Origin of the sequence: Streptomyces sp. NPDC058008, from assembly GCF_042886395.1 — a bacterium.
In the GTDB taxonomy this organism is placed as follows: domain Bacteria; phylum Actinomycetota; class Actinomycetes; order Streptomycetales; family Streptomycetaceae; genus Streptomyces.
Map to the genome: position 1 here is coordinate 5223 of NZ_JBHVQX010000015.1, position 56306 is coordinate 61528.

Annotated in this window: 46 protein-coding genes (1 of these 46 only partly in view); 22 read left to right on the forward strand and 24 right to left on the reverse strand. The window is 73.3% G+C overall.

Features of this window, described 5'->3' with window-relative positions; translation table 11 throughout:
• Positions 1 to 157 precede the first annotated feature (157 nt).
• Positions 158 to 1120: a LysR family transcriptional regulator gene (locus ACFVS9_RS16725; RefSeq protein WP_383117682.1), complete on the forward strand. Its 963-nt coding sequence runs from the start codon at positions 158 to 160 to the stop codon at positions 1118 to 1120.
• Between the two features lie 17 nt (positions 1121 to 1137).
• On the opposite strand, the gene ACFVS9_RS16730 is transcribed toward ACFVS9_RS16725, so the two are convergent.
• The 5 genes from ACFVS9_RS16730 to ligA form a co-directional block, all read right to left on the reverse strand.
• A complete protein-coding gene (locus ACFVS9_RS16730; protein ID WP_389932944.1) occupies positions 1138 to 1443 on the reverse strand; it encodes a 4a-hydroxytetrahydrobiopterin dehydratase in 306 nt (101 codons plus the stop codon).
• 113 nt (positions 1444 to 1556) lie between these two features.
• Positions 1557 to 2300 (reverse strand): YoaK family protein, encoded by a 744-nt coding sequence (locus tag ACFVS9_RS16735; protein WP_389932947.1) that lies wholly within the window; start codon positions 2298 to 2300, stop codon positions 1557 to 1559.
• 116 nt (positions 2301 to 2416) lie between these two features.
• On the reverse strand, positions 2417 to 4714 hold the full coding sequence (gene secD / locus ACFVS9_RS16740) for a protein translocase subunit SecD (RefSeq protein WP_389932950.1): 2298 nt from the start codon (positions 4712 to 4714) through the stop codon (positions 2417 to 2419).
• 1169 nt (positions 4715 to 5883) lie between these two features.
• Complete coding sequence (locus ACFVS9_RS16745; protein WP_389932953.1) at positions 5884 to 6726, reverse strand: rod shape-determining protein; 843 nt, start codon at positions 6724 to 6726, stop codon at positions 5884 to 5886.
• 137 nt (positions 6727 to 6863) lie between these two features.
• On the reverse strand, positions 6864 to 8960 hold the full coding sequence (ligA, locus tag ACFVS9_RS16750) for an NAD-dependent DNA ligase LigA (protein WP_389932956.1): 2097 nt from the start codon (positions 8958 to 8960) through the stop codon (positions 6864 to 6866).
• 157 nt (positions 8961 to 9117) lie between these two features.
• Here ligA and ACFVS9_RS16755 point away from each other — a divergent pair, with 157 nt between their 5' ends.
• Positions 9118 to 10173, forward strand: a complete 1056-nt coding sequence (locus ACFVS9_RS16755) for a LacI family DNA-binding transcriptional regulator (RefSeq protein WP_383117688.1) — start codon at positions 9118 to 9120, stop codon at positions 10171 to 10173.
• Between the two features lie 13 nt (positions 10174 to 10186).
• Here the strand turns inward: ACFVS9_RS16755 and ACFVS9_RS16760 are convergent, their stop codons facing one another.
• Positions 10187 to 12493 carry a phage holin family protein gene (locus ACFVS9_RS16760; protein ID WP_389932959.1) on the reverse strand — a complete coding sequence of 769 codons (2307 nt, stop codon included), beginning with the start codon at positions 12491 to 12493 and terminating at the stop codon, positions 10187 to 10189.
• Between the two features lie 102 nt (positions 12494 to 12595).
• Positions 12596 to 13012, reverse strand: a complete 417-nt coding sequence (locus ACFVS9_RS16765) for a hypothetical protein (protein WP_383117690.1) — start codon at positions 13010 to 13012, stop codon at positions 12596 to 12598.
• A 179-nt stretch (positions 13013 to 13191) separates the two neighbouring features.
• On the opposite strand from ACFVS9_RS16765, the gene ACFVS9_RS16770 reads away from it, so the two are divergent.
• Both ACFVS9_RS16770 and ACFVS9_RS16775 read left to right on the forward strand, forming a co-directional pair.
• Positions 13192 to 13968: an MBL fold metallo-hydrolase gene (locus tag ACFVS9_RS16770; RefSeq protein ID WP_383117691.1), complete on the forward strand. Its 777-nt coding sequence runs from the start codon at positions 13192 to 13194 to the stop codon at positions 13966 to 13968.
• Positions 13965 to 14585, forward strand: a complete 621-nt coding sequence (locus tag ACFVS9_RS16775; protein ID WP_389932962.1) for a DedA family protein — start codon at positions 13965 to 13967, stop codon at positions 14583 to 14585. Before ACFVS9_RS16770 ends, ACFVS9_RS16775 begins: the two co-directional genes overlap by 4 nt.
• 29 nt (positions 14586 to 14614) lie before the next feature.
• Here the strand turns inward: ACFVS9_RS16775 and ACFVS9_RS16780 are convergent, their stop codons facing one another.
• The 4 genes from ACFVS9_RS16780 to ACFVS9_RS16795 form a co-directional block, all read right to left on the reverse strand.
• On the reverse strand, positions 14615 to 15640 hold the full coding sequence (locus ACFVS9_RS16780; protein WP_389932965.1) for an MBL fold metallo-hydrolase: 1026 nt from the start codon (positions 15638 to 15640) through the stop codon (positions 14615 to 14617).
• A 13-nt stretch (positions 15641 to 15653) separates the two neighbouring features.
• Complete coding sequence (locus ACFVS9_RS16785; RefSeq protein WP_389932968.1) at positions 15654 to 16892, reverse strand: aminotransferase class I/II-fold pyridoxal phosphate-dependent enzyme; 1239 nt, start codon at positions 16890 to 16892, stop codon at positions 15654 to 15656.
• Between the two features lie 253 nt (positions 16893 to 17145).
• Positions 17146 to 17994 carry an SMP-30/gluconolactonase/LRE family protein gene (locus ACFVS9_RS16790; protein WP_389932971.1) on the reverse strand — a complete coding sequence of 283 codons (849 nt, stop codon included), beginning with the start codon at positions 17992 to 17994 and terminating at the stop codon, positions 17146 to 17148.
• Positions 17991 to 18764 carry an IclR family transcriptional regulator gene (locus ACFVS9_RS16795; protein ID WP_383117696.1) on the reverse strand — a complete coding sequence of 258 codons (774 nt, stop codon included), beginning with the start codon at positions 18762 to 18764 and terminating at the stop codon, positions 17991 to 17993. Before ACFVS9_RS16795 ends, ACFVS9_RS16790 begins: the two co-directional genes overlap by 4 nt.
• 214 nt (positions 18765 to 18978) lie before the next feature.
• Here ACFVS9_RS16795 and ACFVS9_RS16800 point away from each other — a divergent pair, with 214 nt between their 5' ends.
• The 3 genes from ACFVS9_RS16800 to ACFVS9_RS16810 all read left to right on the forward strand — a co-directional run bounded on the left by ACFVS9_RS16800 (position 18979) and on the right by ACFVS9_RS16810 (position 21796).
• Positions 18979 to 20475 (forward strand): bifunctional phosphatase PAP2/diacylglycerol kinase family protein, encoded by a 1497-nt coding sequence (locus tag ACFVS9_RS16800; protein ID WP_389932975.1) that lies wholly within the window; start codon positions 18979 to 18981, stop codon positions 20473 to 20475.
• A gap of 97 nt (positions 20476 to 20572) precedes the next feature.
• On the forward strand, positions 20573 to 21382 hold the full coding sequence (locus ACFVS9_RS16805; protein WP_383117698.1) for a class I SAM-dependent methyltransferase: 810 nt from the start codon (positions 20573 to 20575) through the stop codon (positions 21380 to 21382).
• 60 nt (positions 21383 to 21442) lie between these two features.
• Positions 21443 to 21796 carry a VOC family protein gene (locus ACFVS9_RS16810; protein WP_383117699.1) on the forward strand — a complete coding sequence of 118 codons (354 nt, stop codon included), beginning with the start codon at positions 21443 to 21445 and terminating at the stop codon, positions 21794 to 21796.
• Between the two features lie 166 nt (positions 21797 to 21962).
• Here the strand turns inward: ACFVS9_RS16810 and ACFVS9_RS16815 are convergent, their stop codons facing one another.
• The 8 genes from ACFVS9_RS16815 to ACFVS9_RS16850 all read right to left on the reverse strand — a co-directional run bounded on the left by ACFVS9_RS16815 (position 21963) and on the right by ACFVS9_RS16850 (position 31564).
• Positions 21963 to 22859, reverse strand: coding sequence for an arginase family protein (locus ACFVS9_RS16815; RefSeq protein ID WP_383117700.1), 897 nt, complete (start codon positions 22857 to 22859; stop codon positions 21963 to 21965).
• Between the two features lie 100 nt (positions 22860 to 22959).
• Positions 22960 to 23193 carry a DUF1049 domain-containing protein gene (locus tag ACFVS9_RS16820; protein ID WP_389932979.1) on the reverse strand — a complete coding sequence of 78 codons (234 nt, stop codon included), beginning with the start codon at positions 23191 to 23193 and terminating at the stop codon, positions 22960 to 22962.
• A 105-nt stretch (positions 23194 to 23298) separates the two neighbouring features.
• Positions 23299 to 25074, reverse strand: a complete 1776-nt coding sequence (locus ACFVS9_RS16825; protein ID WP_383117702.1) for a CocE/NonD family hydrolase — start codon at positions 25072 to 25074, stop codon at positions 23299 to 23301.
• Positions 25075 to 25214: 140 nt separating this feature from the next.
• Entirely contained in the window at positions 25215 to 26159 is a 945-nt protein-coding gene (locus tag ACFVS9_RS16830) for an LD-carboxypeptidase (protein WP_383117703.1), read from the reverse strand.
• Positions 26156 to 28156 (reverse strand): S9 family peptidase, encoded by a 2001-nt coding sequence (locus ACFVS9_RS16835; RefSeq protein WP_389932983.1) that lies wholly within the window; start codon positions 28154 to 28156, stop codon positions 26156 to 26158. Before ACFVS9_RS16835 ends, ACFVS9_RS16830 begins: the two co-directional genes overlap by 4 nt.
• Before the next feature lie 58 nt (positions 28157 to 28214).
• Positions 28215 to 29558, reverse strand: coding sequence for a M20/M25/M40 family metallo-hydrolase (locus tag ACFVS9_RS16840; RefSeq protein WP_389932986.1), 1344 nt, complete (start codon positions 29556 to 29558; stop codon positions 28215 to 28217).
• Positions 29551 to 30384, reverse strand: coding sequence for a M55 family metallopeptidase (locus ACFVS9_RS16845; protein WP_389932989.1), 834 nt, complete (start codon positions 30382 to 30384; stop codon positions 29551 to 29553). Before ACFVS9_RS16845 ends, ACFVS9_RS16840 begins: the two co-directional genes overlap by 8 nt.
• 178 nt (positions 30385 to 30562) lie before the next feature.
• Complete coding sequence (locus ACFVS9_RS16850) at positions 30563 to 31564, reverse strand: aldo/keto reductase (RefSeq protein WP_383116426.1); 1002 nt, start codon at positions 31562 to 31564, stop codon at positions 30563 to 30565.
• Between the two features lie 128 nt (positions 31565 to 31692).
• Here ACFVS9_RS16850 and ACFVS9_RS16855 point away from each other — a divergent pair, with 128 nt between their 5' ends.
• Positions 31693 to 32586: a LysR family transcriptional regulator gene (locus tag ACFVS9_RS16855; protein ID WP_389932992.1), complete on the forward strand. Its 894-nt coding sequence runs from the start codon at positions 31693 to 31695 to the stop codon at positions 32584 to 32586.
• Positions 32587 to 32991: 405 nt separating this feature from the next.
• Here the strand turns inward: ACFVS9_RS16855 and ACFVS9_RS16860 are convergent, their stop codons facing one another.
• The gene (locus ACFVS9_RS16860; protein WP_389932994.1) at positions 32992 to 33996 is read right to left on the reverse strand and encodes a chitinase; all 1005 of its coding nucleotides are present in this window, start codon (positions 33994 to 33996) and stop codon (positions 32992 to 32994) included.
• 293 nt (positions 33997 to 34289) lie between these two features.
• Between ACFVS9_RS16860 and ACFVS9_RS16865 the strand changes: the two genes are divergently transcribed.
• From ACFVS9_RS16865 to ACFVS9_RS16875, 3 genes are read left to right on the forward strand one after another with little or no spacing between them, the layout of a single operon-like run.
• Complete coding sequence (locus tag ACFVS9_RS16865; RefSeq protein ID WP_389932997.1) at positions 34290 to 34706, forward strand: hypothetical protein; 417 nt, start codon at positions 34290 to 34292, stop codon at positions 34704 to 34706.
• Positions 34706 to 36940 carry a bifunctional polysaccharide deacetylase/glycosyltransferase family 2 protein gene (locus tag ACFVS9_RS16870; protein WP_389933000.1) on the forward strand — a complete coding sequence of 745 codons (2235 nt, stop codon included), beginning with the start codon at positions 34706 to 34708 and terminating at the stop codon, positions 36938 to 36940. The genes ACFVS9_RS16865 and ACFVS9_RS16870 overlap by 1 nt, the downstream gene beginning before the upstream one ends.
• Entirely contained in the window at positions 36940 to 38013 is a 1074-nt protein-coding gene (locus ACFVS9_RS16875; RefSeq protein ID WP_389933002.1) for an acyltransferase family protein, read from the forward strand. The genes ACFVS9_RS16870 and ACFVS9_RS16875 overlap by 1 nt, the downstream gene beginning before the upstream one ends.
• Before the next feature lie 246 nt (positions 38014 to 38259).
• Here ACFVS9_RS16875 and ACFVS9_RS16880 read toward each other — a convergent pair whose 3' ends face one another.
• Both ACFVS9_RS16880 and ACFVS9_RS16885 read right to left on the reverse strand, forming a co-directional pair.
• Positions 38260 to 40728 (reverse strand): MFS transporter, encoded by a 2469-nt coding sequence (locus tag ACFVS9_RS16880; RefSeq protein ID WP_383116431.1) that lies wholly within the window; start codon positions 40726 to 40728, stop codon positions 38260 to 38262.
• Positions 40729 to 40928: 200 nt separating this feature from the next.
• Positions 40929 to 41372, reverse strand: coding sequence for an SRPBCC family protein (locus ACFVS9_RS16885; protein ID WP_383116432.1), 444 nt, complete (start codon positions 41370 to 41372; stop codon positions 40929 to 40931).
• 148 nt (positions 41373 to 41520) lie between these two features.
• Between ACFVS9_RS16885 and ACFVS9_RS16890 the strand changes: the two genes are divergently transcribed.
• The 3 genes from ACFVS9_RS16890 to ACFVS9_RS16900 all read left to right on the forward strand — a co-directional run bounded on the left by ACFVS9_RS16890 (position 41521) and on the right by ACFVS9_RS16900 (position 44879).
• The gene (locus ACFVS9_RS16890) at positions 41521 to 42564 is read left to right on the forward strand and encodes an Rv2578c family radical SAM protein (protein ID WP_389933005.1); all 1044 of its coding nucleotides are present in this window, start codon (positions 41521 to 41523) and stop codon (positions 42562 to 42564) included.
• A 126-nt stretch (positions 42565 to 42690) separates the two neighbouring features.
• Complete coding sequence (locus ACFVS9_RS16895) at positions 42691 to 44259, forward strand: alpha/beta hydrolase (RefSeq protein WP_389933008.1); 1569 nt, start codon at positions 42691 to 42693, stop codon at positions 44257 to 44259.
• A 47-nt stretch (positions 44260 to 44306) separates the two neighbouring features.
• Positions 44307 to 44879: a GNAT family N-acetyltransferase gene (locus ACFVS9_RS16900; RefSeq protein WP_389933010.1), complete on the forward strand. Its 573-nt coding sequence runs from the start codon at positions 44307 to 44309 to the stop codon at positions 44877 to 44879.
• On the opposite strand, the gene ACFVS9_RS16905 is transcribed toward ACFVS9_RS16900, so the two are convergent.
• The gene (locus ACFVS9_RS16905) at positions 44857 to 45429 is read right to left on the reverse strand and encodes an adenylosuccinate lyase (RefSeq protein ID WP_383116436.1); all 573 of its coding nucleotides are present in this window, start codon (positions 45427 to 45429) and stop codon (positions 44857 to 44859) included. The genes ACFVS9_RS16900 and ACFVS9_RS16905 overlap by 23 nt on opposite strands.
• A 343-nt stretch (positions 45430 to 45772) precedes the next feature.
• Between ACFVS9_RS16905 and ACFVS9_RS16910 the strand changes: the two genes are divergently transcribed.
• Together ACFVS9_RS16910 and ACFVS9_RS16915 are read left to right on the forward strand one after the other, a co-directional pair.
• Positions 45773 to 47554 (forward strand): 3-hydroxyacyl-CoA dehydrogenase family protein, encoded by a 1782-nt coding sequence (locus ACFVS9_RS16910; protein ID WP_389933012.1) that lies wholly within the window; start codon positions 45773 to 45775, stop codon positions 47552 to 47554.
• Between the two features lie 91 nt (positions 47555 to 47645).
• A complete protein-coding gene (locus ACFVS9_RS16915; RefSeq protein ID WP_389933015.1) occupies positions 47646 to 48461 on the forward strand; it encodes a TetR family transcriptional regulator in 816 nt (271 codons plus the stop codon).
• Positions 48462 to 48498: 37 nt separating this feature from the next.
• Here ACFVS9_RS16915 and ACFVS9_RS16920 read toward each other — a convergent pair whose 3' ends face one another.
• Entirely contained in the window at positions 48499 to 49350 is an 852-nt protein-coding gene (locus ACFVS9_RS16920; protein WP_389933018.1) for a restriction endonuclease, read from the reverse strand.
• A 497-nt stretch (positions 49351 to 49847) separates the two neighbouring features.
• Here ACFVS9_RS16920 and ccrA point away from each other — a divergent pair, with 497 nt between their 5' ends.
• The 6 genes from ccrA to ACFVS9_RS16950 all read left to right on the forward strand — a co-directional run.
• The gene (gene ccrA / locus ACFVS9_RS16925; RefSeq protein ID WP_389933021.1) at positions 49848 to 51221 is read left to right on the forward strand and encodes a crotonyl-CoA carboxylase/reductase; all 1374 of its coding nucleotides are present in this window, start codon (positions 49848 to 49850) and stop codon (positions 51219 to 51221) included.
• Positions 51222 to 51230: 9 nt separating this feature from the next.
• Positions 51231 to 53243, forward strand: a complete 2013-nt coding sequence (locus ACFVS9_RS16930) for a protein meaA (RefSeq protein WP_389933024.1) — start codon at positions 51231 to 51233, stop codon at positions 53241 to 53243.
• Positions 53240 to 54214, forward strand: a complete 975-nt coding sequence (locus tag ACFVS9_RS16935) for an HpcH/HpaI aldolase/citrate lyase family protein (protein WP_383116442.1) — start codon at positions 53240 to 53242, stop codon at positions 54212 to 54214. Before ACFVS9_RS16930 ends, ACFVS9_RS16935 begins: the two co-directional genes overlap by 4 nt.
• 1 nt (position 54215) lies before the next feature.
• Positions 54216 to 54758 (forward strand): MaoC family dehydratase, encoded by a 543-nt coding sequence (locus tag ACFVS9_RS16940; protein ID WP_389933027.1) that lies wholly within the window; start codon positions 54216 to 54218, stop codon positions 54756 to 54758.
• The gene (locus ACFVS9_RS16945) at positions 54755 to 55960 is read left to right on the forward strand and encodes an acyl-CoA dehydrogenase family protein (RefSeq protein ID WP_383116444.1); all 1206 of its coding nucleotides are present in this window, start codon (positions 54755 to 54757) and stop codon (positions 55958 to 55960) included. The genes ACFVS9_RS16940 and ACFVS9_RS16945 overlap by 4 nt, the downstream gene beginning before the upstream one ends.
• 182 nt (positions 55961 to 56142) lie before the next feature.
• Positions 56143 to 56306 carry the 5' end (the start) of a phosphatidylserine decarboxylase gene (locus ACFVS9_RS16950; RefSeq protein ID WP_145810505.1) on the forward strand. Its footprint extends 484 nt past the window's final position, so 164 of the gene's 648 nt are visible here — the first part of the coding sequence; it begins with the start codon at positions 56143 to 56145; its stop codon lies off the right edge, out of view.

Genomic DNA, 56306 nt, shown 5'->3' on the forward strand with positions numbered 1-56306 from the left:
CCTCGCGGGTGTTTTACATGTGGGGCGAGGGGGCCTCCTCGGGGGGGGCGTCGCAGCCGCCCTCGGGGTGGGGGCGGCGACGCCGTGTTCCCCCACGGGTGTGCGCTCGGCGCGCCCACGTATTGCGGGCGGCTGCCCCCGGCCATAACGTGCGCCCATGGAGCTGGAGTTACGACATCTGCGCACCGTACGGGCCATCGCCGACACCGGCAGTCTCACCAAGGCCGCCGGCGTCCTCGGGCTCGCCCAGCCCGCGCTCAGTGCCCAACTGCGGAGGATAGAGAAGTCGCTGGGCGGCCCGCTCTTCGACCGGGACCACACGGGTGCCCGGCCGACGCCGCTCGGTGAGCTGGTCCTGGAACGCGCCCGGGTGGTGCTGCCCGCGGTGAGTGAGCTCCAGGCGGAGGCGGTGCGGTTCGCCAACGCCTCGGCGGCCGTGGAGCGTTTCCGGCTGGGCGGCACGCACGGCCCGCTGCTCGGGGGGCTCGTGGACCGGCTGGCCGCCGCCCACCCGAGGACTCCGGTGACCACCCACACCTCCTGGTCGGTGGCCGAGATCGCCTCGCTGCTGACCGACGGCCGCCTGGACTTCGCGCTGATCGGCACCTGCGGGGAGAGCCCCCCGCCGCTGGCGGACCGCCTCCTGTGGGAGGTGATCGGCGTCGATCCGGTCTTCGTGATGCTGCCGGAGAGCCACCGCCTGGCAGACCTGCCGGAGCTGGAGCTGTCGGCGCTGGCGGGCGAGTGCTGGGCGGACGTGCCCGGCGACGGCTGCTTCGCCGACTGCTTCACCACCGCCTGCGCGCGGGCGGGCTTCACCCCGCAGTCGGTGTACGAGACGGACACGGCGTCCGTCGTCCATCTGGTGCAGGTGGGCCGGGCGATCGGGCTGTGCCGGGCCACGTTCCCGCCGGCCCCGGGACTGGTGACCCGCCCGCTCGTGGGTTCGCCGCTGACCTGGCGCCATCTGCTCGGCCGGCACCCCCGCTCCCCCGCCGCGGGCGCCGCCTCCGGCACGGTGACGGGCCACACCCGTTCGGCGTACGCGGAGGCGGTGCGGCGCAGCGACAGTTACGCGGGCTGGCTCGCCGCGCATCCCCGCTTCGGCCCCGCGCCCTGATCCGGGGTGCGGGGCGGCTACTCCGCGCCGTGCCCGGCGGCCACGGCCTCCACCCGCGAGGCGAGGGTGAGGTCCTTGCGGGTGACGGCGCCCCCCGCGTCGTGCGTGTGCACGGCGAGGGACACGGTGTTGTACCCGAGGGCCAGGTCCGAGTGGTGGTTGAGCTCGTCCTGGATCTGGGCGATGTGGACGGTCAGTCCGGCCGCCGCGAAGTGGGAGGGCAGTCGGTAGGTACGGGTGATCCGGTCGCCGTCGAGCTGCCAGCCGGGCAGTTCGCTCAGACCGGCCTCGACGTCGTGGGCGGACAGGGGTTCAGCGGGCATACGGCGGCTCCTGGGCGCATGGGTACGGTCGACGGTGCCCGTGACGTTACGGTCCGGCGTCCCCCCTGTCGCGCCTGACACGGGCGGGGGCCGCCGCTGCCGCCCCTTCGCCCTCACTCCGCGGTGGCCGGGCGCGTCCAGGGAGCGTCGCTCCGGGCCAGCAGGGTGACGGCCGTTCCCACGGCGGCCAGGAGGGCGACGGCGATCAGCAGGGGCAGCGCCGGGTGTACGTGCAGTGCGGCCAGGGCCCCGAAGAAGGCACCGGCCAGCATGGCCGCGGCGGACAGGACGCGACGGCCCGCCCGGCTGCCGGTCCCCAGGGCGAGGCGGCTGTCGGCCACGGCCCCGGTGAGGGTGCGGGTCAGCACGGTCGTGGTGAGGTCGGGCACGGCGAGCGCCCGGACGGCGGCGTTCTGCACTCCGAGCCCGAGGCCGAGCAGCACGATGAGCGTGAAGCGCACGCCCCCGGTGTACGGCCCGCCGGAGACCAGCGTGACGACCATGGCCGCGGTGACGAAGGCGGTCTCGACGAGGAGCGCGCGCTGCAACTGCCGGCCCCGGTGGGAACCGGCCAGGTGGACGGTGATGCCTCCGGCGAGCGCCCCGGCCGCGAACGACCCGAGCGCCACGGCCGAGGCGAGCGTCGAGAAGGTCGGGGCGCCCGCGAGGGCGAAGCCCATGAAGACGACGTTGCCCGTCATGTTGGCGACGAAGACGTGCCCGAGGAGCAGGTAGCTGAACGCGTCGACGAGGCCGGTGAGCAGGGTCAGGACGAGCAGCAGGGGCGGCAGCGGACCGTGCGGGCCCCGCATGTCGGGGACGAGCGTGTCCCGGGCCTCACGCAGCACGACGGGCATGAGCGGCACACTCCGATCACTCGATGTGGTCAGGATTGTGCCGCAGCCCGGCGGCGCCGCCGTCCGTACGCGCCGGGCGGAGCTGGCCGGCTCCGCCCGGCGCGCCGGCCCGCGCGTTACACGCGTGCCCCGTTGTCGGCCGGGTCCCGGCGCGGCCGCCCGGCCCCCGCCCGCCTGCCCGGTGCCCGCTTCCGGGCAGGCGGCGGGGCCTTGCTGCTCCGCTCCAGGAGGAGCGCCCCCGGTACGGCCGTCATCACGGAGGAGTACGTCCCCACGCAGATGCCGATGAGGAGGGCCAGCGCGAAGTCGGCGAGCGAGTCGCCGCCGAGTACGGCGAGGGCGACCAGGATGAACAGGGCGCCCATCCCGGTGTTCACGGTGCGCGGGACGGTCTGAAGGACCGCGCGGTTGGCGACTTCGGCCACCGGGGCACGCCGGTTCCCCGACCACAGTTCCCGTACGCGGTCGAAGACCACCACGGAGTCGTTGACGGAGTAGCCGATGACGGTGAGCAGGGCCGCGAGGAAGATCCCGTCGACGGGGCGTCCGAGCCAGGCGAAGGCGCCGATCAGGATGATGACGTCGTGCACCAGTGCACCGACCGACGCCACGGCGAACGTCCAGCGGAACCGGGCGGCGAGGTAGGCGAGTTGCACGAAGACGGCCACCCCCAGGGCGATCAGGGCGTTGCGCCGCAGTTCGTCGCCGAGGCTGGGTCCGATGAGCTCGTCCCGCACCTTGGTGGTCTCGCCCCCTTCCTCGGCCAGCGCGGCCCGCAGGGCGTGTTCCCCGTCGTTGTCCAGTTGCCCGGTGCGCACGGACAGGTCGCGCTCACCGGCGGTGGTGACCTCGGCGTCGGTGAAGCCGGCGGCGGTGATCGCGTCGCGGGCCGTCTCGACGTCGACGGGGCGGCTGGTGGAGTACTCGACCAGCCGCCCCCCGGTGAACTCGACACCCAGGTCGATCCCGCGCACCAGGATGCCGGTCACGGCGATGAGGACGAGTGCGGCGGACGTCAGGAGCCAGCGGCGCGGCGACCTGAACAGCTGGGGGTCGCGCGTGTTCAGCCAGGTACGGACGCGGCCGGGGCGTGCGATGCCGTTGACGCCCCGGTAGTCGGCGACGAACCGGGATCCGGCCGCGATCTCGGTGAGCGCGCGGGCGATGACCAGCGCGGAGAACATCGAGACCAGGACACCGATCGCGAGGGTGACCCCGAAGCCCTTGACCGGCCCCGAGCCGAGGAAGAAGAGGAGGGCCGCGGCGATCAGCGTGGTGACGTTGGAGTCGGCGACGGCGCTCCAGGCGTTGCGGAATCCCGCGGTGAGCGCGGCGCGCAGCGAGCCGTCCCGCCGTTCCGCGTACTCCTCCCGGGCCCGTTCGAAGACGAGGACGTTGGCGTCGACCGCCATGCCGATGGCGAGGACGAACCCGGCGAGCCCCGGCAGGGTCAGGGTGACGCCCAGGGCGACGAGGGCGGCGTAGGAGATCACGCCGTACGCGGCCAGGGCCAGCGCGGCGAGAGCGCCGAAGAGCCGGTACATCAGGGCGATGAAGAGCGCGGTGGCGGCGGCGCCGATGAGGGCGGCCTGGGCACTGGCCTCGATGGCGGCGGCACCGAGCGTCGGGCCCACGGTCCGCTGCTCGACGATCTCCACGGGCACGGGCAGTGCGCCGCCCTTGATGAGGAGGGCGAGATCGCGGGCCTCACCGGCGCTGAAGGAACCGGTGATCCGGGTGGAGCCGGAGGGCAGCCCCGCCTCGCAGCCGACCGAGGGGTCGACCTGCGGCGAGGAGATGACCTTCCCGTCGAGGACGATCGCGACGCGCCGCCGTTCGTCCCCGGCGGGGTTGCAGGCGGCGTCGCCCGTGAGGCGCGTCCACGCGCGGCCCGCCTCCTTGTGGAAGTCGAGCGAGACCGTCCAGCCCGCGCCCTGCTGACCGTCGAAGTCGGCGGTGGCGTCCTTGACCCCGGCCCCGGAGAGGGCCACCGGGCCGAGGGCGAGGGGGGTGCCCTGTTCGTCGGGCAGCGTCTCCCCCGTCCCGTCGGCCTGCCCGGTCCCGGGGCCCTGGACGGCGTGGAAGCTGAGCTGAGCGGTCTTGCCGATGACCTCGGCGGCCTGGCGGGGGTCCTGGACGTCGGGCAGTTCGACGATGATCCGGTCCTCGCCCGAGCGTGTCAGCGCCGGCTCGGCGACACCGAGGGAGTCGATGCGCCCGCGCAGTACCTCCAGGGTGCGGTCGGTGCTCTCCCGGTCCGCCTTCGTGGCGCCGGAGTCCTTGGCCTGGAGCACCATCCGGGTGCCGCCCTGGAGGTCGAGGCCGAGTCTGGGTGACATGGTCAGCGTGATGAACACGGAGACGAGCAGTACGGCGGCAGCCAGAACCGCTCGCACCGTGGTGGCGCGAGTCATGGGTATCCCCTCGAGTGGGCGTCGTCCGCCCTGGCTTCAGAGAGGAGGGCGGGGCGACAGGTCTGTGGAGCAGAACCGGTGGACGGCCGGCTGACCGGCCGTCACCCCCGGCGGCCCCCGGACCCCGGGCAGCGCTTCCCGGACCCGTACGACGAGGGGGCCCGCACCGGCTGCCCCCGGCGTGACGCCCCGGGGCAGCGGCAGGCTCCGCGGGCACGGCGGCAGGGCGGCCTGCCCGGGCGGGGGAACGTGATGCGGCGCGTGCGGCCGGTCGGCACCGGCCCGGGGCCCCGGCGCGGGAACGGCCTCCATCCACCGGCCGGGAACGGGCCGGGTGATGGCCCGGGGCACGGGGGTGAGGACGGAGGGGTGCGCGGTCGGGGTGAGCGGAGGGGGGCCGTCGGCGGACGGGACGGCGCCGTCGGCGGACGGGACGGTGCCGTCGGCGGACGGGACGGTGCCGTCGGCGGACGGGACGGTGCCGTCGGCGGATGTGGCGGGCGCAGCGGCAGGAACGGCAGGGGGCGCGGGCGTGGCGGCACCGGCGGCGGGAGCGACACCGACAGGATCGACAGCCTGCGCGCCGATGTCGGCCGAACCCACCGCCTGGACGGCAGCACGCGCTGAACCACCGGCAGGCACGACAGGGAACGCGGACGCACCGGCAGGCACGACAGGGGACGCGGACGCGGCGGCAAGTGCGGCAGGAGACTTGGGCGAACTGGCAGGCGCGGAGGCATCGGCAGCGGCCTGCGCCCCGACACCGGCAGGATCGGCAGCCCGGGCCCCGACGTCAGCCGAACCCACCGCCTGGACGGCAGCACGCGCTGAACCACCGGCAGACACGACAGGAAACGCGGACACACCGGCAGGCACGACAGGGGACGCGGACGCGGCGGCAAGCGCGGCAGACACGGCAAGGCGCGCGGGCGCACCGGCAGGGTCCGGTGCCTGCGCGGGTACCTCGGCGGGGCGCGTCGGCGCGGCCACGGCGGGTGCCGGGCCGGGGCCCCGGTCCGCACTCGCGGTGGCGGCTGACGCGGGGGCGCCGCCGACCAGGGTCAGTACGACGAGGAGCAGCGCGGCCAGGGCGCCCCGCAGCGGGTGAGGCGGGGTGCCGGGCGGCCCCGCCGGGGGTGCGTTCCCCCGGGGCGCCCCCGGGAGGGGGCTCACCTCTGCCGGGCCGGGCGAACGGACGCCGCGCCTCCGGCGGCGGGGCCGAGGGCGGAGCCCAGGATCAGCGCCGCGCCCCGCACGACGGCGGTCGAGGGGTCGGGGGCGATGCGCACCGGCACGCCGAGGCGGCCGGCGATCCGGTCGGTGATGTCACGGCGGAGCGCTCCGCCGCCGGTGAGCAGGGGCCCGCGGCGCAGGGCCCCGCGCACCGCGCCGTGCCGGTCCTCACGCCACATGGACGTGATCATGTCGAGGACGTTCGCGACGGGTTCCCCGGGCAGTGCCCCCGGTCCGAGGTCGCTGAGTCCCGCGTCGGCCTGCCGGGCGTCGGCCACCGCTCCTCCGACGAGGAGGGCGACTTCGGTCAGCTCGGCGCCCATGTCGACGACGAGCAGCGGGCCGCCGCCGAGCTGTCCGGCGCACGCGGCGGCGGCGCCCGCGCTGTTGAGGACCACGGCGCGGGACGTCCCCAGAGCGGCGAGGAGTTCCCTCGCCAGCGCGCGGTGTTCCTCTCCGGCCAGGACCGGGTGGCTGAGCACGACGGCGCTGTCCTGCCGGTGGGTGCCCAGCGCGCTGTCGGCAAGGCGTCCCAACAGCCCGGCACAGGACTCGGGATCGACGATGCGTCCCCGCCGGACCGGCCGGCCGGCGTCGTCCCAGCCGGCCCCTCCGACGGTGACGAGCCCCCGTCCCGGGACCCAGGCGCGGGCGCCGGAACTGCCGAGGTCGACGGCCAGTGCTCTGACCGGGCCGGGACGGCAGGCGGCACGGGCGGGTGCCTCCGGCCGCCGGAGGACCGGCCGGCCGCGCCGCCGTCCGTCACGCGAAGAACGCACCGGCCCTCACCCTCAGGTCTGCCGCCACAGCCACCGGTTCACTGATAGCGAGGCTAGATCGATCCCTCACTATGCAATACAAGGCACGGAAACGCCACTGTCTGAAGAATTCCAAGGCACGGGCCGGTCGGCGCCCTTCACTCCTCCACGGTCAGAAACGCCTCGACCAGTTCGGCGAACTCCTCGGGAGCCGCTGTCCGGACCCCCAGGTCCTCGGCCTTGACCCGCTTGGATCCGGCCTTCTCCCCGGCGACGAGCAGACTCGTGCGCTTGGAGACGCTGGAGGAGGACTTCCCGCCGGCCCGCTCGATCAGCTCGTTCATCTGGTTGCGCGAGAGCTTCTCCAGCACCCCGGTCATGGCTCCCGTGACGACGACCGTCATACCGGCGAGCGGCAGTGCGGCCTCCGCCTGGTCCCCGGCACCGTCCTCCTGCGCGGCCCCGGGTTCGGGCGGCGGAGTCGCGCCGGGCTCCGTCATGTTGACCCCGGCGGCCACCAGCTTGCCGATCAGCGGCGCCAGCTCCTCCAGCTCCCTGACGACCGCCGCCGCCTTCTCCTTGCCGATCCCGTCGACCCGCTGCAATTCCTCGGCGTCGGCGGCGACGATCCGGTCCATCGAGGCGAAGTGGCGGGCGATCCGGCGGGACATGGAGCGGCCCGTGCCCCGGACACCGAGGGCGCAGAAGACACGGGACAGCGGTCGGGCCCCGGCCGTCCTGATGGCCGCGAGGAGGTTGTCGGTGGACGTCTCCCCCATCCGCTCCAGGGAGAGCAGCTGGTCGCGCTCCAGGGTGAACAGGTCGGCGAAGTCCTGGACGAGGCCCGCGTCGACGAGCTGGACGACCCGGGTGGCGCCGAGCCCCTCGATGTCGAGCTGATCGCGTCCGGCCGCGTAGGAGACGGAGGCGACCAGACGGCAGTCGCGGCCCCGGGTGCAGCGCCAGCGCTGTTCGCTCGTGTCGATGTCCGAGCCGCACTGGGGGCAGACCTCGGGGAATTCGACCGGCTGTTCCTCACCCGTCCTCAGATGGGCCACCGGGGCCTCGATGCGGGGGATGATGTCGCCGGCCTTGTAGACCATGACGTGGTCGCCCACCCGCAGGTCCCGGCGGGTGATGTCGGCCGGATTGTGCAGCGTGGCGTAGCTGACGGTGGAGCCGTCGATCTCCACGGGCTCCAGGACGGCGCGCGGCGCGATGATGCCGGTCCTTCCGACGTTCCACTCGACGCCCAGCAGCCGGGTGACCTTCTCGACGGCCGGGAGCTTGTACGCGATGGCCCAGCGCGGCGCCCGCGTCCCGGAGCCGGCGTCGCGCTGGTCGGCCGCCAGGTCGGCCTTGATCACGATGCCGTCGATGCCGAAGGGCAGCGAGGCCCGCAGCGAGGCGATGTCCTCGACCCCGGCCTGCACGTCTTCGGCCGTGGTGACGGTGCGCGGGGCGACCGCCGTGTCCGCCGCCGTGTGCACGCCGAGTCCGGCGACGTATTCCAGGACCTCGCTGTGCGGGAGTCCGGCCAGGGTGTCCGTCAGCTCCCCGGAGCCGGGCAGCGCGAGCGCGCCGTAGGCGAAGAAGGTCATCTCCACGCGGTACGGACGGTCCTTGGCCCGCAGGGTGCCCGCCGCTCCGTTGCGCGGATTGGCGAAGGGGGCGGCGCCGTGCTCGGTGCGCACCGTGTTCGCCTGCTCGAACTGCTCGTTGGTCATGAGGATCTCGCCGCGCAGCTCCAGCGTGACGGGCGCGCCGAGCCGCTCGGGCAGGCCGAGCACCGTGCCGATCGCGTGCGAGACGTCCTCGCCGGCCGTGCCGTCGCCCCGGGTGATCAGCCGGTCGAGCCGGCCCTGCCGGTAGCGTGCGGCGACGGCCAGACCGTCGAGCTTGGGCTCCACGCTCCAGGCGGCGACGGACCTGCCGATGCGCCGCTCCACGGAGGCGGTCCAGGTGACGAACTGCTCGGCGGAGAAGACGTTGTCCAGCGAGAGCATCGGGACGGTGTGCGGCACGTCCCCCGTGTCCGCGCCGCCCGCGACCTTGCCGGTCGGCGAGGCGTCCAGCACCTCCTGCGGGTGCTCCTCCTCGTACGCCGCGATCCCGCGCACGAGCCGGTCGTACGCGTCGTCGTCGAGCGTGCTCTCACCTGCGGTGTAGTACGCGGCGGCGGCGCGCTTGGCCTCTTCCACCGCGGCCGCGTAGGCGGCGGTGTCGGCGAGCACACCTGCTGGGTTCGTCGTCATGACCACCATCCTGCCGTCCGCCACTGACAATGCCCCCGGACCGCTGTACCCGGTCCGGCGGCAGGCACGGCGGGCGCTCCGACACGGTGGCCCGGCAGGGGCGCTGACGTGCCGGAACCCTTCGCCCGCCCACCGGATCACCCGGTATAAAGACTGCATGACTGCCGATGTCCCGCCCCCCGTGCGCCCCGCCACCCTGGAGGACGTGGCCGCGGTGGCGGGCGTGTCCCGGGCGACCGTCTCCCGTGTGATCAACGGTGCGACCACGGTGGATCCGGCCCTGCGCAAGGTCGTGGAGGAGGCGGTGGCCGCCACGGGCTACGTCCCCAACCGGGCGGCGCGTTCGCTGGTGACCCGGCGGACCGATTCGATCGCCCTGGTGGTGTCCGAGCGCGAACGCCGCCCCGTCTCCGAGCCGTTCATCGGCCGGATGTTCTCCGACCCGCACTTCGGGCGGGTGGTCGGCGGGCTGATGGACGTACTGCGCCCCGCCGGCATCCAGATGGTGCTGATGCTGTCCGACGACGAGGCCTCCCGCAACCAGCTGTTGTCGTACCTGCGCCAGGGCCACGTGGACGGGGTGGTGCTGATCTCCTCGCACGCCGACGATCCGCTGCCCGGTCTGCTCCACGACACCCGGCTGCCCGCCGTGCTGGCCGGCCGGCCCCGCAGCCCCTCACCGCTGACGTACGTCGAGGCGGACCAGCGGGCCGGGGCCCGGATGGCGGCCGACCACCTGGCGGCGCTGGGCCGAAGACGCGTCGGAACGGTCGCGGGCCCGCAGGACATGCCCGCGGGCCAGGTACGGCTGACCGGCTTCCTGGACGCGCTGCACCAGCACGGCATCGGGGACGTCGTGACCGCCGAGGGGGACTTCACCCATGCGGGCGGGGCATCGGCGATGCGGCAGCTCCTGCGCGAACGCCCCGACCTGGACGCGGTGTTCATCGCCTCGGACCTGATGGCGCTGGGGGCACTGCCCGTGCTGCTGAGGGCGGGCAGGGACGTGCCCGGGGACGTGGCGGTGGTCGGCTTCGACGACAGCAACGCCGCGGTGGCCTGCGATCCGCCGCTGACGACGGTGCGTCAGCCGGTGGAGGAGATGGCGGCCGAGATGGCCCGGCTCCTCCTGAAGCAGATCGCCAGCCCTGCCGACGGCCCCGCGCCGTCCGTGGTCTTCCACCCGACCCTGGTACGGCGCGAGTCCGCCTGAGGCCCGGCCCCGTTCATCCCCGCGGCCCCGGGAGGGCGTCGTCGGGGTCGGGGACGGAGGGAAGGATCCGCACGGCAGGCACCGGCCCGTCGCCGGGACCCGGCCGACCGCCACGGTCCGGGGTGTCCTCACGGTCCGGGGTGTCCTCACGGTCCGGGGTGTCCTCACGGTCCGGGGTGTCCGCCCGTGCCGCCCCCGCGAAGCCCTCCTGCCGCAGCGGCACCTGGGGGCCGGAGAGCTCCCTCAGCCAGCGCGCCAGCACCCTGTGCACCGCCTCCGCCCCCACGGGCCCGGTGGCGGGCCCCGCCGCCGGGCCGTCCGGGGACGCCTCCCGGGGGCCGTCCGCCGCCACGGCGTCCAGGGGGTCCGTCAGCGTGCGGGGCCAGAGGAGGAACGGCCGCGCCTGCTCCCCGCCCAGCCCCCCGTGGGAACCGATCTGCTCCTCGAAGGCGTGCACCCGGCCGCTCTCCGGGTCGTACATCGAATTGACCATCACGTCCGCGACGTGCGGGAAGCCGTCGGTCCGCCGCACCGCGTCCGCCGCGCCCGCCCCGAAGGCGGCGATCGGCCCCTCCCCGTCCTTCAGGTCCGCGACCGGGACCTCCACGCCGCCCCGGCCGAGCACCACCGACCCGTGCTTCTGGCTCCGCACCAGCAGGAAGCCGATCCCCGGATGGGAGGCGAGCGTGCCGAGCAGCGCGGGATAGCGGCGGTCGAGCTGCTCGCGCGAGGCCCGCCCCTCGATGTCCGGGAACGACAGCAGCCCGAGGTTCCCCGAGGCGAGCACGACCGGGTCCGACGGCTTGGCCGGGTGCGGGGCGTCCTGCTCCCCGACGACGGGCCTGTGCAGCGCGATGCGCACCGCGTCGCGGGCCTCCGAGGCACTGCGGGTCCCCTGGGCGCGGCGGGGGACGGGCAGCCCGCAGCCGGCCCGTACGAGGTCCTTGAGGGTGAGTCCGTAGCGCCCCGCGAACGTCTCCCCGGGGCTCTGGCCGTGGTCGGAGAGCAGCACGATCCGGTAGTCGCGCGGGGTGTGGTCGGCGATCTTCAGGATGAGGCCCAGCGAACGGTCGAGCCGTGCCAGGACCTTCTCCGCGTCCCTGCTGTGCGGTCCGGAGTGGTGGGCGACCTCGTCGTAGGCGACCAGGTCGGCGTAGACCGCGGTACGTCCCGCGAACATGTCGCCGATCACCGCGGCCACCACCACATCGCGTTCGACGACGGTCGCGAAGGCCCTGATGAACGGGTACAGCCCGCCCCGCTTGACCCGGGGGGACTCCTTCCGCAGCCGTGCCCGGACGGACTGGCAGATCTCGCGGCCCACCTCGGCGACGAAGGACAGGGCGGTGCGGACGGCGTTGGCGGGGTCGGAGAAGTAGGCGAAGTAGCCGGCGCGCGAGCGGCGCCCCTTGCCGAGCCTGGCGGCCATCGACAGGACCAGGGCGAGCTGGTCCGCTCCGCCGCTGAAGAGGTTGCCCCGGCTGGCGCCGTCGACGGTGAGCAGTCCGCCGTCGTGGGTGCGGGCGATGGCCCTGCGCTGGAGTTCGAGGGCGCTCGCCGGTCTGCTGGAGACCATGACGGTGCCGGTCTCCTTCTCGAACCAGCGGAAGGCCGGCACGTCGAAGTTGCTTCCGTGCAGGATGCCGAGCTGGCTGGCGCCGGTCTGGCTGGACCAGTCGGTGGTCCACGGGGTCAGCCGGTGGCCCGCCTCGTCGGCGAGCAGTCCGGCCACCGTCGGCATGACACCGTCGGCCGCCGCCTGTTCCAGCACGCCGTGGCCGACGCCGTCGAGCTGGACGAACACGATGCCGGGCGGGCCGCCGCGCCGTCCGTCCGCGTGCGGCGGCGTCCCGCTGCGTCTGCGGCGCCGGTCGGCGAGGCGGGAGAGTCTGCGCCGGTAGGCGTCGTCGTCACGGACCGCGAGGGCGGTGGAGGTCGCGGAGGCGACGGCGGACATGACGGCCGCCACGACCACCGCGGTCTCCGGGTTGGCGTCGCCGCGCCCGTCCGGTATGAGACGCAGGGCGATCAGCAGCAACGACCCGTTGAGGAAGAAGACCAGGGCGCCCAGCACCAGGGCGGGCACGATGAGCAGCGCTCTGACGAGCACGGGCCACACGAGGGCGGAGAGCAGCCCGAAGGCGCCCGCTCCCCAGGCCGCGGTGAAGGCGGTCCGGGTGATGGTGTCGCCGTCGTCGGCCTGGAGCCGGAAGTCGGGCAGGATCCCCGCCAGGACGAGCATGGTGAGCGTGGAGACGGCCCACACCGAGACCACGCGGAGGAGGGCTCCCCCCGCCCTGCGCCATCGCCCGTCACTCACGCCGTTCCACCTCACGTCCGGGCCCGGTGTTCGTCACGGGCCCGCGTCAAGCCTGTCATAGCCCTCCCGGACGTGTTCGGGGCCCCGGGGCCCCTCCGGGGATCAGCAGCCGTCGTATCCTGCGGTCGGCATGGAGAGCCTGCGGTGGACGCTGGCCTTGCTGCGCGCGGTGTAGGCGGGCTCCTCCAGACCGGCGTACTCCAGCCGTACGCCCCTGCGCGCGCACTCCGCCGCGAAGTCCGGCACCGAGGCGACCGCCCGCGCGAGCACCCGGTCGTTGGGGGCGACGAACAGCTCGACCTCCGCTCCCCCGGTGCCGGCCCACAGGGCGTGGTGGTCGGGGCGCAGTCCGTAGACCCGGAGCTGGCGGGTGACGACGTAGCCCCGGTCGGCGGCCCAGCGTGCGCACATGGCGTGCTGGCTGCGGGTGTCGACGAGGAACGGGTCGCCGTCGAGCTCCTCCAGCGGCGTGAGACTGGCGATGGCCGCCACCCGTACGTCCGCGATGACGTCGTCCATGAACGGATCCCCCCGCACTCGGATGCTCCGCACGACCCTACCCCCGCGGTAGCCCTCCGTAGCCGCCCGGTGCCGTGCCGGATACGGCGCGAAGGAGCACTCCGGCGTGGGAGGGGCGCGGAGCGCCTACCCTCGTACGCGTACGGGGACGGCGGGGGCACGGACGAGGAGGCGGGGCGGTGGAGGTCACCTGGTGGGGTCATGCCACCTGCACGATCGAGGACACCGGGGTCCGGGTGCTGACCGACCCGCTGTTCGCCCGGCGCTTCGCGCACCTGCGCCGCCGCCGGGGCGAGGTCCCGCCGCCCGAGGCCGCGGTCGCCGACGCGGTCCTGATCTCCCACCTGCACTCCGACCACCTGCATCTCCCCTCCCTGGCCCGCCTCGCGCCGGGCAGCCTGCTGATCGTGCCCCGGGGCGCCGTCGGGGCCGTCCCGGGCCTCCGGCTGCTGCGCCGGGCGCGCGGCCTGCGGATCGCCGAGGTCGCCCCCGGGGACGTGGTGCCGGTCGGCGGGGTCCGGGTCCGCGCGGTCCCGGCGCTGCACGACGGACGCCGGCTGCCGGTCGGCCCGCACCGGGTGCCCGCTCTCGGGTACGTCGTCGAGGGCGAGGCCCGCACCTACTTCGCCGGGGACACCGGACTGTTCGAGGGCATGGCCGACGCGGTGGGGCCGGTGGACGTGGCGCTGCTGCCGGTGGGCGGCTGGGGGCCCAACCTGGGCCACCACCACCTGGACGCGTCCCGGGCCGCGCGGGTGCTGACCCTGCTGGAGCCCCGGTCGGCGGTCCCGGTGCACTACGGCACGTACTGGCCGATCGGGATGGACGGGATCCGGCCGCACGAGTTCCACGCGCCGGGGGACGAGTTCGTGCGGCAGGCGGCGCGGGTGGCACCGGAGGTGGCGGTGCACCGGCTGGGGCACGGCGAGCATGTGAGGCCGGAGGCCCGTAGGTGATACAGGAAGTGCTGCGGCAGCTGCCGACGGAGTCGACGCAGCAGGCCGTCGGCTATCCGTCGCTGTTCCTGCTCGTGGCGTTGGGGTCGCTGGTGCCGGTGGTGCCGACGGGCGCGCTGGTGAGTACGGCGGCCGTGGTGACGCTCCACCAGACGTCACCGTTCGCCCTGCTCGTGGTGTTCGCCGTGGCGTCGGGGGCGGCGTTCCTCGGGGACGTCTGCCTGTACTGGCTGGGGCAGCGCGGGGTGCGGTCCAGGAACGGTTCGAAGTGGCTGGAGACGATCACCGGACGGGCCGCTCCGGAGCGGCTCGCGCAGGCGCAGCGGAAGCTGGAGGAGCAGAGCGGGACGGTGCTGGTGCTGTCCCGGCTGGTGCCGGCCGGGCGGATACCGGTGATGCTGGCCTGTCTGCTGGGCCGGATGCCGTTGCGGCGGTTCGCCCGGGGGGACGTGCCCGCCTGTCTGGCCTGGGCGGCGACGTATCAGCTGATCGGGATCCTGGGAGGTTCGCTGTTCCCGGAGCCGTGGGAGGGCGTGCTCGCGGCGGTCGTGCTGACGCTGCTGATCAGCGGGAGCCCGGCGCTGTGGCGGCGGCTGCGGGCGCGGATGGCCGGCTGAGGGGCCGGTGGCGCGCCGGCCGGGCACGGTCAGGCCTCCAGGACGCGTGAGCCGCCGACGGGCAGGTCCCAGAGGTCGCCGCGCGGGTATCCGGCCTGCTGCCAGGCCGTGCGGAGGCGGGTGAGCGGTTCGAGCACGGGTTCGGCGGAGAGCAGGAACGTGGCCCAGTGCATCGGGGCCATCGCGCGGGCACCGAGGTCCGCGTACGCCTGTACGGCCTCCTCGGGGTCGGTGTGCACGTCGGAGAGCCACCAGCGCGGTTCGTACGCGCCGATCGGCAGCATGGCCAGGTCGAGTCCCGGGTAGCGGCGGCCGATCTCCTTGAACCAGTGGCCGTAGCCGGTGTCCCCCGCGAAGTAGAGCCGCCGCCCCGCCCCGTCGCCGATGACCCAGCCGCCCCAGAGGGACCGGCAGGTGTCCAGGAGGGTGCGTTTGGACCAGTGGTGGGAGGGGACGAAGTCGAACCGGACGCCGCCCAGGTCCACCGACTCCCACCAGTCGAGCTCGGTGACGCAGGTGAACCGGCGGCGGCGGCACCAGCGGCCGAGCCCGGCGGGGACGAGCAGCGGGGTGCTCCGGGGGAGCCTGCGGAGCGTGGGGGCGTCCAGGTGGTCGTAGTGGTTGTGGCTGATCAGCACCGCGTCGACGGGCGGCAGTTCCTCCCAGCGGACGCCGGCCGGGGTGATCCTGGCCGGGGTGCCCAGGATGCGCCGCGACCAGACGGGGTCGGTGAGGACGGTGAGTCCGCCGATGCGGACGACCCAGCTGGCGTGTCCGGCCCAGGTGACGGCCGTCGTGTCCGGGCCCGCGTCGGGCAGCGGCCGGGGGGCGTACGGCAGCCGGTGGATGCCCCGGAGGCCCTCCGCGTTGGGGCGCATCGCGCGCTCCCTGGCCAGACGAGTCATGCCCCTGACACCCGGAAGCGGCGCGGTGAGCCGGTCGGCGAAGCTACGGGGCCAGGTGCGCGGCTCGCCGAGGCGCCGCGGTGGGGCGACAGGGCGGCCCGCGGGCGCACGGCCGGCTCCGGCGAACGGTCGCTCCGTCTGTTCCGTCATCGAGAGGCTCCTGTCATCGGAGTTCATCGAGGGCTGCTGCGAAAATGCTCAGCGCCCGGGCGACATGCGGCAATTCCAGGGGCTCCACCGCAGTGAGGGACTCCGTCTGCTCCCCGGGGGTTGAGCCGAGCAGCGGTCCGGTGCCGAGCCGTACCCGCAGCGCTCCCAGTTCGTCCCCGAAGCGGTGGCCTCCGGGAGCCGGGGCGCCGAGACGTTTCGTCAGGTAGTCCTCCAGCTCCATGGAGTCGGTGACGCCCCGGGCGGCGAGCCGGGCGCGCAGGGGGCTGAGATCGGCGTAGAGGTGCCGGCCGGCCTGCGGGGGCCGGGCGAGGGCGCCGACGGTGAGCACCGCGCGGTGCGCGGCGGAGGCGACGTGCGTCTGGAGGCTCGCCGCCTGCCGGATCCTGGTGGTGACGGCCTCGGGTTCGCCCAGCGCGTGGGCGGCGGCCCTGGCCACCGGCTCCGCGACGAGCGCGCCGAGGGCGGTGAGGACGTCGAGGACCCGGGCCCGGCGCGCGGCGGCGCGCGGGGTGGCCGGGAAGCGTGCGACGGCCACCGGCCAGGCGGACGGGGTGAGCGCTCCGGCGAGGTCGGACAGGACGGTGACGTCGTCGGGGCACATCTCGGCGGGACTGAGCAGGACGGTGTCCCGGGGCCGGTGCAGGGTGTCCCGCCAGGTCTCGTCGCTGACGATGTGCAGGCCCTCGGAGACCGCGGCCTCGCACGCCTCGCGCACCAGCTCCGGCGGCGCGAGGGTCGCCGTCGGGTCGTCGGCCACGGAGATCAGGAGCAGCCGGGGCCTGCCGCCTTCGGCCCGCACCCTGCGCACGGTCTCCAGCAGGGCGTACGGGTCGGGGATGCCGCCGCACTCGGCGGGCGTGGGCACGTGGTAGGCGGGCCGCCCCAGCAGCCGCGCCTGCGGCATCCAGGTGGCGGGGCACGGCCGGGGCATGAGCACGTCGCCGCCGTGCGCGGCGATCAGCGCGAGCAGGAGCGGCTGGACGCCCGGGGCCGCCGCGATGTCCCCGGGCCCGCAGTGCAGGCTCCGCCGCCCCCAGTAGCCGCAGGCCGCCTCGCGCAGGATCGTTCCGCCACCGGGCGGCTCGGGCCGTGTCCACGCGGCGGACGCGGCCAGGACGCGCGCGAGCTCGGGCAGTACGGGAAGGCCGGGGTCCGGGGCGGGCGGCCCGTACCGGACCGGTCCGTGGTCCGCCCCGAGGGGACGGCGCGGGTCCCGCTCGCTCCGGTGCATCCGGGGGCCTCCCTCCGCCGCGTCGCCCTCAGGCCCCTTTATACGGAGGTTCTCCGGGGTCCGCCCCCGCACCGGCCCGGAAGGCGGCGGGGCCACGCGCCCCCGCACGGCGTGCCGGGGACGGCCCCCTCACCGCCGGCCGAGGCGCACCCGCGCATCCGGCGACCGGTCGTCCGGGCCCCCCGCCCGTCTCCGCCGGACACGTGCCTCGGGCCGCCCGCTCCGGCGCCGGACGGTGTCGCGGGGCAGCCGCTCACCCGGCGAAAGGTGTCCCCGGCATGCCCTGCCCCGCGTCCGGGAGGACGAGCAGCGAGCCCGACAGCGGGTGCGGAGCGTCCAGGCCCGTCCGGGCGGTGGACACGTAGAGGTCGCGGAGCCCGGAGCCGCCGAACGCGCACGCCGTGGGCCGCCGGACCGGCAGCTCCACGACCCGGTCCAGCCGCCCGTCCGGGGTGTAGCGCCTGAGGGCGGCGCCGTCCCAGAAGGCGACCCACACGCAGCCCTCGGCGTCCACGGTCAGCCCGTCGGGCCAGCCGGCCCCCTGCTCGACGGCGACCAGGGGGCGCCGGTTCACGACACGCTCCCCGTCCACGTCGAAGACGTCGACCCGCCGCGTGGGGGTGTCGACGTAGTACATGAGCCGGCCGTCCGGACTCCATCCCGTGCCGTTGCTGACCGTCACCGCGTCCAGGGCGCGGTGCACCGCGCCGTCCGGGGCGATCCGGGACAGGGTCCCGCCCCCCTCGGCCTCGTCGTAGCGCATGGTCCCGGCCCAGAGCGCGCCGTCGGGTGCCACCGCCGCGTCGTTGCCCCGCCGCCCGGGAACGGGGTCGTGGACCAGCCAGGAGAAGGTTCCGTCGGCGTCGCGGAGGCCCACGCCGTCCCTCAGGACGAGCACGAGGCCGCCGCCCTCCCGCGGCTTCGCCGCACCGACGTGCTGGCCCGTGTCCCCGACCGTGCGGCGGCCGGTCGACGGGTCGTAGGTGTGGACCCGCGACGAGAGGATGTCCACCCAGATCAGCCTGCCGGCGGCCGGGTCCCAGGTGGGGCCCTCGCCCAGCTCGGCGTGCTCGCGTACGGCCACCTCGAACGGCGCCCTCACATCTGCCCCCGGTGGTGTCCGAGCCGGCCGGACAGCGCGTCGGCGCCGCCCGCGGCGAGCTGCGCGAGCTCCGCCTCGCGTTCCTCGCTCCAGCGGATGACCGGTACGGAGATGGAGAGCGCGGCGACGACCCTCCCGGAGCGGTCCCGGACGGGAGCGGCCACACAGCTCACGTCCGGATTCGACTCCCGGTGCTCCACCGCTATCCCCCGCTTGCGGACGACGGCGAGCGCGGCCCGCAGCTCGGCCGCGTCGGTGAGGCTGTTGTCGGTCATGGCCACGAGCTCGCGCCCGTCCAGGCGCGCGTCCAGCTCCGCCTCCGGCAGCGCGGCGAGCAGCAGCTTGCCGACCGAGGTGCAGTGGGCGGGCAGCTTCCGGCCCGCGGCGGAGACCATGCGGACGGCGTGGGTGGAGTCCACCTTGGCGATGTAGATGACCTCGGCGTCCTCCAGGATCGCCACGTGGACCGTCTCGCCGCAGGTCTCGGCGACCTCGCGGGCCACCTGCTGGCCCTCGGCGGCGAGGTCGAGCTGCTCGGCGTAGCGGCTGCCGAGCTGGTAGGTGCGCACACCCAGCCGGTAGCGGCCCGGCTGTCCCGGGACGGTGACCAGGTAGGACCGTGCGGCGAGCGTGGTGAGCAGTTCGTGGACCGTGGTCCGCGGCAGTTGGAGCTTGCGGGTGACCTCGGGGGCGGAGAGGGTTCCCTCGCCCTGGAGGAAGAGCTCGAGAACATCCAGCGCCCTGGTCACCGCAGGGACGAGTCGTCCCATGATCGCCCGCCAATCTCGTTCGACACTCCGGCCAATGGCCGGAATCACGAACGCAGGCTAGCCGGAGGGCACTTGCCCGGGCAACGTCCATGGCGCGACGGAGCGGGCGGGACAAGGTGATTCGACACCGTTCGACCGATTCGCCCCTGATTCGGCGGAACCCGTCGTGCGCGCCTCCTGGTTCACCGCCCGGTCGCAGGGTATTCGCTGTCCCATGTCGACAACGAGCAGCCTCCCCTTCCCCGGACGCTGGCGGGCCTGGTTCCACCAGCGCGACCTCGCCGCGTTCCAGCGCGTGGCCGAAAGACACTGGCCCGGCGCCGCGCCCGTCCTGCCCCGGCTCAGCCGCAGCGCCAACCACGGGCTGCTCTGGTTCGGGGCCGCCGCGGGGATGGCGGCACTGGGCTCCAGCGCGCGGTCCCGCAGGGCGGCCCTGCGCGGGGTCGCCTCCCTGGGCGTGGCCTCGGCCGCGATCAACACCGTGGGCAAGGGCGCGGTGCGCAGGGAGCGCCCGATAGTGGACCTGGTCCCGGTCATGCGGCAGCTGAAGCGGCAGCCCTTCACGACGTCCTTCCCCTCGGGGCACGCGGCGTCCGCGGCGGCGTTCGCGACGGGCGTGGCGCTGGAGTCGAAGGGGTGGGGCGCGGTCGTCGCCCCGGTGGCGGTGGCCGTGGCGGCCTCCCGCGTCTACACCGGGGTCCACTACCCGAGCGACGTGGTGGCCGGCGCGGCGCTCGGCGTCGGGGCCGCCTTCGCCCTGCGGGGCGTGGTGCCGACGCGTGGACAGCTGCCCGCCCCGGGCCGCCCGCCCGCCGAGGCCCCGGCCCTGCCGGGCGGCGAGGGGCTGGTGGTCGTCGTCAACCGGGAGTCCGGCTCCGCGACCAGCGCCGCGACCGTGATCCGCGACGCGCTGCCGCTCGCGGAGACCGTGGAGTGCGCGCCCTCCGACCTGTCCGGGTGCCTGGAGAAGGCGGCCCGCCAGGGCAAGGCGCTGGGTGTCTGCGGGGGCGACGGAACCGTGAACATGGCGGCGGCCGTCGCCGCGACCCACAGCGTGCCCCTCGCCGTGTTCCCCGGCGGAACCCTCAACCACTTCGCGTACGACCTCGGCATCGAGACCGTGCACGACACGGTGACGGCGCTCACCTCGGGCGACGCGGTCCGGGTCGACCTGGGCCGGTTCCGGCCGGGCCCGCAGGGGCCGGGCGGGGCGCACGGCTACTTCCTCAACGCCTTCAGCCTGGGCGTGTATCCGGAGCTCGTGCGGACCCGGGAACACTGGGCACCCAGGATCGGCGGCTGGCCCGCGGGGGTGCTCGCGGCCCTCGAAGCGCTGCGCGGCTCCCGCCCGCTGACCGCGGAACTCCAGGGCAGGCGCCGGCCGCTGTGGCTGCTGTTCGTGGGCAACGGGCTGTTCCAGCGGGTGGGGCCCGCACCGGGCCGGCGCCACAACCTGGCGGACGGTCTGCTGGACGTCCGCGTGGTGCACGGCGGCCGCACCCCCGGCCTCCGGCTGCTCGCGGCGGCGGTCGCCGGACCCCTCAGCCGCTCCCCCGTCCACGCGGCCGTGCGGCGCCGCAGGGTGCGGCTCGCCGGGCTCGCCCCGGGGACTCCGTACGCCTACGACGGTGAAGTGGCCCACTCCGGGACGGAGTTGCTGATCGACAAGCTGCCCGAGGCGCTGACGGTCTACTGCCCGATGCCCGTCTGACAGATCACATGGTGAGATGTCGATCTCAGGATCCGACATGGCGGCGTACTGTCGGCCCCATCGCCCGTGACTGGGGCCCGAGAGAGGACGTACGGCCATGCCGAAGGAAACAGCCGTCTACACACACGGTCACCACGAGTCGGTACTGCGCTCGCACCGGTGGCGGACCGCCGCCAACTCGGCGGCGTACCTGATCGCCGGACTCCGTCCGGGCCAGGCGGTGCTGGACGTGGGCTGCGGGCCGGGCACCATCACCGCGGACATCGCCGCGCTGGTGGCGCCCGGCCGGGTGACCGCGGTGGACACGAGCCGGGACGTGCTGGAGCAGGCGGCGCAGACCGCCGCCGAACGCGGCCTGGAGAACGTGGAGTTCGCCGTCGCCGACGTCCACGCGCTGGACTTCCCCGACGACTCCTTCGACGTGGTCCACGCCCATCAGGTGCTCCAGCACGTGGGGGACCCGGTACAGGCGCTGCGCGAGATGCGCCGGGTCTGCCGGCCCGGCGGTGTCGTCGCGGCCCGCGACAGCGACTACGCGGCCATGACCTGGTACCCGGAGGTGCCCGGGATGCGGGAGTGGCAGGAGCTGTACGGCCGGGTGGCGCGCGCCAACGGCGGCGAGCCCGACGCCGGACGCCGGCTGCTGTCCTGGGCGCGGCAGGCCGGCTTCACCGACATCACCCCGACGGCCGCGGCCTGGTGCTTCGCCACCCCGGACGAGCGTGCCTGGTGGAGCGGCCTGTGGGCGGACCGCACGACGGCGTCGGCGTACGCGCGGCTGGCGGTGGACGGCGGCCACGCGGACGCGGAGCGGCTGACCGCGGTCTCGGACGCCTGGCACGCGTGGGGCGAGGAGCCCGACGGGTGGTTCATGGTGCCCCACGGCGAGGTGCTCTGCCGGGCCTGATCCGGCGGCGGGGCGTGGAACCGATCACATCCGTCCGGGTCGGCAACTACCCTCGTGGGCATGGAGATCCTGGGAACCACGCTGCGTATCTGTGTCGACGACCTGGAGGCCGCGGTGGTCTTCTACGAGGGCCTGACCGGCACCCCGGCCCTGCGCTTCGATCGCGGCGGGGTCTCGGTCGCCGCGATCGGCTGCTTCCTGCTGATGAGCGGTCCGGAGCCGGAGCTGGAGGTGCTGCGCAAGGTGTCGGCGACCATCGCGGTCAAGGACGTCGACGAGGCGCACACCGCGCTGACCCGGGTGGGCGCGAGGGTCATCGCCGGCCCGGTGCCCACCCCGGCGGGCCGCAATCTGATCGCCCTGCACCCGGACGGCTCGGTCTTCGAGTACGTCGACCGCAACGTGCCCGCCTGACCCGGCACAGGGCGGGTGGCGCCGGGGCAGCCGGGCCCGCCCGTGTCCGGCTCCCCCGGCGGGGCGCGCCGCCGCCCGGATCCCCGTCGGCGGCAGGACGCGCACGGGGACGGCGGAGGCCGCTCCGGTCACCGGTGGGCGGCCCGGGAGACGGCTCCGCCGCCCGCTACACCTCGGCGAAGGCGCCGACGACCAGGTCGGTGAGCAGCGTGCCGGCCGTGCCGTCGGGGTCCAGGTCCGGGTCGTAGATCGTGACGTCGAGTCCGACGCAGCGCGGGGAGCCGACCAGCGTGCGCAGCAGCGCGGCGAGTTCGCCGGGGAACAGGCCGCCGTCGTCAGGGCTGTCGACGGCGGGCATCACGCTCGGGTCGAGGACGTCGGCGTCCAGATGGACCCAGAAGCCGTCCAGCTCGGGAACCTCCAGGGACCGCACCACGGCGCCGGCGGTCTCGGCCGGCCCCCGGTCCCTGATCTCCCCGACCGTCGCGTGGGAGATCTTCAGCGCGGTCAGCTCGGCACGGTCCTCGTCGCGGTCGCGCAGGCCGAGGAGCCTGATGTCCTCGTCCCTGAGGTAGGGCCCGAGTCCTTCCAGATCGGTGAGGCCGCTCTGCCCGCGTCCGGTGGACAGTGCCAGTTCCTCCCCGCCCGCCGCGCCGATCCGGTCGCTGTTGCCCGGGTGCCGGAAGTCCGCGGAGCCGTCGACCGCCGCGAGCCCGTAGCGGCCCAGGCGGCGCAGGGCGAGGGTGGCGCCGAGCTGGATGGAGCAGTCGCCGCCGAGCACGACCGGGAACTCCTCCGCCCTGACGTGGCCCTCGATGCGGTCGGCGAGGGTGCGGGTGTAGCCGGCCACGGCGTCCGCGTTGAAGACTCCGTCGCCCTCCCGCCAGTCGCCCAGGTCGTAGCGGGGCGGTACGACGACGCCGCCTTCGAGTGCCCCGATCCGCTGCACGACCCGCCGGTCGCGGAGAGCGCCGGCCAGTTTGCAGCAGCCCGGTACGGTGCCGGGCGCGGGGGGCCGCAGTCCGAGGTTCGAGGGGGCGTCGAGGACCACACGTGTGCGCATGCGGCCCATCCTCGCCGCCCCGGCGGGCGGGCGTCCGCCCGACCGGTGAAGTCGCCGCCCACCCGTTCACCGCCCGGCGGGACGTCCGCCGGGCCCCGCCCTACCGGGCGGCCCTGCGGCGGAACAGGTAGGCGCCGCAGAGCGCGCCCGCCAGGAAGACGCCGAGCAGCGCGGCCCAGAGCGGCATCGTGACCTTGGGAATGATCACGCGGATGGTGACATCGGCGGTGTTCACGCAGATGAAGACGATCGTCAGCACCGCCAGGAGGGTGACGACGATCCGGGCGGGACCGAACGCGCTCGTGTTCCCGCTCGATACGTCCTTGGGGCTCATGAGCGGCCCTTTCGCTGGGTCCTGGGGTCCGGGGCCGGTCCCCGGCCCCCCAGGATGCCCGGGTCCCGGGCCCGGGGGGCGGTGGGCGGGGCCGTACGGGTGACGTCAGCGGACCACGGGGAGTTCCAGGACGCCGGTGTCCTGCGGGGCGCTGACCACGGTGACCGGCTTGACGCCCTTGTTGCCGAAGTACGCCGTGTCGCTGCCGGCGACCACGAACCGCAGCCGGTGCCCGGTCCGGTAGCGGTGCGCGATCCCGGGGAGCTCGACGGTGAAGGGCCGGGTGACGTCGGGGACGCGCACCGGGGCGACGAGCCGGTTCACCAGCGTCTGGGTGCCGTCGGGCGCCACGTCGTAGACCTTCGCGAACAGCACCAGCTTGTCGGCGGCGTCTCCGCTGTTCTGGACCCGCTCCGCCTTCGGGGAGAGGACCTTCAGGGTCGCCCTCGGCGCGCCGACGACGTCCACCGGCGCCTTCAGCGGGGCACTGGTCCAGCCGAGGTAGGTGCCCTTGGTGTCGTAGGGCTCCGGGTCCCTCAGTCCGAGGATCCCCGCGAGGGAGTTCTCCGAGTGGCTGCTCGGCAGCAGACGGTTGGCGTACCGGCGGCTGCCGCTGGTGACCTCGGAGCGGCTGTCCACGAGCGCGCCGTCGCCGGAGAGGTACATCGTGCGGGACGGGCCGGGCACGGTCCCGGCGGTGCCGTAACCGTCAGCCCAGTCACGGTAGTAGGCGAACTCCGGTCCGGTGGAGGTGCTTTCGTCGTGGCGGAGGTAGCGGTCGAACCAGTCGAGGACGCGACGGCCGACGTAGCTGGCCTCCAGGTCGCCGGTGGTGAGGTCGAGTTCACCGTCCACCGAGCCCCCGCTGTGGCCCCACGACTGCCAGATCATCTTCGTGGTGGTGCCCTGGGCCTTGAGCGCCCGGTAGGTGGCGGTGCCCTCGTTGAGGTTGAACAGGCTGTCGGCCTGGCCCTGGACGAGCAGGGTGGGCGCGGTGATCCCGGACAGGTAGGAGGCCGGCGAGACGCTGCGCGCGTACGCCAGCACCTCCTGGGTCCGGGCGGCCGGGTAGCGGCCGGAGTTCAGGAGGCGGATGGTGTCGCAGACCCGTGCGGCGAAGTGGAGGCAGCCGGGGCTGCCGAAGCGCGACGGGTCGAGGCCCGGGACCAGCAGCGGCTGGCCCTCACCCATCAGGTAGAAGCCGTTGGTCCACTGCCACTTGAAGACACCGGGCGTGTCGGAGGTGACGCCCCGGGAGGCCCCGGCGGCGTTGGGGGCGAGCGAGTAGGCCAGGTCGTTCCAGGTGATCAGCGGGACGAGCGCGTCGACGCGGCGGTCGGCGGAGGCGGTCGCGAGCTGGACGGCTCCGCCGTACGAGCCGCCGATCATCCCGACCACCGGGTCGCCCGGGGCGTCCGAGGCGACGTAGTCGGCCCTGGTGCCGTCGTCGGCGGCGCGCGTACCGCCGAGGAAGTCGACGAGCGCGGAGGCCGCCCGGCCGTCGATCGCGGGGTCGTCGAGCGTGATCAGGCAGCCGGACTTCCCGAATCCGAGGCCCGAGTAGACCAGTCCGACGTAGCCGCGCTCGGCGAACGCCCTGCCGATGACGTCGGTGGTGCCGTCGGACTTGCTGCCCCCGAAGCCGTTGGTGGCGAGCACCGCCGGGGCGGGGTGGCGCGCGTCGGCGCCGGCCGGACGGTAGAGGTCGGCGTCCACCGTGCAGGACCGGTCCCCGGCCCGCACGGTGAACTCCAGCGGAGTGACGGTGTACCGGCCGGCCGCGGACGCCGGAGGGGCGCCGGTCAGCGCGAGCGGGGCGAGAAGTGCCGCCCCCGCGAGCAAGGTGAGTGGACGGCGGGACAGGGGTACAGCACGCGACACACGGACCTCCACACCGAGGACACCTTACCGACTGGTAAGTACCGGTTCCGGCCCATGCTGTGACACAGCTCATACGTCTGTCAACGTACGGTAGCCGAGTGTTACGGGAAGATCCGCCGCGCGCCGCCGGCTCCGGGGCGTCAGATCAGCGCCGGGACCTCGGTGGTGAGCGTGCACCGGCCGCCGCCGGCCGGAGCGTCCAGCACCGCCGGCACGCCGAGCGGGACGGTCAGGGCCGTGGGGCCGTGGCCGAAGCCCAGTTCCTCGACGACCGGGATCCCGAGACCGCCGAGCCGGTCGGCGAGCACGGCCCGCACCCCCTCGTACGGCCCGCAGGCCTCCCAGGAGCCGCACACCACACCGGATATCCCGTCGAGGGCACCGATGCGCAGCAGCCGGGTGAGGATGCCGTCGAGCCGGTAGGGCTCCTCCCCTGTGTCCTCGATCACCAGCAGGCCGCCCCGGGCGGAGGTCCGGGCGTGCGGGGTGCCGGCGTCCGCGGCGAGCAGGCTCGCGCAGCCGCCGAAGGTGATCCCCCGGGCCGTGCCCGGCACCAGGACCGCCGCCGTGTCCAGGCCCAGGGTGCGCACCGACTCGGGTTCGAACAGGGTCGACCTCAGCGCCTGTTGGGTGGCCTCGTCCTTCAGGAACACCTCGGTGGCGGTCATCGGACCGTGCAGGGTGGCGAATCCGGCCCGCAGGGCGAACGCCTCGTGCAGCACGGTGATGTCGCTGTAGCCGACGAACGCCTTGGGTCCGGCCGCCCGTATCGCGGACCAGTCGACAAGGTCCACCATGCGGTGGGCGCCGTAGCCTCCCCTGGCGCACAGCACCGCGTCCACGGCCGGGTCGCACCAGGCCTCCTGGAGGTCCCGGGCCCGGTGCTCGTCCGTACCGGCGAGGTGGCCGAGCTCCGGATGCCGGTCGAGCACGTGGGGTGCCGCGAAGGCGTCCAGGTCCCATCCCCGCAGCAGGTCGAGGCCGCGTTCCAGCCGGTCGGCGGGCACGGGTCCGCTGGGGGCGACGACCGCGACCCGGGCGCCCGGCCGCAGCCGCGCGGGCCGGGCGAGGGGCTCCAGGGTCACTTCCTCAGCTCCAGCCGGGGCACGTCCGCGCGGTCGATGCCGAACGTCTGCGCGTACAGGGACAGTTCGGCTTCCAGCGCACGCCGCACGGTGTCGGCGCGGCGGAAGCCGTGCCCCTCGCCCTCGAAGGTGAGGTAGGCGTGCGGGATGCCGCGTCCCTCGGTCGCGGCGAGGAAGCGTTCGCACTGGACGGGCGGGCAGATCGGGTCGTCGAGGCCCTGGAGCAGCACGAACGGTGCGGTGAGCCGGTCCGTGTGGTGGACGGGCGAGCGCTCCCGGTACCGCTCGGGCACCTCGGCGTACGGGCCCACGAGCGATTCCAGGTACCGCGATTCGAAGTCGTGCGTCTCGCCGGTCGCCCAGCCCTCCAGATCGAGGATCGGGTAGCTGATCGCCCCGCAGGCGTAGACGTCGGTCCCGGTGAGGGAGGCGGCGGCGGTCCAGCCCCCGGCGCTGCCGCCCCGGATCGCCAGCCGGTCGCGGTCGGCCGTGCCCTCGTCGGCGAGCCCCAGGGCGACCGCCGCGCAGTCCTCGACGTCGACGACGCCCCACTGCTCGCGGAGCCGTTCGCGGTAGGCGCGGCCGTAGCCGGTCGAGCCCCCGTAGTCGACCTCGGCGACGCCGATGCCCCGGGAGGTGAAGTAGGCGATCTCCAGGTCGAGTACGAGCGGGGACCGGCCGGTGGGGCCGCCGTGCGCCCAGATGACGTACGGGGGCAGCTCGCCGTCGGGGCCTGTGTACCCGGGGTGCCGGGGCGGGTAGACGTGGGCGTGGATCTCGCGGCCCGCCGGTCCGGTGAAGGTGCGGATCAGCGGCTCGGGGTGGCAGGCCGGGTCGACCGCGTCCTGGTGGGGTGCGCCGATGATCCGGGTGTGTCCCGTCGCCGTGTCCAGCTCGACCACCTCGTAGGAGGTGTGGGGGCTCGCGGCGATGCCGATGACCCTGGTGTCCTGCACCGCGAGCGTCTCCGCCCACGCGGTCCAGGGGCCGACGGCGTCCACGAGTTCGCCGGTCTCCGGGTCGAGGACACCGAGCGCGGTGGTGCCCCGGCCGTGGATGACCGCGATCAGCCCGTTGTCCAGGATCCGGAACCAGCGCAGGCCGATCTTCCACAGCGGCCCGCCGAACTCCTCGTTCCGTACGGCGCACAGCCGGCTGGCGGGTACGACCGCGTCGGCGACGGCGTCGGGCCTGATCCGCTGGAGCTCCCACCAGCCGTCGGCGTCGGACACGAAGACCAGCGAGCCGTCCCGGTCCCACTCCACCTGCACGACCGACTCGTCGACGTCGCCGACCAGCGGGCGTACGCCGGTGAACTCGCCCCGCGGGGTGACGTCGGCCGTCTTCACGACGGTGCCGTCCCACGGCATCCGCGGGTGGTCCCACGCGATCCAGGCGACGTGCCGGCCGTCGTGCGACAGCCGGGGGCCGGTGACGAACCGGTTCCGGTCGTCGGTGAGTTCGCGTACGGCGGCCCGGTCCCCGGCGGCCGAGCCGTCCAGCGGGACGGCCGCGATGAGGCGCCGCACGTCGGTGGGCGACTCCCCCGTGAACTCCTCCAGCACGCACCACACCTCGCCGCGGTCCAGGTGCACCTGCGGGTCCACCCAGCGCAGTCCGCCGCCGACGCCGGAGACGGGGGTGAGGGGCCACGGTTCGCCGGGCGCGTCCGGCGCGTAGGCGTACAGCCGCTGGTCGGGGAAGTGGACGAAGACGACGAGCGGTCCGCCCTCCTCGCGCGCGGCGCCGGCCCAGGGCGTGCCGCCGTACTCGATGACGCGGCTGCGGGGGTTCCACGGCTCCGGGAGCACGGACCGGACGGTGCCGTCGGCCCGGCGGCGCAGGAGCGCGCGGCGGCCGCCCTCGGCCGGGCGGGGTTCCGTCCACCACACCTCGTCGCCGACGGTGCCGGTGAACTCGGGCCGTCCGTCGTGCGAGGCGGTCAGCGCCGCGTCGATCGGTGACGGCCATGTTCCGTACGCGGCTGTGGACACCATGGTCGGTTCCCCCTCCTCGGTCGGGCGGTGCGGTTCCCGGGCACTGGACCCGGGGTCGTCAGGCGGTGCGCAGGAAGTGGTCCAGGACCCGCACGCCGAAGTGCAGGGCGTCGACGGGGACCCGCTCGTCCACACCGTGGAAGAGGGCCTGGTAGTCGAAGCCGGCGGGCAGCTTCAGCGGGGAGAAGCCGTAGCCGGTGATGCCGAGGCGCGAGAACTGCTTGGCGTCCGTCCCGCCTGACATGCAGTACGGGACGACATGGGCGTCCGGGTCGAACAGCTCGACGGCCGTGCGCATCTTCGCGTACGTCGGCGCGTCGACCGGGGCTTCGAGGGCGACCTCGCGGTGGGCGAACTCCCAGTGGACGCCGGGCCCGGTCAGGCGGTCCAGGGTCTCCCGGAACTCGTCCTCGCCGCCGGGCACCATGCGGCCGTCGATGTGCGCGGTGGCCCGGCCCGGGATCACGTTGACCTTGTAACCGGCGTCCAGCATCGTCGGGTTGGTGCTGTTGCGCACGGTCGGCGCGACCAGGGCGGCGGCGGGGCCGAGTTTGCCGAGGAGTTCGTCCACGTCGAACCCGGGGGCGTCCAGGTCGACGCGGATGTGGTGGAGCGCGGCGATCTCGGTGAGCGCGGCCCGCACGGTCGGGGTGAGGCGCACCGGCCATTCGTGCGCGCCGATCCGGGCGACGGCGGCGGCGAGCCGGCTGACCGCGTTGGCGCGGTTGACCTTGGATCCGTGGCCGGCCCTGCCCTCGGCGGTCAGCTTCAGCCATCCCGTCCCGCGTTCCCCCGCGGCGACCGGATAGAGCGCCATGCCCGGTCCCGCGTGGAAGGTGAACGCGCCGGACTCGCTGATGCCCTCCGTGCAGCCGTCGAAGAGCCCGGCGTGCCGGTCGGCCAGGAAGCCGGCGCCGTCGTCGGCGCTGGCCTCCTCGTCGGCGGTGTAGGCGACGACGATGTCGCGGCGCGGGCGTACGCCGGCGCGCGCCCAGGCCCGGACCACCGCGAGGACCATGGCGTCCATGTTCTTCATGTCGATGGCCCCGCGCCCCCACACGACGCCGTCGCGCACCTCCCCGGAGAAGGGGTCGACCGACCAGTCGGCCGCCATGGCGGGCACCACGTCGAGGTGACCGTGCACGAGGAGCGCGTCCGCGGACCGGTCGGTGCCCTCGATCCGGGCGACGACGTTCGTCCGTCCCGGCGTGCGCTCCAGGAGGGCGGGCTCCAGTCCGGCACCGGCCAGCCGCTCGGCGACGTACTCGGCGGCCGGGCGCTCGCGGCAGCTGCCGTCGCCGCGGTTGGTCGTGTCGATGCGGATCAGCTCGGAGGTGAACGTCACCGACTCGTCGAGCGCCCGCTCGTCGACCGGTCCGGTGGGGTCGCCCGGCTCAGCCATACTGTTCCTCCACGGCGGCCGACACGATCGTCGTCACCGCCTTGAACGTGCGAATACCTTCGTACATCGTCCCGCTGGTGTAGGCGACGCGCCTCTCGCCGCTCGGCGCCACCCCCGGAACCACGGTCGCGGCCGCCGCCAGATGCTCGGCGTCGAACTCCAGCTCCACCGTGTACGAGCCGCTGGTCACGGGGGCGTGGCGCACGGCGAGGGCGGTGGCCCCGGCGGCGGCCGCCCTGATGTCCGCGGCGGTACGGGCCGGGGTGCGGCACACGGCGGCGTAGCGCGAGACGTGGTCCTTCACCGCCACCTTCCGGGCCTCGGGGGCGTAGTCGTCGGCGTCCTCGCAGGTCAGGTCGTCGCCGGTGACGAGGACGACGGGGACGCCGTACTCCGCCGCGACGTGCGCGTTGAGCAGGCCCTCACTGGCGCGGACGCCGTTCAGCCAGACCCCGGTGATGGAGTTGGCGAGGTAGGTGTGGGCGAGGACGCCCTCGGTGCCGGCTCCCGTGTGGTAGCCGACGAACGCGACCCCGTCCACGTCCCCGTGCTGGATGCCCTCGACCATGGAGAGGGACTTGTGCTTGCCGGTGAGCATCTGGACGCGGTCGTCGAGCCGCTCCAGGAGCAGGTTGCGCATGCTCCAGTGGGCCTCGTTGACGAGCACCTCGTCGGCGCCCCCGTCGTAGAACCCGAGCGCCGCCGCGTTCACGTCGGAGGTGAAGAGCGCACGGCACCGCTCCCACTGCGGGGTGCCGGGCAGCACGTCGGCCGGCCAGGTGACTCCGGTCGCGCCCTCCATGTCGGCGCTGACGAGGATCTTCACGGTGCGCGGCCCTCTCCCTGGTCGGTCGCTCCCCCGCCCGTTCCCGGGAAGAGGATCTTCGTGCCGGATCACGGTACGCGCCGGGACAGCACCGGGCCAGGGCCCCGGTGATCTGTCACTGGTCCAGTCCGGTGAAGCCGTCCGCCGCCCGGGTGCCGGGCGGCGGACGGCCGGTGGGTCAGGCGCGGCCGGTCCCCTTGACGAGCTCCTCGATCCGGGCGAGCTCGTCCTCGCCGAACTCCAGGTTCCGGACGGCCTCGACGCTGTTCTCCAGCTGGGCGACGCTGCTCGCGCCGACGACGGCGGAGGTCACCCGGCCGCCGCGGAGCACCCAGGCGAGCGCCATCTGGGCGAGGGACTGGCCGCGCTCCCGCGCCAGTCCGTCCAGCGCGCCCAGCCGGGCGACCAGGTCCGGGGTGACGGCCTCGGCCGACAGGAAGGGGCTGCTCCCGGCGGCCCGCGAGCCCTCCGGGACACCGTTGAGGTAGCGGTCGGAGAGGATGCCCTGCTCCAGCGGGGAGTACGCGATGGAGCCGGTCCCGAGCTCGTCCAGGGCGTCCAGGAGCCCGTCCTCGACCCAGCGGTCGAGCATGGAGTAGCGCGGCTGGTGGATGAGGAGGGGGGTGCCCAGCTCGTTCAGGATGCGGGCGGCCTCGCGGGTCTGCTCGGCGGAGTAGTTGGAGACGCCGGCGTAGAGCGCCTTGCCCTGGCGCACCGCGGTGTCGAGCGCCCCCATCGTCTCCTCGAGCGGGGTGTCGGGGTCGAAGCGGTGCGAGTAGAAGATGTCGACGTAGTCGAGGCCGAGGCGGGTCAGGCTCTGGTCCAGGGAGGAGCGCAGGTTCTTGCGGGATCCCCACTCACCGTACGGCCCGTCCCACATGTGGTAGCCCGCCTTGGTGGAGACGACGATCTCGTCCCGGAGCCCGGCGAAGTCCGTCCTGAGGGCACGGCCCATGGCGGTCTCGGCGGAGCCGGGCGGCGGGCCGTAGTTGTTGGCGAGGTCGAAGTGGGTGATGCCGAGGTCGAAGGCCCGGCGCAGGATCGCGCCCTGGCTCTCGGGGGTCCGGTCGCCTCCGAAGTTGTGCCAGAGCCCGAGGGAGAGGGCGGGGAGCAGCAGGCCGCTGCGTCCGGTTCGCCGGTAGGGCATGGCGCTGTAGCGGTCGGCGGACGGAAGGTACATGCGGGCACTCCACGGGACACGGCTGGGGGCGCGCGCCGGATCCGGTGCGCGCCCCCAAGACTGTCGGAGAACGATCCAGCGGTCCAACAGGAGATTCCGCTGGGATTCATCGTCTAGATTGCTCAATCATGGAACTGCGTCAGCTGGAGCACTTCGTCGCGGTCGCCGAGGAGCGGCACTTCACCCGGGCGGCCGAGCGTCTGGCCGTCTCCCAGTCCGGGCTGTCGGCGTCCGTCCGGGCGCTGGAGCACGAGCTGATGACGCCGCTGTTCAGCCGTACGACCCGCACGGTGCGGCTCACCGAGGCGGGAGCCGCCCTGCTGGTGGAGGCGGAGCGCACCCTCGCGGGTGCCAGGGCGGCGCGGGACGCCGTCGACGCCGTACGGGGGCTGCTGCGCGGCACCCTGACGCTGGGGGTCGAGCAGTGCGTGGCCGGGGTCAGCCCGGCGCGGCTGCTCGCGGCCTTCCACCGGGAGCATCCGCACATGGAGATCAGGCTCCGGCAGGAGGGTACGTCCAGCCTGCTGGAGGGGGTGGCCGGCGGCCGGCTGGACCTGGCGTTCGCCGCGACCGTCTCCCCGCCGGAGTGGCGCGGGGAACTCGTGCCGCTGGCGCGGGAGCCCATGGTGGTGCTGTGCTCCCCCGGCCACCGCTTCGCCCGGGAGGGCGCGCGGGTGGCGTGGGACGACCTGCGCGGTGAGTCGTTCATCGACTTCCACCCGGACTGGGGGCCGCGGCGCGCGGCGGACGAGGCGTTCGCCGTGGCGGGGGTCCGCCGGACGGTGGCGCTGGAGGTGAGTGACGTGCACAGCCTGCTGGAACTGGTGCACGAAGGCCTCGGGATCGCGGTCGTCCCGCACCACTTCTCGCGCAAGCAGGAGGCGGGCGGCCTGACCGCGGTGGAGGTCGACGGCACGCACCGGCCGGTCTACGAGAGCGTCGTGGTCCTCCCGCCGGCCAGGGCGATGAGCCCGGGGGCGAGCGCGCTGATGACCCTGGTCCGGGCAGCCACGCCGCGCTGACCGGGGCGCCTCCCGGCTCCTGGCGCCACGGTCGCACGGGCCGTGGCATCTCCCGGCTCCGGGCGCCACGTCCGCACCGGTCAGGGCGCCTCACGTTTCCGGGCGGCCACCGTCCGCACACCGACCGGGGGCCTCATGTTTCCGGGCGGCCACACCATGCCGGCCGTGCGCGCCTCCAGGCTCCGGGCGGCGCACCGACCGGGGCCGCCTCCCGGCTCCGGGCGCCACGTTCGCACCGACCGGGGCGCCTCACGTTTCCGGGTGACCACCGCCCCGGGGCCGCCCCTTTCCGGGCGGCCCCCGTCCGCACACCGACCGGCGCCTCACGTTTCCGGGTGGCCACCGTCCGCACCTACCGGGCCACTCCCGGCTCCTGGCGCCGTGTCATCGCCCGCCGGGTGCCCGTCAGCCGCTCAGGGCCTCGGCGAACGCGCCCGCGTCCTGGCCGACCCCGCTACAGGTGTCCGACGCGGTCGTGGCGTCCTCGCCCGAGGCGCACTGCCGGTCCCGGAAGGACGCCCACAGCGAGAGCGCCCCGACCCCCCGGCGGGTGGCGAAGGCGCGCAGGGAGGCGGCGTCGTCGAGGGTGAACGTCTCCCCCGCCACGTCGTTGACCCCGATCATCACGGTGATGTGCAGGGCCTTCCACGCCGCGTCCGCCGAGAGCCCGAGGACGTCCACGAGCTGGTCGTGGGCGGCCTGGGCGGCCTGCTGCGCGTAGTCGCCCATGTCGCCGTCGTGGGAGGTGCTGTAGTTCATCGCCATGATGTTGACCGCCGAGACCTCGACGCCCCGGTCCACCGCGTCCTGAAGGACGGCGGTCCCGGTGTCCTCCAGTCCGCCGGGCATGACGGGCAGGGTGTAGGTGACATCGAGGTCGCGCTTGTCCTGGAGCAGGGCCAGAGCCTCGTTCCTGCGGGTGACGGACGCGGTGTCGGTGAGCGCGTCGCCCTCGATGTCGAAGTCGGCCTTCGTCGCGCCGACGGCGTCGAGCACCTCCGCGTAGGCGTCGGCCAGTTCCTCGGCGCTGTCGCAGGCCAGCGCCGCTTCGGTGCCCGCCGCGCCGCCGAAGGAGACCCGGATGTCCGCCCCGGTCCCGGTGAGTTTCCCGACGCGGTCCGCGACCGTGTCGGCGGTGATCGCCGTGGTGCCGCCCCAGAGGGGGGTGCAGGCGGACGCGCCGGAGGTGACGAAGGCCAGGTTGTACGTGTCGGGGGACCCCGCGCTGTCTGTGCCGGCGGCGGTCGTGGCGCTCACGTACGGCGTGTACCCGGTCCGCGCGGCCGCCGCGCGGGGCGGCGCGGACCCCTGCGTCTGATCGGCGACGCCGCCCGTCGAGCACGCGGAACAGGCGAGGCCGAACGCGACCAGCCCGGCGAGCGCCGAGGAAACCCGTGTGCGCCTTTGCATGACGTATCTGCACCCGCTCCCGGAGAGTCGCCCTGAACGGCAGCCGGTGCTGCCTGGACCCCTCGAACCTCTCACACCACGAGCCCGCGCGAAGACACAGGCAACGCACGGGAAGGGGTCGCGAACAGCTGCCCCGAGCCGCCAACTCCCCATCCGTGCACGGTTCGAGCGGTACGGCGCCGGCTCGCGGCGCCCGGCGCACTCTCAGCGGTCCGACAGGTTCGGGCCCGTTTCACAGCGGGCGGCCAGGAAAGCTCCAGAGTTCGCACAACAAGCTTCGCCACCATGCGCACATGCAATCCGACCCCGTCATCGAGAAAGACCCGGCGCCGCGCGGACGACGCCGGGCACACGCCGGACCGGCCCGCGCGGCCGGGCGCCGCCGCACCACCGCGCGCCCCCAGGACGGGCCCGTCTTCGTGGACAGCTCAGGACGCCGGGCCAGGCTGCTGCGCCGCGCCGGCGTGCTGCTGGGCACCGTGTGCGTCGGTTACGCCGCCGTGCTGGGGCTCGCCTTCATGGGCGGCATCTCCCTGACCCCCTCCCAGTTGCTCCCCTTCGACGGCGGCCCGGCCGCCGAGGCCGGACCGGGCGGCGGGACGCGGCCCGGGTACGGCGTACCGCCCGGTGGCACCGCTCCCCCGAGCGGCGCGCCGTCGGCACCGGCGTCCGGCGGGGCGGCGGCGTCCGCGCCGGGCGGGGCCGGCTGATGGCCGCTCGGCGCCGCCGGCACGCCACACCCGGCAGGATCGGCCGCGTGGGACGGCAGGCCGTCCCACGGCCCCGCGTGATCATGGCCCTGCTGCTCTTGCTGGGACTCGTCTGCACCATGCTGCTGGACGGCTACCTGCGCGCCGAGGTCGGCAACGACCAGCGGGTGCGCTCCGACGCGTCGTCGGACACGGTGCCCGACGAGGTGCTGGAGGGCGGGCCCATCCTGAGCTTCCCCGGGGGCACCGCGCGTACGCGGTCCGTGCCGGACAGGACCATCGTGCTGACCTTCGACGACGGCCCCGATCCCGAGTGGAGCGGGAAGGTGATGGACATCCTGGACGAGAACGACGTGCCGGGCACCTTCTTCCTCGTCGGCTCGATGATCTCCCGTTATCCGGACGTCGTGCGCAGGATGGTCGACGAGGGCAACGAGGTGGGGGTCCACACCTTCACCCACGTCGACCTCTCCTACCAGAGCGAGGCCCGCGTCAAGCGGGAGATCGCCCAGACGCAGCTCGCCCTGGCGGGCGCGGCGGGCATCACGACCACCCTGTTCCGCGCGCCGTACTCCTCGAAGAACGACGCGATCGACGACTACAGCTGGCCCGTCTACGAACGCCTCGGCGCGATGGGCTACACCAGCGTGTTCATCGACGCCGACAGTGAGGACTGGCAGCAGCCGGGCGTTGCGAAGATCGTGGAGTGGGCGACACCAAAGGACGGCGAGGGCGCCGCGGTGCTCTTCCACGACGCGGGCGGCGACCGTTCCGAGACGCTGGCCGCGCTGCCCGCGTACATCAAGAAGATGAAGGCGAAGGGGTACACCTTCACCACCGTCAGCGGCGCGCAGCAGCAGGACGGTTCCGCCGCCGGGGAGTCCGGTGCCGGGCAGGCGGGCCCCGCCACGGCCGGGGCCGCGCCGGGCGACCCGGAGCAGGCCGCCCACCGCCGCGCGGACACCGCCAGCCTCTGGGAGGGCCGCGCGCTGCTCGCCGCCGTCGCCGTCGCGGAGTGGACGGTGCCGGGGCTGGCCGCGGTGCTGGCCGTCGTCGGGGTCGCGGTCCTGGCCCGCTTCGGCATGATGCTGCTGCTCGCCCGGCGCCACCACCGGCAGCGGAACAGACGCGGATTCACCTGGGGCCCGGAGGTGACGGAACCGGTCAGTGTGATCGTCCCGGCGTACAACGAGAAGGAGTGCATCGCCGGGACCCTCAGCTCCCTCGCCGCCAGCACCCATCCGATCGAGATCGTGGTCGTGGACGACGGCTCGACGGACGGCACCGCGGAGATCGCCGAATCGCTGAGCCTGCCCAACGTCCGGGTGATCAGGCAGGAGAACGCCGGCAAGTCTGCGGCCCTGAACAACGGGGTGCGGCAGGCGCGGTACGACATCGTCGTGATGATGGACGGGGACACCGTCTTCGAACCCGGCACCGTGCACGCGCTCGTCCAGCCGTTCGCCGACACCGGGATCGGCGCGGTCGCGGGCAACGCGAAGGTCGGCAACCGGTCCACGCTGATCGGTGCCTGGCAGCACATCGAGTACGTGATGGGCTTCAACCTCGACCGCAGGATGTACGACCTGCTCGGCTGCATGCCCACCATCCCCGGCGCCATCGGGGCGTTCCGCCGCCGGGCGGTCCTGGAGGCCGGCGGCATGAGCGAGGACACCCTGGCCGAGGACACCGACATCACCATCGCGCTGCACCGCGCGGGCTGGCGTGTCGTCTACGCCGAGCACGCCCGTGCCTGGACCGAAGCACCTGGATCACTGGGCCAGTTGTGGCGCCAGCGCTACCGCTGGAGCTACGGCACCATGCAGGCGCTGTGGAAGCACCGCAGGTCCGTCGTCGACCGGGGACACTCCGGGCGCTTCGGGCGGGTCGGCATGCCGCTCGTCGTCCTCTTCCAGATCGTGACGCCGGTCTTCGCCCCGCTCATTGACGTCTTCACCCTGTACGCGATGCTCTTCGTGGACTTCCGCGCCTCCCTGCTCGCGTGGCTGGCGGTCCTGGCCGTGCAGCTGGTCTGCGCGGCGTACGCCTTCCGCCTCGACCGGGAGAAGTACCGCTACCTGCTGATGCTGCCGCTCCAGCAGCTCGCCTACCGGCAGTTGATGTACCTCGTGCTGATCCACTCCTGCGTCACGGCAGCGACCGGCGGCCGGCTGCGCTGGCAGAAGCTGAAACGCACCGGCGAGGTGGGCACGTCCCGGGTGGGGGGACCGTGATGGCGGGGGCGCACCGCAGGCCGGCGAACGCGCCGTCCCCCGCAGCCGCCCCGGGCACCGGCCGCGACCGGTCCTTCGACGTGCTGCGGGCGGTGGCGCTCGTCCGGGTGGTCACCTACCACACCTTCGAATGGCCCTGGCTGGGCTACGTGTTCCCCTCCATGGGCGTGATGTTCGCGCTCGCCGGATCGCTCATGGCCCGCTCGCTGGAGCGGCCGGCCGCCGGGGTGCTGCGCGGCAGACTGCGCAGACTGCTGATCCCGGTGTGGCTGTTCGGCCTGGTGCTCGGGGTGGCGATGCTGCTGCACGGCTGGGTGCCGGGTCCCGACGTGCTGCTCTGGGTGCTGCCGGTCGGCGATCCGCCGGGCGACGCGTGGGGTGAGCAGGCCTGGGCGGTGCTCTGGTACCTGCGCGCCTACCTCTGGTTCGTGCTGCTCTCGCCGCTGCTGCTGCGCCTCTTCAGGTTCGCGCCCCTTCCCGTGCTCGCCCTGTCGCTGGTGCCCGTCGTGGTGCTGGAGACGGTGTCCGGTGTGCCGGACGGCCGGATCGGGAGCGCGGTCGGCGACGCGTCGGTGTTCCTGTTCTGCTGGCTGCTGGGCTTCGCCCACCGGGACGGGGTGCTCGACCGGCTGCGCGGCCCGGGAGCGGTGGCCGTCGCCGTGCCGCTGATGGCGGCGGGTGCCTCGTGGGCGGCCGGGCACCCGGCGGACGGTTCGTTCGACCTGGACGACATCCCGCTCGCCCAGGCGCTGTGGTCGGCGGGGTTCGTCCTGCTCCTGCTGCGTTTCCGGCCGCGCTTCGACGGTCTCGCACGCCGTCCCGCGGCCGACCGCCTCGTCACGGTCCTCAACGCCCGCGCGGTGACGGTCTACCTCTGGCACGAGGTGGCGCTGATGGCGGCGGTGCCGCTGATCGACCTGATGTGGGAGGTGCCCGCGCTGGAGCGGCATCTGCCGCTGGACAGCCCGTGGGTGCAGTTCGGCGTCGCGTGGGTGCTGATCGCGGCGGCGGTGGTGTGCTTCGGCTGGGTCGAGGACGTCGCGGCGAGAAGGCGTCCCCGGCTCCTGCCCTGAGCACGGAGGAGGGCGTCCCCGGGTCCTGCCCTGACGCACGGCGGAGGACGGCCCCGGCTCCCGCCCTGACGCACGGCGGAGGACGGCCCCGGCTCCTGCCCTGACGCACGGCGGAGGACGGCCACGGGTCCCGCCCAGACGCCCGGGGCCGCGTGGCGTCGCGGCCGGGCGGGAGACACCGGCTGCCGTCTCCACAGGTCCGGGGGTGTGCGGGAACACCCGCACACCCCCGCCGCCCGGCCGCTCTCAGTCCTCGTGCCCGAGCTGGAGATCGCGTTCGGTCCGTCCCCCGCCGGGGAGTTGGAGCACCGTGGCGACCGGCGGGTAGCCCGCGGCGATCACGGTGTACTCACCGGTGGACAGGTCCACGAACCGGAACGCGCCGTCGGCGCCGGTGGTGAGGGTGTCGACCACGTTGCCCGCCGCGTCCAGCAGCGTGACCCGGGCGTCCTCGACCACCCGCCCGCCGGGAGCGCGTACGACGCCGCGCAGCACGGCACCGCCCGCCAGCTCGATGTCCTGCCGGGTCTCCCTGGCCGCCTGCACACTGACCGGGAGGGCGGCGGGACGGAAGGCGGGGGCGCTGGCCGCCAGGGTGTACTCGCCGGCCACCAGCTCGCTGATGACGTAGGCGCCCTCGCGCCCGGTGCGGGTGGTCGCGACGACCTCGCCCCGAACGTCGGTGAGGGTGACCGCCGCGTCGCCGACCGGCGTGCCGTCGGGGGTGAGGACCGCCCCGGCGAGCCGGCCGGCCCCGCCGAGCACCACGTCGAGCTCCACCGGTCGGTCGCCCACCGTGACGCTGACGGCCTGTGGCTGGTGGCCGCCCGCGGCGGCGATCAGGACGTAGGCGCCGGCGACGGGCGCGCTCAGGGCGTACCGTCCGTCGTCGCCGCTCGCCCCGCGTCCGACCTGCCGTCCCTGGACGTCGATGAGGGTGAGCGCGGCCCTCCCCACCTGCGTCCCGTCGGGGTGCTGGACGCATCCGCGCACGGGGGTCCCGGTGAGGGGACCGGACGGCGGGGGGCCGGGGTCGGTGCGGGCCGAGGGGATCGCGGAGGGCGCCACGGCCGGGTCGGGGGCCGTCTGCGGGGTGGGGTGGGACACCAGCGATTTCTCCTTGAGGAAGAAGGCGAGGAACAGGCCGAGCAGGAGCACCGGCACCAGGTAGAGGAAGATCCGCGGCATCGCGTCGGCGTACGCCTGGATGTAGGCGTCGCGCAGCGCGGGCTCCATGGTGTGCACGAGCTGCGGGGTGATCGACTCCGGGTCGGGCAGGTCCGCGCCGGTGGGGAGCCGCACCCCGAGCGCGTCCGCGAGCCGACCGGCGAACAGGGTGCCGAAGATCGCGGCGCCGATGCTGCCGCCGATCTGCCGGAAGTAGTTGTGGGCGCTGGTGGCGGTGCCGAGGTCGGACGGGCGTACGGAGTTCTGCACGGCCAGCACGAGGATGGACATGACGAGGCCGATGCCGATGCCCAGGACGGCCTGGAAGACGCCGTACTGCAACGGCGAGGTACTCGTGTCGAGGAGGGAGAGCAGCCACATGCCGACGGCCGACACGGCTCCGCCCACCAGCGGGAAGACGCGGTAGCGGCCGGTGCGCGAGACGAGCTGGCCGGAGACGACCGACGCGACGACGATGCCGCCCATCATCGGCAGCATCAGCAGCCCCGACTCGGTGGCGGACACGCCCTCGACCATCTGGAGGTAGGTCGGCAGGTAACTGGCGGCCCCGAACAGCGCGACCCCGACGACGGCGCCCACCAGCGAGGTCACGTTGAAGACCGAGTCACGGAACAGCCGCAGCGGGATGACGGGTTCGGCGGCGCGGTGCTCGACGACCAGGAAGAGCAGGGCCGTTCCCGCGGCCCCGGCGGCGAGTCCCAGAATGGTCCGCGAGCCCCAGGCGTACTCCGTGCCGCCCCAGCTGGTCAGCAGCACCACGCAGGTCGAGGCGGCGGCCAGCAGCAGCGCCCCCAGTACGTCGAGCCGGGGGCGGACCGAGGGTTTCGGCAGCTTCAGCACGAGCGCGATGACGGCGAGGGTGACGATGCCGAACGGCACGTTGATGTAGAAGCACCAGCGCCAGGAGGCGTGGTCGGTGAAGAAGCCGCCGAGGAGGGGGCCGGCGACGGAGGCGAGGCCGAAGACCGCGCCGATGAGGCCCATGTAGCGGCCCCGCTCCCTGGCCGGGACGATGTCGGCGATGATCGCCTGGACGCCGATCATCAGCCCGCCGCCGCCGATGCCCTGGACGGCCCGGAAGGCGATGAGCTCGTCCATGGTGCGCGACCAGCCCGCGAGGGCGGACCCGATGACGAAGATGACGATCGCGAACTGGAAGACGCTCTTGCGGCCGAAGAGGTCACCCAGCTTGCCGTAGATCGGCAGACCGATCGTGGAGGCGAGCAGGTAGGCGGTGACCGCCCAGGACATCTTGTCCAGGCCGTGCAGCTCGCCGACGATCTTCGGCAGGGCGGTGGCGACGATCATCTGGTCGAGCGCCGCGAGCAGCAGGGTGAGCATCAGGCCGAGGAAGACCAGCCTGACCCTGCGGGGGCTGATGCCGTCCGGCGGCGCGGGCGGTCCGGCGGCGGACGGCGGGCGGGGCGGCTCGGCCGCCACCGGGTCACCGGGTGCCGCCCGGACCCCGGGCGGACCGTAGCCCGCGCCTCCCGGCTCGTCCTCCACCAGAGTGATCCCACCCACCACGTGACGCTCCCCTCGTCGCAGCTGCGCCGCCCATTTCTCGCACCAGGCGGTGAGGCGGGGCAAACGCGAACAGGTGCGCGCTCGGCGCGCGCGGAGGGCTTATGCCCCGGTGGGAGGCACTACGGCGCACAACCGGCCACCCCGGAAAACCACCCGTTCCGGTGAGGCCGGCCGTGACGCCAACAGCAGGGGGAGCAGGGTTACTTCTCGACCTCGGTGGCCAGGTTCTGGAGCAGTTCGTCGTAGATCCGGCCGAGCCCCTTGGGTGCGAAGGTCTTCTCGAAGAACCCGCCGATGCCTCCCGCTCCGTTCCAGACGGTCGAGACGACGGCCTTGGACTTCCCCTCACCGGCCGGGGTGACGGTCCAGGTGGTGACCATCGACGAGTTGCGGTCCTTCTCGACCAGCTGACCGTCGGTGGGCTCGGTGACCTCGAGCAGGCAGTCGCGGACCCGCTTGCTGGTGGCCTGGAGCTTCCAGTGGACGAGGGTGCCTTCGCCGTCCCCGCCCTCGCGCACCTCGTACTCGCTGAAGTGCCCGGTCAGCACCTTGCCCCGGACCTCCTTGTAGTCGGCCAGCGCATCGAACACCGCCTCCGCGTCCGCCGCGATGATCCGCTCTGTCGTGGCCTCGACCTGCGCCATGCCTGTTCCTCCAGCACTCGGTTGTTCGGGGTGCTGCTGAGCCAACCACCTCGGGTGCGGCCCCTCAAAATCGGGTCCCGCTTCGTACCCCGCACGATCAAGGGAACATATGTTCTATTCTCTGCGGAGTACTACCGAGGAGGCGCACATGCGCTGGGACAATCTGGCAGAGAACACGACAAAAACAGGGAACGGCGCCCTCTTCGCCGCGGACGCGGTGACCACGCGCACGTTCGACACCCCGGAGTTCCGGGGCATCACCTTCCACGAGGTACGGGCCCGCTCGATCGTGAACCGGGTGCCCGGGGCCTCCCGCATGCCGTTCGAATGGACCGTGAACCCGTACCGGGGCTGCACCCACGCCTGTGTGTACTGCTTCGCCCGCAGGACCCACAGCTACCTGGACCTGGACACCGGCCTCGGCTTCGACTCCCAGATCGTGGTCAAGGTCAACGCACCCGAGCTGCTCGGCCGCCACCTGGCCTCACGCCAGTGGCACGGCCAGCACATCGCCATGGGCACGAACGTGGACTGCTACCAGCGGGCCGAGGGCCGCTACCGGCTGATGCCCGGCATCATCGCGGCCCTGCGCGACCACGCGAACCCCTTCTCCGTCCTCACGAAGGGAACGCTGATCCTGCGCGACCTCGACCTGTTGCGGCAGGCCGCCGAGGTCACCGAGGTGGGCGTCTCCGTCTCCGTCGGGTTCACCGACGGCGAGCTGTGGCGCACGGTCGAGCCGGGCACCCCCTCCCCCGAGCGCCGCCTGGACGTCGTCCGGGCCATGACGGACAACGGGATCGGCTGCGGTGTGCTGATGGCCCCGGTCATCCCCTTCCTCGGTGACCGCCCCGACCAGCTGCGCGCCACGGTCCGCGCCATCGCCGCCGCCGGGGCGACCTCGGTCACACCGCTGGTCCTGCACCTGCGGCCCGGCGCCCGCGAGTGGTTCATGCGGTGGCTCGGCCACCACCATCCGCACCTGGTGCGGCGGTACGAACAGATGTACGCGGACGGGGCGTACGCGCCGACCTGGTACCAGCAGGGCATCACCCGCCGGGTGCACGAGCTGGCGGCGGAGTACGGCATCGGCCCGGCGGACCGGGGCGGCGCCCGGCGCGTCGTCCGCGAGACCCCGGACGGAGCCCCGGACGGCCCTGCGGACGGCCCCACCCAGCTGTCACTGCTCTGACCGCACCGGCCTCCCTCACCGAACGGGTCAACTCTCGGCGCCGGGCGACCCCCCGCCCCCGGATCCGGGAAGCATGCGGCCGGGCTGTGCCCCCCACAGCCGCGTTCCCCGACCCAGGGAGGCCCCATGACGAAACGTGCAGGAATCCTGGTCGCGGTCGGTGCGACGGTCGCGGGTCTGGTGACCGCCGTACCGTCCACCGCGTCCGCGCCCTCCCCGTCCGCCGCGTCCCTCAAGTGGACCGGCTGCGGGACGAAGGCGTACCCGACGCTCCAGTGCTCGACCGTCCGCGCCCCGCTGGACCATGACAACCCGTCGGGCATGCCGGTCACGCTCGCCCTCTCCCGGATCCCGCACACGGCGAAGACCTCGCAGGGCCCGCTGCTGGTCAACCCCGGCGGCCCCGGCGGAAGCGGGCTCTCCATGGCGGGCTTCGTGGCGTCCTCCCTGCCCGCGAAGCTCGCCGCGCAGTACGACGTGATCGGGTTCGACCCGCGCGGGGTCGGCAGGAGCACCCCGGCCCTGAACTGCGTACCGAAGTACTTCGAGCCCGTGCGCCCCGACTCCGTGCCCGACTCCCGCAAGGCGGAGAAGGCCTCGCGCGACCGCGCCGCGTCCTTCGCCGCCGCGTGCGGCGAGAAGCACGGTGACCTGCTGCCGTACATGGACACGGTCAGCGCCGCGAAGGACCTCGACGTCATCCGCCGGGCCCTCGGCGCGCAGCGGATCAGCTACTTCGGATACTCCTACGGCACCTACCTGGGCGCGGTGTACGCCAAGCTGTTCCCCGAGCGCGTCCGCCGCCTGGTGCTGGACTCGGTCGTGGACCCGAAGGGCGTCTGGTACGAGGACAACCTCGGCCAGGACCACGCGTTCGACGCGCGCCACAAGGCCTTCGCCGGGTGGGTGGCGAAGAACGACGCCGTGTACCGCCTGGGCAAGGACCCCGCCGCGGTGGAAGCCGCGTGGTACCGGATGCGCGCCGCGGTGAAGAAGCACCCCGCGGCAGGGAAGGTCGGGCCCTCCGAGCTCGAGGACACGTTCCTGCCGGGCGGCTACTACGACGGCTACTGGCCGCGCCTCGCCGAGACGTTCGCGGCGTACGTGAACGACAAGGACCAGGACGCGCTCGCCACGGCCTACGAGGACTTCGCGGCCGTCGACGCGAGCGGTGAGAACGGGTACTCCGTCTACGCGGCCGTGCAGTGCCGCGACGCCGGCTGGCCCCGGTCCTGGCGCACGTGGCGCGACGACACCTGGCAGGCGCACCGCAAGTCGCCCTTCATGTCATGGAACAACACCTGGTACAACGCTCCGTGCGCCACCTGGCCGGTGGAGCCGCTGGAGCCCGTCGAGGTCACCAACGACGCGATCCCGCCCGCCCTGGTCCTCCAGGCCACCGACGACGCGGCCACCCCCTACGAGGGCGGCGTCACCATGAGCCGCGGGCTGAAGGGGGCCGCTCTCGTCGTCGAGCAGGGCGGCGGCAACCACGGGATCACGCTGAGCGGCAACGGGTGCCTGGACAGGCACCTGGTGGCCTACCTCACCGACGGCACCCTCCCGTCCGGCGGCGGCAGCGGCCCGGACGCGGTCTGCGCCGCCCAGCCGGAGCCGAAGGCCGCCACGGTGACGAAGGCGGCCGCCGACACGAAGGGCACCACGCTGCACGGCCTGCTCGGCTTCCGCGGCTGATCCGCGACTGAGAAATGCCGGGCCCCGCGCCGGGGGCGTACGCCAGGATGGGCCGCGTGACCACACGGACCGTCCCGGCGCACGCCCCCGGCGTGCGTGTCCGGGAGATGACCCTCGACGACTGTGCCGCGGTGGCGGACATCAGGGTGCGCGGCTGGCGGCACGCGTACGCGGGACTGGTCCCACGGACGTACCTGGACGCGATGGACGCCGCCCGGGACGCCGAGCGCCGGCGCGCGCACCTCACGGCGGACGACGGGCAGATGAACCTGGTGGCCGAGGCTCCGCACGCCACGGTGACGGGCTGGGCGTGCCACGGACCGTGCCGCGACGGAGACGCCCGGCCGGGGAGCGCCGAGCTGTACGCGCTCTACGTGCGTCCGGACCGCATCGGCACGGGCACCGGGCGCACGCTCCTGACCGAGGCGACCGGCCGGGCCTCGGCGGGCGGCTTCCTCACGATGACGCTCTGGGTACTGAAGGAGAACGTGCGGGCCCGGCGCCTCTACGAGCGGGCGGGCTTCCGCCCGGACGGTGCGGAGGAGGCCTTCGAGGCGGGTGGCGCCCTGGTGCCCGAGGTCCGCTACGTTCGCCCCCTCAGCCCGCCGGCATCCGGCTGAGGGCTTCCGCCGCCGCCGTACCCAGGCGCGGGTGCGGCAGGGCGGCCTCCAGGACCGGGCGGGCCCTCCCGTCCTCCAGCGCCCCCAGCCCCTCGACGCAGGCGAGCGCGACCCGCCAGTGCGGCTCGCCGGGGGCCAGCAGCCGGTGCAGGGTGCTGACCAGGGCGGGGACCGATTCGGGTGCGCGCAGGGCGGTCAGGAGCCGCACCGGGTGCAGGGCGTAGGCGGTCCGCATGCGGTTGGTGGCGAGCGCGGCCGCCGCGCCGGGTGTCCGGGGGTCGCCGAGGAGCCTGAGGGCGTACGCGGCCGATACGCAGCGCTCGGGATCGCGGTGGTTGAGGAGGAGGACCAGGGCCTCGAAGGCCCGGCGGTCGCCCCGGCAGCCGAGCCGGAAGGCCGCCATCTCCCGTGCCCACAGGGGGCGTTCGGGTGCGACCAGGGCCAGGGCCAGCTCCTCGTCGTCCTCGGTGGTGAGCAGTCTCCGGAAGGCCACGGACCCACCCGCCTCGTCACCGAGCCTGTCCACCAGCGAGCGGAACTCCTCATCCATGACCCTGAGTCTAGCGCCGAACACGCAGGGTGTTCGGGGAAACTGTGTGCCAGTGCACAACTGACCAGGGCTGGCGCGCTCGTTACCCGCCGGTTAATCTCAAGTGAGCGGGACACACACCCGCCGGCTCCGGTGGCCTGGTGACGCAGCCACCCGGAGTGCTCGTCGGTTCGGCAGTTCGTGCGACGCGGCTCGGGACAGAGCCCGTCCCCCTCCCCCGGGTGCGGTGCGCGCCCGGGACCCGCACCACGACGCGTGATTCCCGCGCACGGAACGCCGGTTGCTCCCCGAGCCCGCCCGCTCCCGCGCTCCTCCCAGTCGTCACTCACCCTGGAGTCCCGTGATGGACACCCCTCTCACCATCATCGCCGTCGTCGGCCTCGGCACCATGGGCACCGGCATCGCCGAGGTCCTGGCCCGTGCGGGCCGCGAGGTCGTCGGCATCGACGTCAGCGAAGCCGCCGCCCGCCAGGCCGTCGCCTCCCTGGAGGCCTCCACGGCGCGCTCCGTGCGCCGGGAACGGATCACGGAGCGGGAGCGGGGAGACATCCTCGCCCGGTTCCGCACGTTCTGCGATCTGCGGGCCGCGGCGGACGCCGAGCTGGTCATCGAGGTCGTGCCGGAGACGTACGAGATCAAGCAGCAGGTCTTCCGTGAGCTGGACGCGGTGGTCTCCCCCACCGCGATCCTCGCGACGGGCACGAACGCCCTCTCGGTGACCCGGCTGGCCGCCGAGTCGCAGCACCCCGAGCGCGTCCTCGGCCTGCACTTCTTCAATCCCGCGCCGGTCATGAAGCTCGTCGAGGTGGTCTCCTCGGTGCTGACCGCGCCGCCGGCCGTGGAGAGCGTCACCCGGCTCGCGCGTGAGCTGGGAAAGGAGCCGGTCGCCGTGGGCGACCGGCCGGGCTTCGTCGCCGACGGCCTGCTGTTCGGCTACCTCAACCAGGCCGCGGCGATGTACGAGGCGAACTACGCCTCCCGCGAGGACATCGACGCCGCCATGAGACTGGGCTGCGGGCTGCCGATGGGCCCCCTGGCCCTGCTCGACCTGATCGGCATCGACACCGCCCGCACGGTCCTGGAGGCCATGTACGCCGCGTCCCACGACCGTCTGCACGCCCCGGCCCCGGTGCTCGGGCAGCTCGGCGAGGCGGGCCTGACCGGCCGTAAGGCGGGGCGCGGCTTCTACACGTACGACGCCCCCGGCGGCCAGGACGTGGTGCCGGACGCGCTGACCCCGGCCGGGAGCGCGGGTGCCTCCGCCGGGCGGGAGGTGACGTCGGTGGGCGTGGCCGGTTCGGGGACGATGGCCTCGGGCATCGCGGAGGTGTTCGCGAAGGCCGGCTACGCCGTGGTGCTCGCCGCACGCAGCCAGGAGAAGGCGGACGCGGCCAGGGCGCGGATCGCCACGTCGCTGGACCGCTCGGTGGCCAAGGGCCGGCTGACGGAAGAGGCCAGGGACGGGACCCTCGCCCGGATCACCGCGTCGGGAACGCTGGACTCCCTCTCCGACGTCGGCCTCGCGGTCGAGGCGGTCGCCGAGGACCTGGAGGTCAAGCGGCAGCTCTTCCGGACCCTGGACAAGGTGTGCAGGCCGGGCGCGGTGCTGGCGACGACCACCTCGTCCCTGCCCGTCGTGGCGGTCGCCAGCGTGACCTCGCGGCCCGGGGACGTCGTCGGGATGCACTTCTTCAACCCGGCGCCCGCGATGAAACTGGTCGAGGTGGTCCGCACGGTGCTGACCTCGGACGAGGCGCACGCCACGGTCCGCGGGATCTGCGTGAAGGTGCGCAAGCATCCCGTCGACTGCGGTGACCGAGCCGGCTTCATCGTGAACGCGCTGCTGTTCCCCTACCTCAACAACGCGATCAAGATGGTCGAGGAGCACTACGCGACGCTCGACGACATCGACGCGGCCATGAAGCTGGGCGGGGGCTACCCCATGGGGCCCTTCGAGCTCCTGGACGTGGTCGGCCTCGACGTCTCCCTCGCCATCGAGAAGGTCCTGCACGGCGAGTTCCGCGACCCGGGCCTCGCCCCGGCGCCGCTGCTCGAGCATCTGGTGGCCGCGGGCTGCCTCGGCCGGAAGACGGGGCGCGGCTTCCGCGAATATGCCCGGCGCTGACCCCGGGGCCGGGTGGGGCGGGTTGCTGGGGCCGTCGGGCGACCCGCCCCCACAGGCGCGCTCCCCTGCGCCGATGGGTTACGTTCACCTCATGTCCCAACCCGCCAAGCCCCCCCGTTCCTCCGCCGCGAAGGACGCCCCGGAGAGTGCCGCAGGCACCCGGGCGGCCGCGCAACGGCTCAAGATGCGCCGTGAACTGGCCGCGGCGGCCATGGAACTGTTCGCCACCAAGGGGTACGAGGCGACGACGGTCGACGAGATCGCGGGGGCGGCCGGGGTCGCCCGGCGCACGTTCTTCCGCCACTTCCGTTCCAAGGAGGAGGCGATCTTCCCGGACCACGACGACACCCTCGTCAGGGCCGAGGCCGTCCTCAACGCGGCCCCCGCGCACGAGCACCCCCTCGACACCGTGTGCCGCGGCATCAAAGAGGTCATGAAGATGTACGCGGCGAAGCCCGCGGTCTCCGTGGCGCGCTACAAGCTGACCCGTGAGGTGCCCACGCTGCGCGAGGCCGAGATCGCCTCGGTGGCCCGCTACGAGCGGCTGTTCACACGCTATCTGCTGGGCCACTTCGACGAGCGCGACCATCACGTGGGCAACGACGACCCGCTGCTCGCGGAGGTCGCGGCGTCCGCGGTCGTGACCGCGCACAACCACGTGCTGCGGCGCTGGCTGCGGGCGGGCGGCAAGGGCGACGTCGAGTCGCAGCTCGACCACGCGTTCGCGATCGTCCGGGACACCTTCGGCACGGGGATCGGCGCGGGCCGGACCGTGGGGGGCGAGCCCGCCAGGACCCCCGCGGCCTCGGTGTCCAGGGAGGGCGAGGTGCTGGTCGCCGTGGCCCGTACCGACGCACCGCTCGACGAGGTCATGCGCACGATCCAGCAGGCCCTGAAGGAGCACTGAGGACGGGCCCCGGCCCTCCGGGGTCCTCCCGCCCCGATCATGCCGGGCTCACGTGTTCCGGCGCCTGGTCCGGCCCGGTCCGCACGAAGGACCCCGAGGGGCCGAGGGCCGCCTCCGCGTACCAGGGCGGCGGGGCCGAGCCCTCGCTCCACGCGGTGAGTCCTTCGATGCCGACACAGACGATGCCGCACCTCCCGGCGTACTCCAGCGCGGGCTCCGTGAACGCGCCGGTGGTGACGACGACCGCCGTGTCGGCGCCGTGCACCGCGTAGCAGGTGCCGCCGAAGCGCTGGAGGTCCTGCGAGCCGACCTTGTTGCCCTCCGTGTACCGCTTGCACTGGATCACCAGGCTGCGGCCGTCCGGGGTGGTGGCCACCACGTCCGCGCCCAGGTCGCCGGCGCCTCCGACGACCTCCGCGTCCGTGCAGCCGTCCCGCCCGCAGAGGGCGGCCACGGCCTCCTCGAAGTCGTACGGGTCCATCGCCGCGTACCCGTACGGATCCTCCGGCGTCCCGCCGGCCGGCACCGGCTCCGGGTCGGGGTCCGGCCCCGCGTCCTGCCCCGCGTCCGGAACGCCGCCCTCCACGGGCCGTTCCTCCAGGGCGGCGTCCACCGCGTCGCGGGCGGCCCCGAGGGCGCTCCCCGCGACCCCGGCCGCCGCCCCGCGGACACGGCGCCCGCGCAGCAGCGCCACGAGCACCGCCACCAGGACGACGGCCAGGACGGCGACGGCCACCGGATGCCGTTCGGCGCTCTTCAGCGCGGTGCGCACCGCCAGTCCGCCGCCGCAGACCAGGAGGGCGAGGAACACGAAGCCGAACGTGGTCCGGCGGAGGTCGAATTCGGATCTGCGGCCCTTGCGGGCCCCTCTGCGCACCGGTATGCCCATCGCGTACCCACCCCTGTCCCTCACGGTCCCGTCAAGATCACTTTCGTCTGCCCAGGGGCCACGGGTTGACGCACCCGGCCGTGCGGCCGGTCCCGCGCCGACGACGCCGTACGGGTACCGCAGCGCGCCATGGAGCCCACAAACAGGGGAGCAATCAGGCATACCGCCCATGATGTTGCTCATGCGTGCCTACGAGATGACAACTGAGAGAAATTGTTGGCACTGGGTGCCTTGCCACCTGTCACGGAGTGCCATACGTTGAAGGTGTCCGGGCGGCCGGCGTGCAGAGACCTCTCGTACGCCGGCTGTCCCCGCAGACCACGTGTCGGCGCGCCCGGGCGCCTGCGTCACAGGCACACCCTTCTGCTCCACCGAGCAGGCCCGCAGCACCACCTGCCGAACCGACGGCACACCTCCACACCGCACCGCTCCCCCTGACCACAGGGGTACTCCGGCGTCCTCCCGAGCCGGAGACCCGATCTGCCGGAGGCAACACCGTGAAGGAAATCCTGGACGCGATCGAATCGCGGGACAGCACGGCCGCGGACTTCGCGGGCCTGTCCATCCCCGAGTCGTACCGCGCGGTGACCGTCCACAAGGACGAGGCCGAGATGTTCGCCGGCGTCGCCGGCCACGACAAGGACCCCCGCGAGTCCCTCCATGTCGAGGACGTGCCGGTGCCCGAACTCGGGCCGGGCGAGGCCCTGGTGGCCGTCATGGCCAGCTCGGTCAACTACAACTCCGTGTGGACGTCGATCTTCGAGCCCGTCTCGACCTTCGGCTTCCTGGAGCGGTACGGCAGGCTCAGCGACCTCAGCAAGCGGCACGACCTGCCGTACCACGTCATCGGATCCGACCTGGCGGGTGTCGTCCTGCGCACCGGGCCCGGCGTCAACGCCTGGGCCCCGGGCGACGAGGTCGTCGCGCACTGCCTGTCCGTCGAGCTCGAATCCAGTGACGGGCACAACGACACGATGCTCGACCCCGAGCAGCGCATCTGGGGCTTCGAGACCAACTTCGGCGGCCTGGCGGAGATCGCGCTCGTCAAGTCCAACCAGCTGATGCCCAAGCCGAAGCACCTCAGCTGGGAGGAGGCGGCGGCTCCGGGCCTGGTCAACTCCACCGCGTACCGCCAGCTCGTCTCGCGCAACGGCGCCGGCATGAAGCAGGGCGACAACGTGCTGATCTGGGGCGCGAGCGGCGGACTCGGCTCGTACGCGACCCAGTTCGCGCTGGCCGGCGGCGCCAACCCGATCTGCGTCGTCTCCAGCGACCAGAAGGCGGAGATCTGCCGCAGGATGGGCGCCACCGCGATCATCGACCGCAACGCCGAGGACTACAGGTTCTGGAAGGACGAGCACCACCAGGACCCGCGTGAGTGGAAGCGCTTCGGCAAGCGCATCCGCGAGCTGACCGGCGGCGAGGACGTGGACATCGTCTTCGAGCACCCGGGCCGCGAGACCTTCGGCGCGAGCGTGTACGTGACCCGCAAGGGCGGCACGATCGTCACCTGCGCCTCGACCTCGGGCTACCAGCACGAGTACGACAACCGCTACCTGTGGATGTCGCTCAAGAGGATCGTCGGCTCCCACTTCGCCAACTACCGGGAGGCGTGGGAGGCCAACCGGCTGATCGCCAAGGGGAAGATCCACCCGACGCTCTCCAAGGTCTACTCCCTGGAGGACACCGGCCAGGCCGCGTACGACGTGCACCGCAACCTGCACCAGGGCAAGGTCGGTGTGCTCGCGCTGGCCCCCCGCGAGGGGATGGGCGTGAGCGACCCGGAGCTGCGGGAGCGGCACGTCGACGCCATCAACCTGTTCCGTGACACATCGGCGGAGCGGGCCAACCCATCCACCCGCAACGTCTGAGGTCCCTCCATGACCGAACGTCAGAAGGACCGTCCGTGGCTGATGCGGACGTACGCCGGGCACTCGACCGCCGAGGCGTCCAACGAGCTCTACCGGCGCAACCTCGCCAAGGGCCAGACGGGTCTCTCGGTCGCCTTCGACCTGCCCACGCAGACCGGCTACGACCCCGACCACGTGCTCGCCCGCGGCGAGGTGGGCCGGGTCGGGGTGCCGGTCTCGCACCTCGGTGACATGCGGCGGCTGTTCCAGGACATCCCCCTGGAGCAGATGAACACCTCGATGACGATCAACGCGACCGCGATGTGGCTGCTGGCGCTGTACCAGGTGGTCGCGGAGGAACAGGGCGCGGACCCCGGCCGGCTCCAGGGCACCACGCAGAACGACATCGTGAAGGAGTACCTCTCGCGCGGGACGCACGTCTTCCCGCCGGGGCCCTCGCTGCGGCTGACGACCGACATGATCACGTACACGGTCAACCGCATCCCGAAGTGGAACCCGATCAACATCTGCAGCTACCACCTCCAGGAGGCGGGGGCCACCCCGGTCCAGGAGATCGCGTACGCCATGTCGACGGCCATAGCGGTGCTCGACGCCGTCCGTGACTCCGGGCAGGTGCCGGAGGAGCGGTTCGGGGACGTCGTCGCCCGCATCTCGTTCTTCGTGAACGCGGGGGTCCGCTTCATCGAGGAGATGTGCAAGATGCGCGCCTTCGGCCGCATCTGGGACCGGGTCACCCGGGAGCGGTACGGCATCGCGAACCCCAAGCAGCGCCGCTTCCGCTACGGGGTGCAGGTCAACTCCCTGGGGCTCACCGAGGCGCAGCCGGAGAACAACGTCCAGCGCATCGTGCTGGAGATGCTGGCCGTCACCCTCTCCAAGGACGCCCGCGCCCGCGCCGTGCAGCTGCCCGCCTGGAACGAGGCCCTGGGGCTGCCCCGCCCCTGGGACCAGCAGTGGTCGCTCCGCATCCAGCAGGTACTGGCGCACGAGAGCGATCTGCTGGAGTACGAGGACATCTTCACCGGTTCGCACGTCATCGAGGCCAAGGTCGACGACCTGGTCACCGAGTCGCTGGCCGAGATCGACCGCATCCAGCAGATGGGCGGCGCGATGGCCGCGGTGGAGTCCGGCTACCTGAAGTCGGAGCTGGTCTCCTCGCACGCGGCGCGACGGGCGCGGATCGAGGGCGGCGAGGAGAAGATCGTCGGCGTCAACATCCACACGACGACCGAGCCCAGCCCGCTGACCGCCGACCTGGACGCCGCGATCATGACGGTGGACCCCGAGAACGAGGCGCGGGTGGTCGCCGCGCTCGGCGACTGGCGCGACAACCGCGACGAGGCCCGCGCCACCGAGGCGCTGGCGGCCCTGAAGAAGGCGGCGGCGGGCACCGAGAACATGATGGAGGCGACCGTCGAGTGCGCACGGGCGGGGGTCACCACGGGTGAGTGGTCCTGGGCCCTGCGCGACGTGTTCGGCGAGTTCCGCGCGCCGACCGGCGTCTCGTCCGCGCCGGTGACCGTCCCCGCGGAGGCGGGCACCCCCCTCGCACTGGTCCGGGAGAAGGCCGCCCGCACCGCCGGGGACCTGGGCGTCGGGCGGCTGCGCCTGCTGGTCGGCAAGCCCGGCCTGGACGGGCACTCCAACGGCGCCGAGCAGATCGCCGTACGGGCCAGGGACGCCGGCTTCGAGGTGGTCTACCAGGGAATCAGGCTGACGCCCGAGCAGATCACCGACGCCGCGCTGGCCGAGGACGTGCACTGCGTCGGCCTGTCGATCCTGTCCGGCTCGCACGCCGAGCTGGTTCCGGACGTGCTGCGCCGGCTGCGCGAGGCGGGTGCGCCGGACATCCCGGTGATCGCCGGCGGCATCATCCCCCCGGCCGACGCGCACGCGCTCCTCTCCGCCGGAGTCGCCGCCGTCTTCACCCCGAAGGACTTCGGCATCACCGAGATCATCGGCCGTATCGTCGACGAGATCCGGAAAGCGAACAAGCTCGACCCTCTGGAGGTCTCCGCATGACCACGCCCACCGCCCCGGTGAACCGGCTGCGCCCGCGCCGTTCCTGTCTGGCCGTGCCGGGCTCCAACCCCCGGTTCCTGGAGAAGGCCCAGGGCCTCCCGGCCGACCAGGTCTTCCTGGACCTGGAGGACGCCTGCGCGCCGCTCGCCAAGGAGGGCGCCCGCCACCACATCGTCGACGCGCTCAACAAGGGCGACTGGACGGGCAAGACCCGGGTCGTACGGGTCAACGACTGGACGACGCACTGGACGTACCGCGACGTCATCACGGTCGTCGAGGGGGCGGGCCAGAACCTCGACTGCATCATGCTGCCCAAGGTCCAGGACGCGCGGCAGGTCGTCGCCCTGGACCTGCTGCTGACCCAGATCGAGAAGACGATGGGCTTCGAACCCGGCCGGATCGGGATCGAGGCGCAGATCGAGAACGCCAGGGGCCTGGTGAACATCGACGACATCGCCGCCGCCTCGCCCCGGGTGGAGACCCTGATCTTCGGCCCGGCCGACTTCATGGCCTCGATCAACATGAAGACCCTGGTCGTCGGCCAGCAGCCGCCCGGCTACCCGGCGGACGCGTACCACTACATCCTGATGCGCATCCTGATGGCGGCCCGCACGCACGACCTCCAGGCCATCGACGGGCCCTTCCTCCAGATCCGCGACGTGGACGCCTACCGCGAGGTGGCCGGCCGTGCGGCGGCCCTGGGCTTCGACGGCAAGTGGGTGCTGCACCCGGGCCAGGTCGACGCGGCGAACGAGGTGTTCTCGCCGTCGCAGGAGGACTACGACCACGCCGAGCTGATCCTCGACGCGTACGACTGGTACACCTCGGAGGAGGGCGGCAGGAAGGGTTCGGCGATGCTCGGCGACGAGATGATCGACGAGGCCAGCCGCAAGATGGCCCTGGTCATCGCGGGCAAGGGCCGCGCGGCCGGCATGCGCCGCACCTCCGAGTTCGAAGCCCCGGAGGCCTGAGATGCAGTTCGGACGCACCTTTGAGGAGTTCGAGGTCGGTGCTGTCTACAAGCACTGGCCGGGGAAAACGGTCACGGAATACGACGACCACCTGTTCTGCCTGCTGACCATGAATCACCACCCCCTGCACCTGGACAGCAATTACGCCGGGAGCACGACGGATTTCGGGAAGAACGTCGTCGTCGGCAACTACGTCTACTCACTGCTGCTGGGCATGTCGGTTCCCGACGTCTCCGGCAAGGCGATCGCCAATCTGGAGGTGGAGTCGCTGAAACACGTCGCGCCCACCTTTCACGGCGACACGGTCTACGGCGAGACGACCGTGCTCGGCAAGACCCCGTCGAGGTCGAAGAACGACCGCGGCATCGTCCACGTCGAGACGAGGGGGCACAAGCAGGACGGGACGCTGGTCTGCGTGTTCCGCCGCAAGGTGATGGTCCCCACCGAGGCGTACGTCCGGGCGCGCGGCGGGGAGCAGCCGGGCCGGCCCGAGACCGTTCAGCCGCCGGACAGGAACGCGGAGAAGCAGGAGAAGCAGCCATGAGCCGACTCGCCCGGACCGCAGGTCTGACGGACGTCCAGCAGGAAATCCTCTCCACGGTCAGGGATTTCGTCGACAAGGAGATCATTCCTGTCGCCACCCGGCTGGAACACGACGACGCGTATCCGACGGACATCGTCGAAGGACTCAAGGAACTCGGCCTGTTCGGGCTGATGATCCCGGAGGAGTACGGCGGCCTCGGCGAGTCACTCCTCACGTACGCGCTGTGCGTCGAGGAGATCGCCCGGGGATGGATGAGCGTCTCCGGCATCATCAACACGCACTTCATCGTGGCGTACATGCTCAAGCAGCACGGCACACAGGAGCAGAAGGACACGTTCCTGCCGCGGATGGCGCTGGGCGAGGTGCGAGGCGCGTTCTCGATGTCCGAGCCGGCGCTGGGCTCGGACGTCTCGGCGATCTCGTCCAGGGGCGTCAGGGACGGCGACGAGTACGTCCTCGACGGCCAGAAGATGTGGCTGACGAACGGCGGGACGTCCACCCTGGTGGCCGTTCTGTGCCGGAGTGACGAAGGACACCCCGAGGGGACCGCTCCGCACAGGTCGATGACGACCTTCCTGGTGGAGAAGGAGGCGGGCTTCGGCGAGGTCCGCCCCGGCCTCACCATCCCGGGGAAGATCGACAAGATGGGCTACAAGGGGGTCGACACGACCGAGCTCATCATGGACGGACTACGCATTCCGGCCAATCGTGTCCTGGGAGGCGTCACCGGCCGAGGTTTTTACCAAATGATGGACGGTGTCGAGGTCGGGCGGGTGAATGTCGCCGCGCGTGGCTGCGGCGTCGCACAACGTGCGTTCGAACTGGGCATCTCCTACGCCCAGCAGCGTGAGACCTTCGGAAAACCGATCGCCCAGCACCAGGCGATCCAGTTCAAACTGGCCGAAATGGCCACCAAGGTCGAAGCCGCCCATGCCATGATGGTGAATGCAGCGCGCAAAAAGGACTCCGGGGAGCGGAACGACCTGGAGGCAGGGATGGCGAAGTACCTCGCCTCCGAGTACTGCAAGGAAGTCGTCGAGGACGCCTTCCGTATCCACGGCGGTTACGGCTTCTCCAAGGAGTACGAGATCGAGCGCCTCTACCGCGAGGCCCCGATGCTGCTGATCGGTGAAGGTACCGCCGAGATCCAGAAAATGATCATCGGTCGCCGGCTGCTCGAGGAGTACCGGTTCCAGGGCTGAAACGTCCCTTTCGAGGTGATTTGGTGGCGAAGAACATCACACCCGGTCAACCCCGTCCGGAGCCTTTCAGCTGTCCGACTCGGCTTCTGGCTTGCCCAGTTGCCGCTCGCACCCGATAGCATCGCGGGAAAGCCGCCGTCCCCCCGTTGCCAGCGCGGCATCATCCGCTACGAAGGTCATCCATGCCCGACAGCCAAATCCCTGCAACGCGCGGCGGGGTCCGCCTCGCCCGCGGAGCATCGCCGTGGCTCCTCCCGACCGTCGCCACCGCGGCACTCAGCCTCGCCCGGGCCCGCAAGTCCGGACGCTGGGCCGCCGTGGCCGTGCCCACCACCGCGCTCGCGGC

What these genes read in the sequence shown, in the direction of transcription:
- ACFVS9_RS16725 (WP_383117682.1), top strand. Translation starts at nt 158, where the DNA reads ATGGAGCTGGAGTTACGACATCTGCGCACCGTACGGGCCATCGCCGAC.
- ACFVS9_RS16730 (WP_389932944.1), bottom strand. Translation starts at nt 1,443, where the DNA reads ATGCCCGCTGAACCCCTGTCCGCCCACGACGTCGAGGCCGGTCTGAGC.
- ACFVS9_RS16735 (WP_389932947.1), bottom strand. Translation starts at nt 2,300, where the DNA reads ATGCCCGTCGTGCTGCGTGAGGCCCGGGACACGCTCGTCCCCGACATG.
- secD (WP_389932950.1), bottom strand. Translation starts at nt 4,714, where the DNA reads ATGACTCGCGCCACCACGGTGCGAGCGGTTCTGGCTGCCGCCGTACTG.
- ligA (WP_389932956.1), bottom strand. Translation starts at nt 8,960, where the DNA reads ATGACGACGAACCCAGCAGGTGTGCTCGCCGACACCGCCGCCTACGCG.
- ACFVS9_RS16755 (WP_383117688.1), top strand. Translation starts at nt 9,118, where the DNA reads ATGACTGCCGATGTCCCGCCCCCCGTGCGCCCCGCCACCCTGGAGGAC.
- ACFVS9_RS16765 (WP_383117690.1), bottom strand. Translation starts at nt 13,012, where the DNA reads ATGGACGACGTCATCGCGGACGTACGGGTGGCGGCCATCGCCAGTCTC.
- ACFVS9_RS16780 (WP_389932965.1), bottom strand. Translation starts at nt 15,640, where the DNA reads ATGACGGAACAGACGGAGCGACCGTTCGCCGGAGCCGGCCGTGCGCCC.
- ACFVS9_RS16785 (WP_389932968.1), bottom strand. Translation starts at nt 16,892, where the DNA reads ATGCACCGGAGCGAGCGGGACCCGCGCCGTCCCCTCGGGGCGGACCAC.
- ACFVS9_RS16795 (WP_383117696.1), bottom strand. Translation starts at nt 18,764, where the DNA reads ATGGGACGACTCGTCCCTGCGGTGACCAGGGCGCTGGATGTTCTCGAG.
- ACFVS9_RS16800 (WP_389932975.1), top strand. Translation starts at nt 18,979, where the DNA reads ATGTCGACAACGAGCAGCCTCCCCTTCCCCGGACGCTGGCGGGCCTGG.
- ACFVS9_RS16805 (WP_383117698.1), top strand. Translation starts at nt 20,573, where the DNA reads ATGCCGAAGGAAACAGCCGTCTACACACACGGTCACCACGAGTCGGTA.
- ACFVS9_RS16810 (WP_383117699.1), top strand. Translation starts at nt 21,443, where the DNA reads ATGGAGATCCTGGGAACCACGCTGCGTATCTGTGTCGACGACCTGGAG.
- ACFVS9_RS16815 (WP_383117700.1), bottom strand. Translation starts at nt 22,859, where the DNA reads ATGCGCACACGTGTGGTCCTCGACGCCCCCTCGAACCTCGGACTGCGG.
- ACFVS9_RS16820 (WP_389932979.1), bottom strand. Translation starts at nt 23,193, where the DNA reads ATGAGCCCCAAGGACGTATCGAGCGGGAACACGAGCGCGTTCGGTCCC.
- ACFVS9_RS16835 (WP_389932983.1), bottom strand. Translation starts at nt 28,156, where the DNA reads ATGGTGTCCACAGCCGCGTACGGAACATGGCCGTCACCGATCGACGCG.
- ACFVS9_RS16840 (WP_389932986.1), bottom strand. Translation starts at nt 29,558, where the DNA reads ATGGCTGAGCCGGGCGACCCCACCGGACCGGTCGACGAGCGGGCGCTC.
- ACFVS9_RS16850 (WP_383116426.1), bottom strand. Translation starts at nt 31,564, where the DNA reads ATGTACCTTCCGTCCGCCGACCGCTACAGCGCCATGCCCTACCGGCGA.
- ACFVS9_RS16855 (WP_389932992.1), top strand. Translation starts at nt 31,693, where the DNA reads ATGGAACTGCGTCAGCTGGAGCACTTCGTCGCGGTCGCCGAGGAGCGG.
- ACFVS9_RS16860 (WP_389932994.1), bottom strand. Translation starts at nt 33,996, where the DNA reads ATGCAAAGGCGCACACGGGTTTCCTCGGCGCTCGCCGGGCTGGTCGCG.
- ACFVS9_RS16865 (WP_389932997.1), top strand. Translation starts at nt 34,290, where the DNA reads ATGCAATCCGACCCCGTCATCGAGAAAGACCCGGCGCCGCGCGGACGA.
- ACFVS9_RS16870 (WP_389933000.1), top strand. Translation starts at nt 34,706, where the DNA reads ATGGCCGCTCGGCGCCGCCGGCACGCCACACCCGGCAGGATCGGCCGC.
- ACFVS9_RS16875 (WP_389933002.1), top strand. Translation starts at nt 36,940, where the DNA reads ATGGCGGGGGCGCACCGCAGGCCGGCGAACGCGCCGTCCCCCGCAGCC.
- ACFVS9_RS16885 (WP_383116432.1), bottom strand. Translation starts at nt 41,372, where the DNA reads ATGGCGCAGGTCGAGGCCACGACAGAGCGGATCATCGCGGCGGACGCG.
- ACFVS9_RS16890 (WP_389933005.1), top strand. Translation starts at nt 41,521, where the DNA reads ATGCGCTGGGACAATCTGGCAGAGAACACGACAAAAACAGGGAACGGC.
- ACFVS9_RS16895 (WP_389933008.1), top strand. Translation starts at nt 42,691, where the DNA reads ATGACGAAACGTGCAGGAATCCTGGTCGCGGTCGGTGCGACGGTCGCG.
- ACFVS9_RS16900 (WP_389933010.1), top strand. Translation starts at nt 44,307, where the DNA reads ATGGGCCGCGTGACCACACGGACCGTCCCGGCGCACGCCCCCGGCGTG.
- ACFVS9_RS16905 (WP_383116436.1), bottom strand. Translation starts at nt 45,429, where the DNA reads ATGGATGAGGAGTTCCGCTCGCTGGTGGACAGGCTCGGTGACGAGGCG.
- ACFVS9_RS16910 (WP_389933012.1), top strand. Translation starts at nt 45,773, where the DNA reads ATGGACACCCCTCTCACCATCATCGCCGTCGTCGGCCTCGGCACCATG.
- ACFVS9_RS16915 (WP_389933015.1), top strand. Translation starts at nt 47,646, where the DNA reads ATGTCCCAACCCGCCAAGCCCCCCCGTTCCTCCGCCGCGAAGGACGCC.
- ACFVS9_RS16920 (WP_389933018.1), bottom strand. Translation starts at nt 49,350, where the DNA reads ATGGGCATACCGGTGCGCAGAGGGGCCCGCAAGGGCCGCAGATCCGAA.
- ACFVS9_RS16930 (WP_389933024.1), top strand. Translation starts at nt 51,231, where the DNA reads ATGACCGAACGTCAGAAGGACCGTCCGTGGCTGATGCGGACGTACGCC.
- ACFVS9_RS16935 (WP_383116442.1), top strand. Translation starts at nt 53,240, where the DNA reads ATGACCACGCCCACCGCCCCGGTGAACCGGCTGCGCCCGCGCCGTTCC.
- ACFVS9_RS16940 (WP_389933027.1), top strand. Translation starts at nt 54,216, where the DNA reads ATGCAGTTCGGACGCACCTTTGAGGAGTTCGAGGTCGGTGCTGTCTAC.
- ACFVS9_RS16945 (WP_383116444.1), top strand. Translation starts at nt 54,755, where the DNA reads ATGAGCCGACTCGCCCGGACCGCAGGTCTGACGGACGTCCAGCAGGAA.